General features: G+C 53.4%; 28 protein-coding genes, 1 tRNA gene and 12 pseudogenes (1 of these 41 cut by a window edge). 32 read left to right on the top strand and 9 right to left on the bottom strand.

All coding sequences use genetic code 11. The features are described 5' to 3' along the window. Nucleotides 1–434: 434 nt before the first annotated feature. Both BCA33_RS02570 and BCA33_RS02565 read right to left on the bottom strand, forming a co-directional pair. Nucleotides 435–1,133 (bottom strand): NrdJb, encoded by a 699-nt coding sequence (locus tag BCA33_RS02570; protein ID WP_071263218.1) that lies wholly within the window; start codon nucleotides 1,131–1,133, stop codon nucleotides 435–437. Nucleotides 1,134–1,162: 29 nt separating this feature from the next. Beyond that, nucleotides 1,163–3,300 (bottom strand): annotated as a pseudogene (locus BCA33_RS02565) (adenosylcobalamin-dependent ribonucleoside-diphosphate reductase). A gap of 459 nt (nucleotides 3,301–3,759) precedes the next feature. Here BCA33_RS02565 and BCA33_RS02560 point away from each other — a divergent pair. From BCA33_RS02560 to BCA33_RS20650, 6 genes are all read left to right on the top strand, one after another. Next, nucleotides 3,760–5,019, top strand: a complete 1,260-nt coding sequence (locus BCA33_RS02560; protein WP_071263217.1) for an amino acid ABC transporter substrate-binding protein — start codon at nucleotides 3,760–3,762, stop codon at nucleotides 5,017–5,019. Nucleotides 5,020–5,116: 97 nt separating this feature from the next. Then, nucleotides 5,117–5,989, top strand: a complete 873-nt coding sequence (locus tag BCA33_RS02555) for a branched-chain amino acid ABC transporter permease (RefSeq protein ID WP_083394605.1) — start codon at nucleotides 5,117–5,119, stop codon at nucleotides 5,987–5,989. Further along, nucleotides 5,979–6,956 carry a branched-chain amino acid ABC transporter permease gene (locus BCA33_RS02550; protein WP_071263216.1) on the top strand — a complete coding sequence of 326 codons (978 nt, stop codon included), beginning with the start codon at nucleotides 5,979–5,981 and terminating at the stop codon, nucleotides 6,954–6,956. The genes BCA33_RS02555 and BCA33_RS02550 overlap by 11 nt, the downstream gene beginning before the upstream one ends. A 10-nt stretch (nucleotides 6,957–6,966) precedes the next feature. Continuing rightward, nucleotides 6,967–7,713 carry an ABC transporter ATP-binding protein gene (locus tag BCA33_RS02545; RefSeq protein WP_071263215.1) on the top strand — a complete coding sequence of 249 codons (747 nt, stop codon included), beginning with the start codon at nucleotides 6,967–6,969 and terminating at the stop codon, nucleotides 7,711–7,713. Next, nucleotides 7,710–8,030: an ATP-binding cassette domain-containing protein gene (locus BCA33_RS20655; RefSeq protein ID WP_217632600.1), complete on the top strand. Its 321-nt coding sequence runs from the start codon at nucleotides 7,710–7,712 to the stop codon at nucleotides 8,028–8,030. Before BCA33_RS02545 ends, BCA33_RS20655 begins: the two co-directional genes overlap by 4 nt. Beyond that, nucleotides 8,012–8,428 (top strand): ATP-binding cassette domain-containing protein, encoded by a 417-nt coding sequence (locus BCA33_RS20650; RefSeq protein ID WP_217632599.1) that lies wholly within the window; start codon nucleotides 8,012–8,014, stop codon nucleotides 8,426–8,428. The genes BCA33_RS20655 and BCA33_RS20650 overlap by 19 nt, the downstream gene beginning before the upstream one ends. 9 nt (nucleotides 8,429–8,437) lie before the next feature. Here the strand turns inward: BCA33_RS20650 and BCA33_RS02535 are convergent, their stop codons facing one another. The 3 genes and pseudogenes from BCA33_RS02535 to BCA33_RS02525 all read right to left on the bottom strand — a co-directional run bounded on the left by BCA33_RS02535 (nucleotide 8,438) and on the right by BCA33_RS02525 (nucleotide 11,186). Continuing rightward, nucleotides 8,438–9,232, bottom strand: coding sequence for an ABC transporter ATP-binding protein (locus BCA33_RS02535; protein WP_071263214.1), 795 nt, complete (start codon nucleotides 9,230–9,232; stop codon nucleotides 8,438–8,440). A 9-nt stretch (nucleotides 9,233–9,241) separates the two neighbouring features. Beyond that, nucleotides 9,242–10,143, bottom strand: a pseudogene (locus tag BCA33_RS02530) (ABC transporter permease). Between the two features lie 69 nt (nucleotides 10,144–10,212). Then, nucleotides 10,213–11,186: pseudogene (locus tag BCA33_RS02525) on the bottom strand (ABC transporter substrate-binding protein). 231 nt (nucleotides 11,187–11,417) lie between these two features. Between BCA33_RS02525 and BCA33_RS02520 the strand changes: the two are divergent. Next, nucleotides 11,418–13,084: pseudogene (locus BCA33_RS02520) on the top strand (AMP-binding protein). A 125-nt stretch (nucleotides 13,085–13,209) separates the two neighbouring features. Further along, complete coding sequence (locus BCA33_RS02515; RefSeq protein ID WP_071263213.1) at nucleotides 13,210–13,701, top strand: thioesterase domain-containing protein; 492 nt, start codon at nucleotides 13,210–13,212, stop codon at nucleotides 13,699–13,701. An 8-nt stretch (nucleotides 13,702–13,709) separates the two neighbouring features. Here the strand turns inward: BCA33_RS02515 and BCA33_RS02510 are convergent, their stop codons facing one another. Together BCA33_RS02510 and BCA33_RS02505 are read right to left on the bottom strand one after the other, a co-directional pair. Continuing rightward, nucleotides 13,710–15,398, bottom strand: a complete 1,689-nt coding sequence (locus BCA33_RS02510) for an iron ABC transporter permease (RefSeq protein WP_071263212.1) — start codon at nucleotides 15,396–15,398, stop codon at nucleotides 13,710–13,712. A gap of 147 nt (nucleotides 15,399–15,545) precedes the next feature. Continuing rightward, a complete protein-coding gene (locus BCA33_RS02505) occupies nucleotides 15,546–16,562 on the bottom strand; it encodes a Fe(3+) ABC transporter substrate-binding protein (RefSeq protein WP_071263211.1) in 1,017 nt (338 codons plus the stop codon). A gap of 226 nt (nucleotides 16,563–16,788) precedes the next feature. Between BCA33_RS02505 and BCA33_RS02500 the strand changes: the two genes are divergently transcribed. The 3 genes from BCA33_RS02500 (at nucleotide 16,789) to BCA33_RS02490 (ending at nucleotide 19,232) form a co-directional block, all read left to right on the top strand. Continuing rightward, complete coding sequence (locus tag BCA33_RS02500) at nucleotides 16,789–17,067, top strand: PilZ domain-containing protein (protein ID WP_071263210.1); 279 nt, start codon at nucleotides 16,789–16,791, stop codon at nucleotides 17,065–17,067. 78 nt (nucleotides 17,068–17,145) lie between these two features. Then, the gene (locus tag BCA33_RS02495) at nucleotides 17,146–17,757 is read left to right on the top strand and encodes a hypothetical protein (RefSeq protein ID WP_071263209.1); all 612 of its coding nucleotides are present in this window, start codon (nucleotides 17,146–17,148) and stop codon (nucleotides 17,755–17,757) included. 164 nt (nucleotides 17,758–17,921) lie between these two features. Then, a complete protein-coding gene (locus BCA33_RS02490) occupies nucleotides 17,922–19,232 on the top strand; it encodes an HD-GYP domain-containing protein (RefSeq protein ID WP_071263208.1) in 1,311 nt (436 codons plus the stop codon). Here the strand turns inward: BCA33_RS02490 and BCA33_RS02485 are convergent. Continuing rightward, complete coding sequence (locus BCA33_RS02485) at nucleotides 19,222–20,370, bottom strand: organic solvent ABC transporter permease (protein WP_071263207.1); 1,149 nt, start codon at nucleotides 20,368–20,370, stop codon at nucleotides 19,222–19,224. The genes BCA33_RS02490 and BCA33_RS02485 overlap by 11 nt on opposite strands. A 234-nt stretch (nucleotides 20,371–20,604) precedes the next feature. Between BCA33_RS02485 and BCA33_RS02480 the strand changes: the two are divergent. The 3 genes and pseudogenes from BCA33_RS02480 to queF all read left to right on the top strand — a co-directional run bounded on the left by BCA33_RS02480 (nucleotide 20,605) and on the right by queF (nucleotide 23,172). Beyond that, nucleotides 20,605–21,554: pseudogene (locus BCA33_RS02480) on the top strand (ABC transporter ATP-binding protein). Continuing rightward, complete coding sequence (locus tag BCA33_RS02475) at nucleotides 21,551–22,324, top strand: ABC transporter permease (protein WP_071263206.1); 774 nt, start codon at nucleotides 21,551–21,553, stop codon at nucleotides 22,322–22,324. Before BCA33_RS02480 ends, BCA33_RS02475 begins: the two are co-directional and overlap by 4 nt. 30 nt (nucleotides 22,325–22,354) lie before the next feature. Then, nucleotides 22,355–23,172: pseudogene (gene queF, locus BCA33_RS02470) on the top strand (NADPH-dependent 7-cyano-7-deazaguanine reductase QueF). Between the two features lie 2 nt (nucleotides 23,173–23,174). Here the strand turns inward: queF and BCA33_RS02465 are convergent. Then, nucleotides 23,175–24,620 carry an adenylate/guanylate cyclase domain-containing protein gene (locus BCA33_RS02465; RefSeq protein WP_071263205.1) on the bottom strand — a complete coding sequence of 482 codons (1,446 nt, stop codon included), beginning with the start codon at nucleotides 24,618–24,620 and terminating at the stop codon, nucleotides 23,175–23,177. A 165-nt stretch (nucleotides 24,621–24,785) separates the two neighbouring features. Between BCA33_RS02465 and BCA33_RS02460 the strand changes: the two genes are divergently transcribed. From BCA33_RS02460 to secF, 18 genes and pseudogenes are all read left to right on the top strand, one after another. Continuing rightward, the gene (locus BCA33_RS02460) at nucleotides 24,786–25,340 is read left to right on the top strand and encodes a nitroreductase (RefSeq protein WP_071263204.1); all 555 of its coding nucleotides are present in this window, start codon (nucleotides 24,786–24,788) and stop codon (nucleotides 25,338–25,340) included. A gap of 223 nt (nucleotides 25,341–25,563) precedes the next feature. After that, on the top strand, nucleotides 25,564–25,962 hold the full coding sequence (flgB, locus tag BCA33_RS02455) for a flagellar basal body rod protein FlgB (protein ID WP_071263203.1): 399 nt from the start codon (nucleotides 25,564–25,566) through the stop codon (nucleotides 25,960–25,962). A 34-nt stretch (nucleotides 25,963–25,996) separates the two neighbouring features. After that, a complete protein-coding gene (gene flgC, locus BCA33_RS02450; RefSeq protein ID WP_071263202.1) occupies nucleotides 25,997–26,446 on the top strand; it encodes a flagellar basal body rod protein FlgC in 450 nt (149 codons plus the stop codon). 18 nt (nucleotides 26,447–26,464) lie between these two features. Next, entirely contained in the window at nucleotides 26,465–27,142 is a 678-nt protein-coding gene (locus tag BCA33_RS02445) for a flagellar hook assembly protein FlgD (RefSeq protein ID WP_071263201.1), read from the top strand. Between the two features lie 26 nt (nucleotides 27,143–27,168). Further along, a complete protein-coding gene (locus BCA33_RS02440; protein WP_071263200.1) occupies nucleotides 27,169–29,058 on the top strand; it encodes a flagellar hook protein FlgE in 1,890 nt (629 codons plus the stop codon). 87 nt (nucleotides 29,059–29,145) lie between these two features. Further along, nucleotides 29,146–29,897 (top strand): annotated as a pseudogene (locus tag BCA33_RS02435) (flagellar basal body rod protein FlgF). An 80-nt stretch (nucleotides 29,898–29,977) separates the two neighbouring features. After that, nucleotides 29,978–30,765, top strand: a pseudogene (gene flgG / locus BCA33_RS02430) (flagellar basal-body rod protein FlgG). 58 nt (nucleotides 30,766–30,823) lie between these two features. Further along, nucleotides 30,824–31,525: a flagellar basal body L-ring protein FlgH gene (gene flgH, locus BCA33_RS02425; protein ID WP_071263198.1), complete on the top strand. Its 702-nt coding sequence runs from the start codon at nucleotides 30,824–30,826 to the stop codon at nucleotides 31,523–31,525. Next, a pseudogene (locus BCA33_RS02420) lies at nucleotides 31,525–32,617 on the top strand (flagellar basal body P-ring protein FlgI). The gene flgH and the pseudogene BCA33_RS02420 overlap by 1 nt, the downstream one beginning before the upstream one ends. A gap of 8 nt (nucleotides 32,618–32,625) precedes the next feature. Continuing rightward, nucleotides 32,626–33,609, top strand: a complete 984-nt coding sequence (flgJ, locus tag BCA33_RS02415) for a flagellar assembly peptidoglycan hydrolase FlgJ (protein ID WP_071263197.1) — start codon at nucleotides 32,626–32,628, stop codon at nucleotides 33,607–33,609. A 4-nt stretch (nucleotides 33,610–33,613) separates the two neighbouring features. Next, nucleotides 33,614–35,658 (top strand): annotated as a pseudogene (gene flgK, locus BCA33_RS02410) (flagellar hook-associated protein FlgK). Between the two features lie 18 nt (nucleotides 35,659–35,676). Beyond that, nucleotides 35,677–36,918: a flagellar hook-associated protein FlgL gene (flgL, locus tag BCA33_RS02405; protein WP_071263196.1), complete on the top strand. Its 1,242-nt coding sequence runs from the start codon at nucleotides 35,677–35,679 to the stop codon at nucleotides 36,916–36,918. 82 nt (nucleotides 36,919–37,000) lie between these two features. Next, nucleotides 37,001–37,087 (top strand) — tRNA-Leu (locus BCA33_RS02400). Nucleotides 37,088–37,128: 41 nt separating this feature from the next. Continuing rightward, a pseudogene (gene queA, locus BCA33_RS02395) lies at nucleotides 37,129–38,264 on the top strand (tRNA preQ1(34) S-adenosylmethionine ribosyltransferase-isomerase QueA). Next, the gene (gene tgt, locus BCA33_RS02390; protein ID WP_071263273.1) at nucleotides 38,254–39,375 is read left to right on the top strand and encodes a tRNA guanosine(34) transglycosylase Tgt; all 1,122 of its coding nucleotides are present in this window, start codon (nucleotides 38,254–38,256) and stop codon (nucleotides 39,373–39,375) included. Before queA ends, tgt begins: the two are co-directional and overlap by 11 nt. Nucleotides 39,376–39,405: 30 nt before the next feature. Further along, on the top strand, nucleotides 39,406–39,768 hold the full coding sequence (gene yajC / locus BCA33_RS02385; RefSeq protein ID WP_071263195.1) for a preprotein translocase subunit YajC: 363 nt from the start codon (nucleotides 39,406–39,408) through the stop codon (nucleotides 39,766–39,768). A gap of 93 nt (nucleotides 39,769–39,861) precedes the next feature. Continuing rightward, nucleotides 39,862–41,735, top strand: a pseudogene (gene secD, locus BCA33_RS02380) (protein translocase subunit SecD). Then, nucleotides 41,728–42,409, top strand: partial view of a protein translocase subunit SecF gene (gene secF, locus BCA33_RS02375; RefSeq protein ID WP_071263194.1) — the 5' portion only. Its footprint extends 275 nt past the window's final position; only the first 682 of its 957 coding nucleotides appear in the window; it begins with the start codon at nucleotides 41,728–41,730; the stop codon falls past the right edge of the window. The pseudogene secD and the gene secF overlap by 8 nt, the downstream one beginning before the upstream one ends.

Here is a 42,409-nt window from a genome sequence, read left to right as displayed (position 1 = left end):
CACCAGTCTATAATTTCCGGGTAGCTTCCTCGTCGCAAACTCCACGAACGGAATATTTCATGACTTCCGGGTCGCTCAGAATTTCAGTGAGCACCGGAACGTCTTGGTGGCATAGCTGCCTTGCAATCAATCTTTCCGTTTCAAACAATTGCACCGAATTCTCCCTGTGCATAACAGCGTATTAGGCTGCATTCCTCATTATTCCAAGCTTAGACGTCTTCGTTTTCACGCGTCGTTATTACGCTTTTCCTAAGCAACCTAACCACAAAACTAGCCCAAAACCAGACAATTACCAGTGTGGGCGCGTCAAATTTCGTAATATCACCGCGTAATAACGAAGCGGTCACGCGAATACGAAACATCAGTGAGTGCGGTCATAAAAAAGGCCCGAAGCGCAAACTCCGGGCCTTTCTGTTTACCTATCAATCACTACCTTAGCCACACTTACTATCCCCACAAGACAAGCAAGTCGCACAACCATCCATCACAATCACCGCCTTGGTGCTGCACTTGCCGCACATGGTGGAGTTGGGCGGGAAGTCGCCGGCTTTGTCGTCGTTGGTGGCTTTGGCGTTGTTGGCTTCAAACTCCGCACGCTTTTCGGCGAGGATGCGCTTGGTGGTTTCGCTCATTTCCTCGCTTTCCATCAGGCCTACGGCCTTCAGGTGCTTCTCGATAACGGCACCGATTTCAGCTACCAGGGAGGGCATGAATACGCCGCCCTTTTTGAAGTAGCCGCCGTTGGGGTCGTATACGGAGCGCAGCTCTTCCACCAGGAAGGTCAAATCGCCGCCTTTGCGGAATACCGCAGAGATTACGCGGGTGAGGGCGATTACCCACTGGAAGTGCTCCATGGATTTGGAGTTTATGAACACTTCGTACGGCTGTCGGCTTTCGTGGTCTGTGTCTTCGTTCAGCAGGATGTCGTTAATGGTGATGTACATCGCGTGCTCGGCCACGGGCGGCTTGATCTTGTAGGTGGTGCCTACAAGAAAGTCCGGCCGCTCGATGTACTCGTTCATTCTAACGAGCTGGGTTTCCGGCTGTGCCGCTACTTGCGGTTCGCTGGGCGCGTCGGTGTTGGCTTTTTTCACCCGGTAGCCGACGATTTTATTGCTGATTTTAACTGTCATGTCTCTATGTCCTGTGTCGGTGTTCCGGATCAATACTTTCCGTAGGTGCCTTCTTTCAGCGCGTCAAACAGGTTGGCGGCGGTATGCATCTCGCCATCGTACTCTACCTGTTCGTTGCCTTTCAGCTCCACCTTGCTGCCGTCGTCGAGGGTGAACTCGTAGAGGGTGTTTTCAAGGTCTGTTTCTTTAACCAGTACGCCCTGGAAGGCTTCCGGGTTAAAGCGGAAGGTGGTGCAGCCTTTCAGGCCCATGTCGTAGGCGTAGAGGTAAATGCTCTTGAAATCCTTGTAGGCGAAGTCGGTAGGTACGTTCGCGGTTTTGGAAATCGAGGAATCTACCCACTTCTGTGCGGCGGCCTGGATATCTACATGCTGCGCCGGGCTTACGTCATCCGAGGTGGTGAAGTAGCTGGGCAGCTTTTTGTCTTCTTCGTCTGAGAAGGGCATAGCGCCTGGGTTAACCAGGTGGCGGTAGGCCAGCAGCTCGAAGGAGAACACGTCGACTTTTTCTTTAGTCTTGCGGCCTTCGCGGATTACGTTACGGGCGTAATGGTGCGAGAAGCTTGGCTCAATACCGTTACTGGCGTTGTTGGCCAGCGACAGGCTGATGGTGCCAGTGGGGGCAATGGAGGTGTGGTGGGTAAAGCGGCCACCTTTCTCTGCCAGTGCTTCTACCAGCTTGGCTCAACCTTGGCAATTTCCTGCATGTAGCGGCTGTACTTGGCGTGCAGTACGCGGCCTGGCAGTTTGTCGCCGAGCTTGTAACCGTCTTTCGACAGTTGTGGGCATTTGCCCAGCATTTTCGGGGTAATTTCGAAGTCTTCGTTCATAACCGGGGCTACGCCTTTCTCTTCTGCGAGAGAAAGCGACTGGCGCCAGCCTTCCACGGCCATTTCTTTAACAACTTCTTCTGTGAACTGTACAGATTCTGCCGAGCCATAAGGCATGCGCAGCATGGCGAGGGTTGAACCCAGGCCCAGAATACCCATGCCGTGGCGGCGCTTGTTGGTAATTTCGTGGCGTTGTTCGGCCAGGGGCAGGCCGTTGATTTCTACTACGTTGTCCAGCATGCGGGTGAAGATGCCCACAACCTTGCGGTACTTTTCGTAGTTGAAGCTGGCTTTGTCGGTAAACGGGTAGTCTACAAACATGGTCAGGTTCACAGAGCCCAGCAGGCAGCTGCCGTAAGGGGGCAGGGGCTGCTCGCCACAGGGGTTGGTGGCGCGGATGTCTTCACAGAACCAGTTGTTGTTCATCTGGTTAACTTTGTCGATCAGGATGAAGCCAGGCTCTGCGTAATCGTAGGTGGAGGTCATGATGGTGTCCCAGATGAACTGGGCTTTCAGGGTGCGGTAAATACGGCACGCCACCTTGCCTTCTTCGTTAACCACATAGCCGGTCAGTACCGGGAAGTCGCGATACACGAACTTGCTGGTGTCTGTAAGGTCCAGGCCTTCTTCTTCTGCTTCCTTCTGGGTAACGGGGAAGGAGAGGTTCCAGTCGCTGTCGTTACGAACGGCTTCAATGAAGTCTTCGGTGATCAGCAGCGAGAGGTTGAACTGGCGCAGGCGACCGTCTTCGCGCTTGGCCTGAATAAAATCGATGACGTCCGGATGGTGTACATCAAACGTGGCCATTTGGGCACCACGACGGCCACCGGCTGAAGACACGGTAAAGCACATGCGGTCGAAGATATCCATGAAGGACAGCGGGCCAGATGTGGTGGCACCGGCGCCAGCTACGTAGGCACCTTTAGGGCGCAGGGTAGAGAACTCGTAACCGATACCACAGCCTGCCTTGAGGGTTAGGCCTGCTTCGTGGTTTTTCTCCAGGATGTCGTTCATGGAATCCTGAACAGAGCCAGATACGGTGCAGTTAATGGTAGAGGTTGCTGGCTTGTGCGCTTCGGCACCAGCGTTGGAGGTAATCCGGCCAGCAGGAATGGCGCCGTTCTTGAGGGCCCAGGCAAAGCTTTTCATGTGCTCGGCGCGCACATCTTTGTTTTCTACCTGCGACAGAGCAACGGCAACGCGGTGGTAAGTGGCGTTGATGTCCTTATCTACGGCTTCGCCGGTCTTGGTTTTTAGCTGATATTTGCTGGTCCAAATATCGAGCGAAGTGTCCTGCATCGGAATTGTTGTAACCACTGCCTCTGCCTTAGCGTTCATTGCCACCCTCAATCTTCAAGTATTTCGGTTGTCGGTGACACCGTGTGGCGGTGCCATACCTCTGTAAAGCGCTGGAAGCACCTGCATAGGTGCTAGTACCAGTAAAATCACTATATGTGGGTTTATTTTCGGTGAGTATAACAGGATATAGTGGTTTGTGAATTTAAGCGGGACTATTGATAACTGGTTTTTGGCAAAAAAAATCAATGGAAAATGGCTTGCAAGAAGGAAAACTCCGGCAAATCCGGTGCTTGAGGCAAGAATCTCTGAGGCTGAGCTTGGGGAGGAGAATCGGCACACCCATTAGCCAGCCCAAACAAGGCACGGCAATCCTCCGCTGTTTACTAGGCAGGCCCACGAATATGAACTATAGATGGTAATAGTGGTATGACTTGTACATAAAACGCACAACCTACCGATGAGCTAATCCGATATTCGGTACGTCGCAGGGAGAAGAGCATGGCTGGAAAATTTTCACGAAGGGCATTGCTGCGCGGAACCGTGCTCGGTTCCGGTGCCCTGGTCTTGGGGGCTCCGGTTGTTTCTGCCCAAGGGCAGGAGAAAGTTATTCGTTGCGGTGTGGTTACGTCGCTTTCCGGAGACAACCGGTTTGGTGGCAACCTTACCCGCCGGGGATACGATTTGTGGGCGGAGGAAATTAATAAACTCGGTGGTATAGAGATAGCGGGTCAGCGCTATCCGGTAAAAATGTTTTACGGTGATGCTCAATCACGCCCGGCCTCGGGTGCTGACGCTGCAGTGCGGTTAATTATTCAGGACAAGGTTGATGTGTTGTTTGGGCCCTATACGTCGGGCGTAACGCTCGCCGTTCAGCCAATCAGCGCGAAATACCAGGTGCCGATGATCTCAGGCTCGGCGGAGTCGCCCAATGTTTGGCTGTCGAAGCCGGCTTTCAACTTCGGCATGATACCGGCTGTGGATCTTACTTCTGATAAATCGATCAAGGTACTTGCCGAGAACCTTGGTTCGAAGGCGAAATCCGTGGCAGTGGTTGGTGTCGATGAGCCTTTCTCCAAAGAGACCGCAGAAGGCTTTCGCCACGGCGTGCAAGAAGCAGGTCTGGAGCTGAAGCGTTTCGAGCTGTTCCCGGCCAACGCGGATCTTACCCCCATTATCTCCAAGCTCAAGGATGACAATCCTGACATTGTTGCCGTTGGCGGTCATGAAAGTGTCTTTATAAATTTCGTCAATGCGGCGGTGTCTCTCGATTACCGGCCGAAAGCACTCATCATGCATTACGGCGTAACCTCGGCTGCCTTCATTAATCAGTTAGGTGAAAAAGCCAATGGCGCGCTCGGGGTGTCAGTGTGGACAGCGGGGCTTCCTTACCGTGATGACTTGTTCGGTACCGCCAGCGACTATTCCGAGCTTTCGTTTGCGCGGTGGGGTACCCATCCAGACTATACCGAGGCAGGGTGCTCTGCCAGTGGCCTGGTGCTGCAGGACGCGGCCCGTCGACTTGGTAAAGCACCGCCGTGGGATCAGAAAACCCGGGTGGAGTTGACGAAAGCCATTGAAGAAACCGATATTGAAACCTTCTATGGCCCTGTCGCTTTTGCAAAGGAAGGGGATCACTTTCACAACAATATCAAGCCGGTACCCGTAGTTGTTCAGATCAAGGACGGCAAGGTTGTGCCCGTTGCCCCGAGCAGTGCAGCGGAAGGAGAGCTGCAATACCCCATGCCCGGTGCGTCCTGACCAAGCCGGAATGTGGTAGTTCAAGACGGCACGCCCTCTGGATACGACAGGAGCGTGCCGTTTAAGGAAGCAGCAAACACCTTTCAGGAGCGGCGCCTTGGATCTATTTCTGCAAACCATCATGAATGGGGTTTTGATAGGCGGGATATTGATCTGCCTGACCATTGGTTTTCAGCTGACGTTCGGCGTATTGCATGTTATCGATTTCGCGGTCGGTGGATGGGCGATGCTGGGTGGGTATGCCGCGTACTGGTTAGTGGCATTGGCGGGTATTGATCCGTTCATCAGTATCTTTCTTGTGTTCGTTCTGTTCGCCCTTATTGGTCGGGCAGTAGGGCCTTTGATCTATCACGTGCGAACCAGTCGTTACGCCCGGCCAGATCTGATGGCGCTGGCCTTTACCTTTGGCCTTTTCCTGCTGATGCGCGGCGGCGCGCTTTGGCTATGGTCTTATAACAGCCGAAACGTAGAATCCGTCTTTTCCGGAGAGTTTTTAACTGTTGGGCCTGTCACTATTCCCGTGTTACGCCTGAGTGCCTTTTTAATGGCCCTTCTTATTAGCCTGGGGGTTTTCCTGCTGCTCTACCGAACCCGTTTCGGCATGGCTGTTCGGGCAGTTGCTCAAAATCGGGATCATGCCGGGTTGATGGGTGTCGATGTAAAGCGAGTGTCGGCCTACGTCTATGGGCTCTATACCGGAATAACGGCCTCGGCGGGTGTTTTAATCGCCACAATCTACTCCGTAAACCCCTCCGTTGGTGTGCGTTATACCTTGTTTGCGTTTTTCGTTGCGGTGTTGGCTGGCCTGGGATCCGTGGGGGGAGTGCTGATTGCGGGGCTCGCCCTTGGGCTAATGGAATCTGTTGTGTCCACCTATGTTGGCACCCGATATTCATTACTGGTTGTATTCGGAGTGCTGTTTCTCGTGCTGCTGATCGCGCCAAAGGGGGTTCTTGGACGTGGCATCTAATCCTGGCCAAGTTCGCGGTAATTTATTTCGATTGGCTGCCATTGCGGTCGGTTTGCTGGCATTAGGGGTGGTTCCCGCCTTCATCGACCCCTACAGCCTGCGCATTGTCACGGGGGCGTTGATGTGGGCGGGTTTGGCGTGTGCCTGGAATATCGTCGGTGGTTACGCCGGCTATATAAGCTTCGGCCATTCTGCATTTTTCGGCATCGGTGCTTACACAACGGCAATACTCATGCAGGCTGGCATTGGGATGCCATTTTTGGCGACCCTGTTGCCCAGCGTTGTTATTGCAATGATTGTTGCTGCCATTATCGGCGGGCCTACGATGCGCCTGCGCGGTGCCTACTTTGCCATCGCAACCTGGGCCTTTGCGGAGATGTTGATGCAGCTGGCCACCATACTGGATATAACCGGTGGTACTGGCGGCCTTTCATTACCAGCCTATTTGAATGAATTTTTCTTTTACTACACGATGCTGGCGGCAGCCGCCGCAAGCTTTCTTGGTGTTTGGTACCTGATTGAGTACACCCGTTTTGGGTTCCGCCTCAAGGCCTTACGTGATCACGAGCCTGCGGCTGAGGCTATGGGGATCCGTACTAACCTGGTGAAGGTGCAGGCGTTCGCCCTGTCGGCCGCGATCACCGCGCTGTTTGGCAGTGTGTTTGCCTACTGGACTACCTATATTGATCCAATGTCTGTAATGGGCCCCGAGATTACGGATCAGATGGTTGTTATGGTTTTGCTGGGTGGGCTGGGCACCATTTGGGGACCTGCTTTGGGCGCGGTGGTGCTGTGGATTACCAATCGTTATATCTGGTCCACTTTCGGAGATACCGTGGTGTACCTGCCCGTTCTCGGGTTGATCATTGCGATGGTGGTGCTCTTCCTGCCCAATGGATTGATTAGTCTCATTGTTGGGCGCCGGCGTGGGCGTGAATTGATTTCGCGCATTCTTCGCAAGTTCTAGGAGTGGAATTATGTCGTCCCCTGCGATTAAGACATCCTCCGCGGATAAATCACCTCTGGTGCTGGAGTCGGTAGTCAAACGTTTCGGCGGGGTTACCGCGGTTGCCGGCGTTAGTCTGGTGGTGGCGCCGGGTGAGGTTGTTGGTGTGATCGGCCCCAATGGAAGCGGCAAGTCGACACTGTTCAGCCTGGCGGCAGGGGGGCTGCCAGTGGATGAGGGGCGCATTTGGCTTGATGGTGTGGATGTTACGGGCCAGCCTACCTGGCGTATTGCTCGCTCGGGCATCGGGCGAACCTTTCAAATCCCCTCTCTGTTCGACAACATGAGCGTGCGTGAAAACCTGTTAGCTGCGGCCGTTGAGGGTGACTGGAAAGGCGCGCCGGTCAGGGCAGAGGAAGTAGCGGAGATGCTTCAGATTACGCATGTTATTAATAATCTGGCCTCGGAGCTGTCCGGTGGGCAGCAGAAGCTTCTCGAATTTGGCCGGGTGTGTATGCGCGACCCAAAAGTGATTTTACTTGATGAGGTTACCGCAGGTGTTCACCCCAATATCCGCCGCATTATTCTGGAGGTCATACGACGCCTTCGCCAGACAGGCATAACCTTTCTGATTATTGAGCACGATATGGAAATGGTGCGTGAAATATGTGACCGACTCATTGTTATGAACATGGGTGAGGTTGTGGCTGAAGGTAGCTTCGACGACATAGCGAGCAACGTTGAGGTGCAACAAGCCTACCTGGGGCGACAGTCATGAGTGAGGCGCTTAAAGTTGAAGGCCTGACTACGGGTTACGGTAAGCAGGAAATTGTTCATGATATCTCCATCACGGCGCCGCCCGGCCATATTACCTGCGTGTTCGGCCCCAATGGCAGTGGCAAATCTACCGTGATCAAAGGCATAGCCGGGTTGCTGCCGCCGTGGGCAGGAAAGATAACGTTGGGCGATATCGATCTTACTGGGCTTCCTGTTCATGAGATGGTTCGCAAAGGCATTGTGATGATGCCCCAGGGTGGGGGGGTGTTTCCCCGTTTTTCAGTCATGGAAACCTGCGAATGGGTGGCTATTCACTGAAGGATACCCGTGAGGTAGACGATCGCATCGAAACATTGATAGCCGACTACCCGAACCTGCAACGACGCCGCAACGTAGCGGCAGGTTCGCTTTCCGGTGGAGAGCAAATGATGGTGGCAATCGCCCGGGCGCTTGTGCCGAACCCGGCTTTTGTGATGCTGGATGAGCCTTCAGCGGGCCTTTCGCCTGCCTTGGTCAATGAGACCATGGACAGGGTTCAGTCTTTGCGTGAGCGTGGTGTTGGTGTGATCTTGATAGAGCAGAACATTCGAGAGGCTCTTCCCGTAGCAGACAGCGTTTATATTTTTGCAGGTGGCAAAAATCAGTTTTCCGGCAGCCGAGACGATATACGAAGCGACGAGCACCTCATGTCGATTTACATGGGTGGTAGTGAGTAGGCTTCTCCACTAACCGAGCAGCAAACTGTCGTCGTCTACCGATAACCCACGCTGCTTTTCAAATAGGTCCAGAAGATCCTTCACCTCCAAACCTTCGCGATCCTTGCCTTCAATATCAAACACCACTTGGCCCTGATGCAGCATGACTGTGCGGGTGCCAACTTCCAGCGCTTGTTTCATGCTGTGGGTAACCATCAAAGCCGTGAGTTTTTGCTCGTCGATGATTTTGGTGGTCAGTGCCAACACAAAAGCTGCGGTTTTGGGGTCCAGTGCTGCGGTGTGCTCGTCCAGCAGCAAAATGTTGGAAGGCGTAAGGCTTGCCATCAACAGGCTTACAGCTTGGCGCTGGCCGCCAGAGAGCAGGCCCATTTTGTCGCTTAGGCGGTCTTCCAGCCCCAGGTTCAGGGACGAAAGACTGTCCCGGAACTGCTCCAGGTACTGCTTTTTAACCGCTGTACCCAAAGTGCGGCGTTGGCCGCGCTTGATGGCGAGGGCAAGGTTTTCCTCAATGCTCAGGCCTTCACAGGTGCCTGCCAGCGGGTCCTGGAACACTCGCGCCACGCGGCCAGCCCGTTTGTGGGTAGACAGCTTGGTCACGTTAAGGTTGTCGACAACAATGGTGCCGCTATCAACCAGAACTTCGCCCGCCAAGGCGTTCAGAAAGGTGGATTTTCCGGCGCCGTTGCTGCCAATCACGGTAACAAACTCACCTTGATTCACGGTAAGGCTCATGCCCCTGAGTGCGGGGTTTTCCAGCGGAGTGCCCTTACCAAAGGTAAGCTGGAGATCGGTTGCGCTGATCATGTTGCCTCCTTAGGCCTTTTTGCGGGTGAGTTTGCTAACCAGAGAGTTGCGGGCACCGGGCAATACAATTGCCAAGGTAACCAGAACGGCGGTTATAAGGTTCAGATCTTGGGCTTTAAAGCCAAGGAAGTCGGCGTTCAGTGCCAAGGCAATGGCCAGCCGGTAAATAATGGCGCCAATCACGCAGCCTATCAGGGCACGAACCACCGATGAGGGTGTAAGAACCGCTTCACCGCCAATCAATGACGCCAGGCCTATAACGATTACGCCAACACCCATAGTGACATCTGCTGCGCCTTGGCTTTGGGCGAAGAGCGCGCCGGCCAGGCCAACCAGGCCGTTAGATACGGCAACGCAAGAATGATCATGGTGCCGGTGGCGATGCCTTGGGCACGAGCCATTCTTGGGTTGGCACCGGTTGCACGCATGGCAAGGCCGGTCTCGGATTTCATGAAGCGCCACAAAAGAACCAGGGCGATGAACACCACAATCACGAAGAGCAGTACCGGCACTTGGTGGTAGGCAAGATCCAGTGAATACCACGGGGTGAGTACGGTCTCTTCGCCAAGAAGAGCGATGTTTGGCCTGCCCATAACCCGCAGGTTAATGGAGTACAGGGCAATCATGGTGAGGATGGATGCCAGCAGGTTCAGGATCTTCAGTTTTACGTTCAAAATGGCGGTGACAGCACCGGCTGCCATGCCAGCAAGCACCGCAGAACCGGTTGCCAACCAGGGGTTCCAGCCGTCCATAATTAAAACAGCCGCAACGGCCGCGCCCAGGGGAAAGCTGCCGTCAACGGTAAGGTCCGGAAAATCGAGTACACGAAATGAGATATAGATACCGAACGCAACCAGGCCATAAATGAGGCCTGTCTCGACTGCGCCGTAAAATGCAATATCACTGAGCATGGGAAAGATTCACTGTGAAAGAAAAACGGGCGGGCTCTTTATACAGAACCCACCCGTGTAAGTCAGGCGTTACTTGGTGCTTGTTACCACTTCTTGAGCGTCGGCAATTACGTCATCAGGCAAGGTGATGCCCATGCGCTCGCCGGCTTCTGGGTTTACAAACAGGTTGAGCTTATCCATGGTTTCTACCGGCATGTCGCTCGGCTTTTCCCCATCAAGAATGCGTGCAACCATTACGCCGGCTTGGCGGCCGTGATCGTAGTAGTCAAAGCCCAGTGCGGCAACGGCGCCACGGGCAACGGTAGCTGTGTCGGCTGCAAATACCGGGATTTTGGCGCGCTCACCCACAGAGATAACTGCTTCAGCAGCGCTGATGACCGTGTTATCGGTGGTTAGGTAAATGGCGTCGGCTTTACCTACTAACGAGCGGGCTGCGCCCAGCACTTCGGAGGTTTTGGTGGCGGCCCCTTTTACCAGGGTCATTCCGCGGGCCTCGAGGCGCTCTTCAAGCAGTTCAATCAGGGATACGGCGTTGGCCTCACCTGGGTTGTACACGGTGCCGATGCGCTTGGCATCCGGGACCATGCGCTGCAGCATGTCCAGATGCTTGTCGATGGGCAGCATGTCGCTTACGCCGGTAATGTTTGCACCCGGTGCTTCCGCACTCTTCACCAGCTTTGCGCCTACCGGGTCTGTTACGGCAGCAAAAACCACCGGGATGTTGCGGGCGGCAGCGGCAACAGTCTGAGCGGAAGGCGTTGCGATGGCGACTATTACGTCGGTTTTTTCGCCCACAAATTTACGGGCAATCTGGGAGGCGATGGCGGCGTTTCCCTGAGCGCTCTCGTGCATGAGCTTAAGGTTTTCGCCTTCTTTATAGCCGCGCTCGGCCAGCTCATCCTTCACGCCTTGGTGAACGGCATCCAGGCTGGGTGCTCCACAATTTGCGTTATGGCGACAACACGTGGCTCTGCTGCCTGTGAAAGACTTGCCATTGCCATTAATGACGCGCCCAACAGGGTGCGCAGGGTTTTCTTGGCCATATGCCCATCTCCGAGATTTTTTGCGGGATATAAGGTGCGAGAGTTTACCACAGCCCCGCCCCCTTGGTGGTAGAGCATGTTAACGTGGAGTTGGCCTGATCCGACATCCGCAGAAAGAGTTTTTGCCTAGTTGGCCCAAGTCACGCTTTGACGGGCATAATGTGTTGAAATACCCTACTAAAGTCTAAATAATGCCCTTATAAATCAAATAACGATAAGCAAGGAAGAACCATGGAAACAACAAACAAGCTTCCCCTTGATATGGTCTATCACTGGGAGACCGCCAAAGCGAACTCCCTGTATATGACCCAGCCCATTGGTGATGGCAAGGTGGTGGAGTACACATGGGGAAGGGCGGTTGATGAAGCTCGCCGTATGGCGTCGTATATTAAGTCACTGAATTTGCCTGAAAAAAGCCGCGTTGGCTTGATCTCTAAAAACTGCGCTCACTGGATTATGACCGACTGGGCTATCTGGATGGCGGGCCACGTTTCTGTGCCTTTGTATCCCACATTGAATGCCGACACCGTTAACTACGTGCTGAATCACGCTGAATGTGACGTGCTGTTTGTGGGCAAGTTGGACGACTGGGACATGATGAAGCCGGGTGTGCCGGAGTCGGTTCGTTGCATTTCCTTCCCTCTGAGCCCATCCAACGATTTTGAAACCTGGGATGACATTGTTGCCAAGTACCCGCCGCTGGAAGAGAACGTTCAGCGTGATGCAGATGAGCTGGCGACCATTGTGTATACCTCAGGCAGTACCGGAAAGCCGAAAGGCGTTATGCTCAGCTTCCGCAATATGGCGTTTGCGGCCGCGGGTGGCATGGACGTTCTGCAGGTAGGCCCCAACGAGCGCATGTTGTCCTATCTGCCACTGGCGCACGTATTTGAGCGTACGTTTGTTGAGCTGGCGTCGTTGTACGCGGGCTTTCATTTGTTCTTTGCAGAATCCCTCGACACGTTTGTGGAAGACATGAAGCGGGCTCAGCCAACGCTGTTCCTCTCGGTGCCGCGGCTGTGGGTAAGGTTTCAGCAGGGTGTTCTGCAGAAGCTACCGCAGAAGAAGCTTAATACGCTGCTGAAGATTCCTGTTGTAAGCAAACTGATCAAGAAAAAGGTTCTCACGGGGCTTGGGCTCGATAAGGTTAAGCTGGCCGGTAGTGGTTCTGCTCCGTTGGCCGGTGATGTGTTGGATTGGTATCGCAACCTTGGCCTGGAGTTGCTGGAAGGCTATGGCATGTCGGAGAACTTTGCCTACTCCCATATCAATAAACCGGGGCGTTCCCGCACGGGTTATGTGGCGAGTCCATGCCGGGTGTGGAAACGAAAATAGGCCCTGAGGGCGAAATCCTTATCAAGAGCCCTGCCACTATGGTGGGCTACTACAAGGATGAGGAGAAAACCCGTGAAACCTTCACCGAAGACGGCTTCCTGAAAACCGGTGATAAGGGTGAAATTGACGAACTCGGGCGCCTGAAAATTACTGGCCGGATGAAGGAAATCTTCAAGACCAGCAAGGGCAAGTACATCGCACCCGCGCCTATTGAAAATAAGCTGATGGCCCACCAGTCAATCGAATTGGTGTGCGTGTCTGGAGCTAACCAAACGCAACCTTTTGCGATGATTCAGCTGGCAGAGGGTATCCGGCCAAAGGTATCAGATGCAGGTTTTCGCAAGGAGCTAGAGGCAAGCTTTACGGAACTTGTTGATAGCGTAAACAAGACAGTGGATCCCCACGAGAAGCTGGCCTTTGTGATTATTGTGAGTGACGAGTGGTCGATTGGTAATAGCTTTCTGACCCCAACGCTGAAGCTTAAGCGCAACGTTGTGGAAGACACTTATGAAAGCAAAGTAGACGAATGGTACGCGAAGCGCGAGAAGGTAATCTGGCAGTAGCGCGTAACCTTTTTGTTCAGAACAGGCCCGGCTTAGCCGGGCCTGTTTCGTTTTAGAGCCTACATTGGTCGCATAGGCAAAAAACGGGCGGCGGGCATAGAATTAACTCATATCAGGAGGGGTTTATGGCTCAGCTTTCTGTATTCCAGAAACGCATTCAGGCGGAAATTCCGCTTACCCGCGCTCTGGGAATTGAACTGCATTCTTGGGACGGCAGCGCACTGCTGATCAGCGCGCCCCTTGAGCCCAACAGCAACCACCAGGGCACAGGGTTTGGTGGCAGTGTCTATTCGGTGGCGGTAACGGCGGCCTGGGGGCTTATGGAGCTGGCCTTGGCCGACCTTGGCTTGAAGGGCAGTGTGGTGGTGCAAACCGGGAGCATTGATTATCTTGAGCCGGTGGCCACAGATTTTTACGCCATTTGCAGGCTGCCGGGAGGTGAAATTCCCGGGCGCTTCAGGAAAGCCTTGGCAAGGCACGGCAAAGCCCGATTGGATCTTACAACTGAGGTGTTTTGTGGAACGCCAAACAGCTCGCCTCAGGGTGATCCGGTGGCTGTTTTTCAGGGTCGGTTTGTTGTGCAGGATGCCCGCTCTACCATAGCGTCCCAGCTTTAAAACGGGTGTCAGGCTATTGAACGGGTGTTGGAGATAGACCGGCTCATTAGAATGATCGGAATAATGCCAGCCAAGACAATAATGAGAGCCGGCAGGGCGCTGTGGTACAGGCGCTCGTCGGAGGCAAACTGGTACACGTAGGTTGCCAGGGTTTCAAAGTTAAACGGCCTGAGTATCAGCGTGGCGGGCAACTCTTTCATGCAGTCCACGAAAACCACCAGTGCGGCGGTAATCAATGTACCGCGAAGCATAGGCAGGTGAACCTTTACCAATGTTTTGCCCGGGCTGTTGCCCAATGAGCGCGATGCCATATCCATGCTCGGGGTAATCTTTTGCAATGCGCTTTCTACGCTACCGGCAGATACTGCCAGGAACCTGACTGTGTAAGCAAACACGATGGCGAATGCCGAGCCACTGAGTAACAGGCCAGTGCTCACGCCGAAGTAATCCCGCATCAGACTGTCTACCCAATTATCAAAACCTGCCAGGGGTACTATGACACCCACGGCCAATACCGCCCCTGGCATGGCGTAACCCAGGCTTGAGAGGCGCATAAGCACCTGCATTCCGCGAGTGTCGTGAAGCCTGCGGCTGTAGGCCAGGGTAACGCCAATTAGCAGCGTGGTGAACGCGGCTGTGCCCGAGAGGAACAGGCTGTTAAGGGTGTTGCGAATAAATACCGGGTTCCAGCTTTCATCGAAGTACTCCCACGCGTATACGCCCAAGGTTAGCCCGGGAATAATAAACCCGAGCAGGACAGGGACAGCACAGACGGCAACGCAGATAAGCTGCCGTGGAAATGACATGGTAAAACGGCGGATTGGGTCGCGGTTGTCTCGGGCGGCGAACTGTTGCTGGCGCCGGCGGGAATAGCGTTCCAGTGTGACCAGGATAACCACAAAGATGAGCATGGTTGTGGCTATTTGGGCCGCACCGCCCAGGTTGCCCAGGTTCATCCAGGTATCAAACAGGCCGGCGGTGAGTGTTTGCACGGCAAAGAAATCCACGGTGCCGAAGTCGTTCAGTGTTTCCATCAGCACTAAAGAAAGGCCAACCGCAACGGCGGGGCGGGCGATGGGCAGAACCACTTTGAAAAATGTACTCAGTGCCGAGTGGCCGAGGCTACGACTGACTGCAAACAGGGAAGGGGACTGTTCGAGGAACGCGGCACGGGCAAGAAGATACACATAAGGATAGAGCACCAGGCCTATCATCAGTGTGGCCCCTTCCAGGCTGCGAATTTCAGGGAACCAGTAATCGGCTGCGTTAGTCCAGCCAAACACATCCCTCATTGCGCCCTGAACTGGGCCGGCGTAATCCAGAAGGCTGGTATAAACATAGGCGATCACATACGCCGGAACGGCAAAAGGCAGCAGCATGGCCCATTCAAAAAATTTGCGACCGGGGAATTCGCACATGGTGACGGCCCAGGCAGTTGAAAGGCCGATGACCAGAGTAATAGCGCCAACCCCGGCCATAAGCTTTATGGTTGTTACAAGGTAGCGGGGCAGTGTGGTGTCTATCAGGTGTGGCCAGATGTTTTCTTCAGGGAAGAAGGCCAGAAAAATGACGGACAAAACCGGCAGAGCGACGATGGCGGTGGTTAGTAGCGCACTGAAAAGCCAACGGCGGGAGGTTCGCTTTGCCAGCAAGGGCTGGGTAAGCCCGGGGTTAACGCTGGTGGCGGCCTCGCTCATAGGGTTCCTGTTATTTTTTAATAAGGGTAAAGAGACGGAAGGGTGTCGATTGTAATCAGCTCAAATAGCCGCTGCAATGATCAGAATCATTTGTAGGGGTGATAAAAAGTGAAAGCCTGGGCGGCAATGCCGCCCAAGCCAAGGCGCTTACTCGCCGTCGTAGTCTACACGGTCAACCAGTTTGACCGCCGCGTTACGTTTTTCTGCGATATCTTGCAGGGAGAGGCTGTCTGGCTGGATCTCGCCCCATTCCGCAACCAGCCCGGTGGGCTTTACGTTCGGGTTTGCCGGGTATTCGGTGTTAGCCGTGGCGTAGATGCCCTGGGCTTCCGGCGACGACAGGAACTCCATCAGCTTGATTGCATTCTCCCGGTTTGGGGCGCTTTTGGTAAGGGAAATGCCACTGATGTTGATGTGGGTTCCGCGGCCATCTGCGTTCGGGAATACCAGGCGAACCGCTTCTGCGGCTGGGCGCTGGTTTTCATCCTGCAGCATGTTGCCGTAATAGTAGCTGTTGCCGATAGAGACATCGCACACGCCTTCTGCAATCGCTTTAATCTGATCGCGATCGCCGCCTTGAGGCTTGCGCGCTAGATTGTCTTTAACCCCTTTTAGCCAGGTTTCTGTTTCAGCTTCGCCGTGATGAGCAATCATCGATGAGATCAGGGCAATGTTGTACGGGTGCTTGCCGCTGCGGGTACAAATGCGGTTATCCCACTTGTCATCGGCCAGCTGTTCGTAGGTGGTGATTTCACCTTCTTCAACACGCTCTTTAGAGGTATAGATGAGCCGCGCCCGTGTGGTGAGGGCAATCCACTTGCCCTCTGGATGGCGCAAGCTTGCCGGCACGTTTTTGTTCAGAATGTCGTTGTCCACAGCTTGAACAAGATCACGCTCAACCAGCTCATTGAGGCGTGAGATGTCTACGGTCATCACCACATCTGCGGGGCTGTTGCGGCCTTCACGCTCCAAGCGCTCGGCTAGGCCCTGCTTGGCAAAGACTACGTTGCTCTTGATGCCAGTTTCTTTTTCAAAAGCATTCAATAGTGGTTCAAGAAGGTAGGCCTGGCGATATGAGTAGATATTAACTTCGCCGTCGGCAGACGCGGCAATGGGAAGAGCGGTAAGAGCGATTGCCGCAGTTGCGGCGAGTTTCATGCGCATGATGCCATCCTTTTATGATGCTGGTGTGGTGCGCGCTTGTGTTTGAGAGTCACAGGCGCCTAAAAACGCCAACCATTCTCATTTGTGTTACGCATGAAGTCAATATTCCCTTTGGTGTACTTCTTTCAAAATAGTATTATTCTACGTGGTGTTGTATAAACGATACGCTTCGCAAGCACATACGTTAATCTACTACGTACCGTAGTAAAGCAGTGGAACGTTGCAGATGGGTGTAGATGATCGCAGAGGGCACTGTCGCACAGCGATGAGTGCCAAAGTAAAAGTGAGCCATGAGCAACTGGGCGAGTTTGTCTTCTCTACCCGGGATATATCAGATGGTGGCGTATTTGTTGTGGTAGACAATGACCCCTTTACTCCCGAGATGGGGGATAAGGTAGAGGTACAGGTGCAAGGGCTACCGGTACCGGCACCCGTGCTCAATATGGTTGTTGTTCGTATTACCAGTGATGGATACGGCTTACAGTTTGATGAGAGTGTTAACTGACAGGCATTTTTACAGCGCTTTTCCACGGATAATGTCGTTTCTCCGGTGAGATTGTCGTTAAGGAACAACGAGAGACTCATGACTGCTTCTGGTTTTCATCGAATTTTCAAGAGCGTTACGCGCTCGCTGGCGTTAACCGGGTTGCTTTTGGTGCAAGCTGGGTGTGCTACCTATTACTCTCATTACGCCATGTTTCCTGCCGAAAACTCTCAAGGCGAGCCGAGAGCAGTCCGCTTGTCCTGGCACAGCGCTGAATACCCCTCCTGGTGGTTCGTATCCGATCGTGCCACACCCCTAACGCTTGAAACTCAGTGTAGTGAGCGGGTTTGGCAGTTATACGACGGTAGTCACGCCGAGGCGGGGGCTTGTGGCCCGGGTATTCGCGCCTGTGGTGATCGCAGCAGAGACCGACGGGTTCAGGTAGCTCAGGCGGCAAGTGACAGTGATGTATGCATGTCGGTGAACCCCTCTGATCCTCACGCAAGAATTGCAGATATATCTGGCCGGCTGGAATTGCTGGTTGCGTGCGCGCCTGTTTCTGCGATTAGAGGCGAGGGTGAAGACAAGGAGAATGTTGATTACATCCGCGCCTCAGCTGTGCCTTACACGGTTTACAGCCGCAAAACGCTTCGCGGCGCTCTCAGTGCCAGGCCACCAAAGTTTAATCGTTCTGAATGTAATGCGGATTGATGGGGTGTGACGCCGGTCACGTTGCTACAAGTTGTTTCCGATTGAATAATGTCGTTACGATTTGTGCTTTTGTCGTTACTTTGAGCTACCAAACTGTAATGGACTATTTCCTGCCGCCGTACAAGAATGGTACCGACTAAAAAAATCCTATTAGGGAGAGAGTAGTGGGCGTCTGTCAGAAAAAAATAGCGGTGCGTGATCTGGAGGTAGGCATGTTTGTGTCTGACCTGGATCGCCCGTGGCATCAGACGCCTTTTCCTATTCAAGGGTTCCGCATTCGCTCCCAGGACGATATTCGGGCTCTTGTTTCCCACTGCAGTTGGGTGTCTGTTGATGTTGCAGAAGCTCGGGATTCCGTTGAGCTTTCCAGAGTTGTTCGGCCGGCGTTTGGAGCCAAAGGTGGGCAACGAGGCGGCGGGCGCGAAGAGCTTCACCTCCCTCCGCTGAGTATACGTGAACCTGTAAAGTACCAGGCCGCTACGACGTTGAAGCGGGAAATGAAGGTATCAAAGCACCTGCTTGAAGATGCGGGCGTTGCACTTGAGCAGCTATATGCAGCTGTGACTTCACAAGAAGCCAGGGATCTGCGGCCGGTGGCTGCGGTTATCAATAAAATGGTGCGCAGCGTGATTCGTCAGCCGGATGCGTTGCTATGGCTAAGTCGCATTCGGCAGCACGACAACCACGTATACCGGCACGCGCTGAACACATCGGTTTGGGCTCTTGTTTGCGGGCGCCAGCTGGGGCTGAACGAAGGCTTGCTGAACCACCTTGGCTTGGGTTGCTTGTTATCTCAGGTTGGCAAAACACAACTGCCTGAAGACTTGCTTACCCGTGAAGGGCAGCTAGGCCCTGAAGAGTATGCTCTGTACCGCACCTATGTTGATAAAGGCATGGCGATGCTTGAGTTCAGCGGGCTTTCACGGGCAGTGTTAAGTATTGTGCAAGGCCATCGTGAGCGCCACAACGGTTCGGGCTTTCCTGAAGGTATTCGCGGTGACAGAATTCCGCTGTTGGCGAAAATTGCCGGGCTGGCAGAGTTCTTTGAGTCACTTATTGGGCCGAGAGAAAGTTCGGCGGAGCCTATGACGCCAGCAAAAGCGGTCACTCTGCTCTACGATATGCGCAACATTGAGTTTCAGGACGATTTGGTTGAAGGCTTTATTCGGGCGATTGGTATATATCCCACGGGTAGTCTTGTGGAATTAACCGATGGCCAGCGAGGCATTGTGATCTCTCATTCTCCCGAGCGCCGGCTGTGGCCCCGGGTAATGCTTATGACAGACCGTTATCAATCTCCGCTGAAAGCGGCGAAGGTTGTGGATCTGGCGAAATATAACGAAAGCCGTGCAGCAGCAGAAATCCTGGCCATTAAGGAATGCCTGGTCCACGGAACTGAGGGTTTAGATCCGGCCGGTTACGATGTAACCGGTGCAGAATCTCGCTGGAGTCTTGGCCGGCTGGTTAGTTGGTAATAACAACTCGCAGGGTTTTTCGCACCCACCGATACGTGTTTTCTGGTAAAAAACTGATCACAATCTCGGATTCACCGTCTACTGGCCCACCTACGTAATACTCTACTTCTGCCATTTGCGCACTGTAAGAATGTAAAACCACATCCTGTGGTCGGGTGGTGAGGGCATCCATATCTGCAATCTCAACACCGTCGCCGATGCGCTGTATTTTCACCCGCTTGTTGCTTGTGTCGCTCACCGAGTGTTTGGCTGTGTGATTGTCCAGATAAAAGCGGTTTCCGATGGTGATTGTGATCTTCGTTAATTCACGCTTCAGGTAGTCCCTGGCGTTTTCGGCATCAAATTCTTCCATAGAGCGGGCGGCTTCGATGATGCGCTGTTTTTTTGCTCTTAAATCCTGTTTGTACTCAACGTCTGGGTCCCAGTCGTCCTCGTTTTCCGGGCGTTCCGGTGCTGAGTCTATGTCGGCTTCGGTTGGGGGCTCTTCGCACAGTTCGTTGCCGGCTGGGTAGAAGCAAATTTCAGCAAGTAACTGGTTGGCGGGTGAGGGGGTGGAGCCGGTTGCGTCAAATTCGGTCTGGCTAACGCCGAAGTCGATTGGCCCGGTGAGTTTCGGCAGCGCTGCATTCAATTGTTTTATAACACGATCCCGAATCTCGATTCCTTCGCCTTCCCGCACGCTCTCAGTCCAGTTCAGGGCAATAAGAAAGCGGGTGAGGTTAGTCACGGGCACACGGTTAATAAGCTGCTGCTCGGTAATTGTGTGTGTGCTCAAGCCCTCCGCATCAACAGATGGGATCTGTAGCAATGCGCGGATGTCCGGAAAGAATTCCAGCGGTGTGACCCATTCCTGTGCCGGTACGCCTTCTGCGATAGGCAGATCGCCTACCCAAAGGCTGAGGGTTTCACCTGGGTAGTACTGGAATTGGCCTTCGGTGTTGGTTTTGCCGGACTGGCTGGCGGTTTGGTAGGTTAACCCGCTAACTCCCAAAGCATTAACTTTACCGGTGCTCGTGTCATTGTCGGAGCCACCACTGTCGCTACTCAAACACCCGGTGAGAAGCGGGCTTATAATAAAGGCGGCAAGAAGCGAACGGGACAGAGTAAATGATGGGCGAGTGAGGTGAACGGCAGCCATGGTTCGTCTTTCATTCCCTGAGTTTGGGCCGCGCCAGCGAAACGGGTGTGGGCGGCCGATTGTAAATTGTTGTAACCGCATTATAGGCAGCCAGCTGGGGCTATATCGGGATACCTGTCGCAGTTTGCGGATTTTGCGGGGCTTGTAGAGATTGCGCCTGCCTTGAAAAAACCTGACATGCCTCAATAAAAGAGTGTCTCTTGAATATCGCTTTTTTTCGAACCGGAACCTGTTATGACCAATGCTCTGGAAATTGAGGGGCTCACCAAAACCTACGCCAGCGGATTTGAAGCGCTGAAGGGAATTGACCTTCACGTAGCACAAGGCGACTTCTTTGCACTGCTGGGGCCAAACGGTGCTGGAAAATCCACCACGCTGGGCATTGTGTGTTCACTGGTGACAAAATCCGCAGGCAAGGTAAAGGTGTTTGGCTACGATATTGATACCCACCTTTCCGATGCCAAGCTCCATTTAGGTGTTGTGCCTCAGGAGTTCAATTTCAATCAGTTTGAAAAGGTGTTTGATATTGTCACCATTCAGGCTGGGTATTACGGAATTCCTCTCAAAAAAGCAGCCATTTCTGCTGAAAAATATCTGAAAAAACTGGGGCTCTGGGATAAGCGCAACACCCCAGCGCGAATGCTGTCTGGTGGCATGAAACGCAGGCTGATGATTGCCCGTGCTCTGGTGCATGAGCCTAAGCTGCTTATTCTTGATGAGCCTACGGCGGGTGTGGATATCGAGCTGCGGCGCTCCATGTGGTCGTTTCTTGAGGAAATGAATCGGCAGGGCACCACCATCATACTGACAACACACTACCTGGAAGAGGCGGAAGCCTGTGCCGGAACATCGCCATTATTGATCACGGCCGTATTATCCGGAACACCAGCAAACGGGAACTGTTGCAGCAGCTCAGCCTTGAGACGTTTTTGCTGGATGCCGAGATGGCTCTGGATAAAGCGCCGGAACTTGAGGGCTTCTCATGTCGGCTAGACGACGAAGGCGTGCTAGAGGTGGATGTACATAAAGGACAGGCGCTTAACGACGTGTTCATACAGCTGGAGCGCAAAGGGATAAAAGTAGTCAGCATGCGAACCAAGGCAAACAGGCTGGAGGAATTGTTTATCCGTATGGTTGAGCACAATGCACCCACGGCAGAAGGGATAACGGAGGGCAGAACATGAATGCTCACGCTCTGTTCACCGCGTACGGCACCATTGTGCAGCGAGAGATTCGTCGGTTTACCCGCATCTGGCCGCAGACTCTGCTTCCGCCGGCGGTCACCATGACCCTGTATTTTATTATTTTTGGCAACCTGATCGGTTCCAGAATCGGTGAAATGGGCGGTTTCGACTATATGTCGTTCATCGTGCCCGGGCTGATTATGATGGCGGTTATTACCAGCTCGTATGCCAACGTGGTGTCGTCGTTTTTCTCCATGAAATTTCAGCGCAGCGTTGAAGAGTTACTGGTTTCGCCGGTGCCAAACTGGGTGATACTGGCAGGCTATGTGACTGGGGGCATGGCGCGTGGTTTGGGGATAGGCGTTATTGTAACTCTGTTGTCGCTGGCCTTTACCCGTCTGCAGATTCATAACCTGCCCATGGTTGTCATAACCGTATTTCTAACCTCCGCCTTGTTTGCGGTGGGTGGGTTTATTAATGCGCTGCTGGCTACCAAGTTTGACGATGTTTCCATTGTGCCTACGTTTATTCTCACGCCTCTCACGTACCTGGGTGGGGTGTTCTACAGCATCGACCTGCTGCCGAATTTTTGGCAAGGCGTTTCTATGGTGAACCCCATTCTGTATATGGTGAACGGCTTCCGGTTTGGCATACTCGGGGTTTCAGATGTAAGCCCGTTTGTGTCCCTTGGTATGATTCTGGTGTTCATTGCTGTGCTTTCCTTCATTGCGCTGAAGTTGCTGGCGCGCGGGAAGGGCATACGCCACTAATTTAAGACAGGCTTATTTTTAGGTAATTCTATGGCACTTGATAACGCGCCGCTTGGCAAAGCCAGCGACTACCCGGATCGCTACGATCCCGCCCTGCTTTTTCCGGTTGCGCGAGAGGAAAATCGGCGCCGCATCGGTCTTGAAGACGGCCGTTGGCCGTGGTTTGGAGGGGATCTTTGGCAGGCCTGGGAAATTTCCTGGTTGCGCCTGGTGGCATTCCGGAGGTGGCTTGGGCAGAAATCCGGTTTCCGGCGGCCTCGCCGTCGCTTATCGAATCCAAGTCGTTCAAGCTTTATCTGAACTCCCTGAACCAGACGGTGTTCTCATCTGCAGGCCAGGTTGCTGAAATCGTAACCGGGGACTTATCCAGTGCCTGTGGTGCCGCGGTGAATGTGCGGTTCTTGAGCGTGGATGATTCTGGCACAGCTACTGGGCGCCCATCTGGTTACGAGTTGGTTGATAACGAGGTGGTTGACGATGTGGTGTATGACTACGCCCCTGAGTCGCTATCTGCGCCAGGGGCTGTGGTTACCGAGAAGCTTTGTTCTCACCTTTTGAAGAGCAATTGCCCGGTGACCGGCCAGCCGGACTGGGGAACAGTACTGGTAAGTTATACCGGGCCCGCAATAGATCGGGCCGGGTTATTGCGGTACATCGTGAGCTTTCGGCAAAAGCAGGATTTTCACGAGCATTGTGTGGAGACGTTATTCACGGATCTGTTAAACCACTGCAAGCCTCAAAGCCTGACTGTGTGTGCCCGTTACACGCGCCGCGGTGGCCTTGATATCAATCCTTGGCGCAGCACAGAGCCAGAGGAGCAGGCCGGGCCAAGGTTGATTCGGCAGTAAAATCAGTCCCGAGCGCTGTCTTCTTCGTGGCGCAGGCGCTCTGTGGCATCTTCCAGAGCGCTGAGAATGGTCTTACGCTCCCTTTCGGTAATTTTGTCGGAATCCAGATACATGGCAAAGCCGCTGTGCTCGTGCTCCATAAAGCTGCGGTTTGGCCCCATATCTCTGCGGAAATCCACGACTTCATAAATAGGCACGGGTTTGCCGAAACCTTTCACCGTAATCTCGCCCTTATCACGGCACATAATCCGGTCTTTGATCAGTGAGAAGGTCTCGTAGGAGACAAGAATCTCGCCCGGCTCCGCGAGGGATTCCAGCCTGCTGGCAAGGTTAACCTCCTTGCCAATAATGGTGTAATCCATGCGGTTCTCGGCGCCAAAGTTACCCACAGTTGTGTAACCGGTGCTGATGCCCATGCGAATCTCTAGCGGGGTTTTTATGCCCTGGCTGCGCCACTTTTGCCGCATGATTTTCATATGCTTGCGCATGTCGATTGCCATGGACACGCAAGCGAAGGCGTCTTCTCTCTGGCCGCGGCTTGTAGGGTCGCCAAAGAACACCATGATGGAATCGCCCACAAACTTGTCGATGGTGCCGCCGTACCTGAGAGCTACTTCAGACATTCCGTTAAAGTAGTGGTTTAACAACTCTGTAAGCGCTTCTGGCTCCATTTCTTCGGAGAGTTCGGTAAAGCCTTTTATATCGGAGAAGAAAATGGCGAGTTTTTTGCGCTGAGTTTCAAGGCGTACATCTCGTTCACCGGTAAAGATAGATTGCCATACCTGCGGTGAAAGGTATTTTGAAAGCTTGTGGGAGAGCGCGATGGATTGCTCACGCTGGTTTTGTATCTGGGTTTTTGCCAGCATAAGGGCGCGGGCTTGCTGGTGGGAATAAAATGCTGTCACACAGATATAAAGACCCGTGGATAATATAGACAGCATGCTGGTGAGCAGGGGTGACTGGAACGACTCTGCCTGGCCAGAGAGGGCCAAGAAAACCACAATAGAGGCGGCCATAAAGCCAGAGCCGATCAGCCATTGCCGAATGCCACCAACGATCAGGGCGCTGAACATCAACATCAGGGCGACCGAGGCAGAGGGGATGGCAACCAAACCGATACAGCCGATGAAGCCACCGCCAATCACACAGTCCGCAATAAGCATCTTCTGGCGGATGCGGGGGGAGTTTCTCAGAAACGTGCGCCGGGTGAGCAAGTGTGCAATGTGGGGCCAAATCAAGGCGCCGGCAATCAGCCAAAGGTTCCACTGGGGAAACACACCTTGCAGTTCGCCCACAATAATAATGGCGGTTGTCGCTGTATAGGCCAGTAGGCGCCCGTTGTAATCGGGCATTGGGGGTATGACCACCGGGCTGTTCAAAGCCTCGGATGCCAGTGATTTTTCTACGCTGTTGCTGGCATTGCGCAGATCTGCCGGAGCACTCATCATGTACGCGGGTCACTCATGGCGCTGGAACCGTATGGTTTTAATTGTGTTATGCAGAGTAGGGTTTGCACTACTACTAAAGGTTAACAGCATTACGTATAACCCACAATTCACGGGACTTACTTAAGCGTTAACGGAACAGAATTCAGCTACCGGAAAATTATAGATATGAGTTCAGTCACTGACTTCTTGCTCAACCGGGCATCTGAGCCACGGCTGGAAGCGCCAGCTCCGGATGCCGTAACACTCGAGCGCGCATTTTCTTGCGCCTCCCGGGCACCGGATCATGCCTTGTTGCGACCCTGGCGTTACCTTGTTATCGAAGGTGAAGACCTGAAAGCTTTGGGGGATCTGTTCGCCGCAGCCTATTCCGATAACATCGATGGCCCCAAGCTTGAAAAGATGCATAAGAAAGCCATGCGCGCACCCATGGTCATCGTTGGGATTGCCTCTGTGCAAAAGCATCACAAGGTACCGGAAGTTGAGCAGTTGCTCTCTGCGGGCGCGAGCATGAGTTTTCTTGGGTTGGCTCTGCAGGATGCCGGGTACGGCGTTATGTGGCGCACTGGCGACATGGCGTACAACCCGGTGGTTCTTGAAGGGCTTGGTCTTGAAAAAGGCGAGTCCATTACCGGCTTTCTCTACACGGGCACCGTTTCCTCTACCAAACCAGACGTGCCGAGGCCAGAGTTAGCTGAGTTTGTCGCTCGTTGGCCAAAGTAGGTAAACCCGCGTTTTCCCTGCCCACTGGGTGGGGGAAACAGCTTGCCGCTTTCATTTTCGTTTGCCGCTTCTTTTCCGCTTTTCTTTTCTTGCACCTCTCGTAACCAGCTGTAAGCACCCGAATTCAGTTGCATCACAAAAGCTGGCATTAGCATTGCTTTAGTTCTGGCATAGAGCAAACCCGGCAACGTATTCATGGCCGGCGACAGGATTCGGAGGTTGTATGGCGATTACGTTTGATAAGGCTCTTGGCATTCACGAGCACGCACTGGAAGCCAGAGTAAAGCGCGCTGAAGTTCTGGCAAACAACATGGCTAACGCTGATACGCCGGGCTTTAAGGCCCGAGATCTCGATTTCCAGGCCATGATGCAAAAGGCCCAGGACAATATGAGCGGCTTTGGCATGGAGAAAACCCACGCCGGCCATATGGATACGTCTGCAGGTGCCGGAGATTCGGATTTAATGTACCGGGTGCCAAACCAGCCTTCCGTTGATGGTAATACGGTTGATGCACAGGCAGAGCAGACCCGGTTCATGCGCAACGCGATGGATTACCAGGCAAGTTTCCAGTTTTTAAATAGCAAATTTACCGGCCTGACCAAAGCCTTGAAAGGCGAGTAAGCCGCCGTTCCACGATTAGCGAAGGAGAGACATCATGTCACTTGGCAGCATCTTTGACATCGCCGGTTCCGGCATGACAGCGCAATCGCTGCGGCTGAACACCACCGCCTCAAACATTGCAAACGCAGAAACCGCAAGCTCAAGTACGGAGACCACTTACCGCGCACGCAAGCCGGTTTTCTCGGCAATCCAGCAATCCATGATGAACCCGGGTCAGCAGGGCTTTGGTGTTCAGGCGGGAGAGGATGCAAGTGCGGGTGTTCGTGTGGAGGGTATTGTTGAAAGCAATGCCGAGCTACAGATGCGTTACGAGCCGCATCACCCGGCAGCGAATGAAGACGGTTATGTATTTTATCCCAATGTAAACGTGGTGGAAGAGATGGCCGACATGATGTCTTCCTCAAGAAGTTTTCAGATGAACGTGGACATTATGAACACGGCCAAATCCATGATGCAGCGCATCCTGACACTTGGTCAGCAGTAACGGGGCGAGGATCGAATCATGAGTGCAGTTAACGCAACGCAGGCCGGTGACGTACTGGGTAATTACAGATCCCAGCCGCAAACTGCTGCAGGTGGCAATGGCGAGCTTGGCAAGAACGAGTTCATGGAATTGATGCTGGCGCAGCTCAAAAACCAGAACCCACTGGAGCCCCAGGATAACGGCGAGTTTATTTCGCAGCTTGCTCAGTTCAGCTCGCTGGAAGAGATGCAGAAGCTCTCTGGCACCGTGGATGATGTGGTTGGGCAGTTCCGCTCCACTCAGGCGCTTCAGGCATCGGCGATGGTAGGTAAGACAGTATTGGCACCTTCCGAAGTGGGGATTTTAGGCGCTGAGGGTGAAATCTCGGGCAACATTCAGGTGCCGGCGTCTACTGGAGACGTGCGTGTGTCTATCCAAAATTCCAGCGGTGAGCTGGTGCGCCAGATTGAACTTGGCAGTAGCTCGGCGGGTGTTAAAGCGTTCAGCTGGGATGGCAAGGACGGTGACGGCAACAGCTTGCCGCCTGGGCCGTACAAGATTGTAGCTGAAGGGTCTTATCCGCAGGGCAGTGTGCAGCTTCCAACCCTTGTTAGTGCCAATGTAGACAGTGTTTCGTTGGGCCAGGGTGGCTCCGTGACCCTTAACTTGGCAGGCATGGGTTCTATTGCGCTGTCAGATGTTAAACAAATCAATTAATACCGGTGTCAGACTGGGGGTGAATTATGGCTTTTAATACAGGGCTCAGTGGCCTTAGGGCGGCAGCGGTAGATCTGGACGTAACCGGCAACAATATTGCCAACGCCAGCACGGTTGGTTTTAAGAGTAGCCGCGTGCAGTTCGGCGATCTTTACGCCAATGGTTTTCTCAGCGGCGGCTCTAACCCTGTTGGTGATGGTGTAAACGTACAGGGCATAAAGCAATCATTTGGCCAGGGCAATATTAGCTTTACAGACAATGGATTGGATATGGCCATTGAGGGCGATGGCTTCTTTGTTCTGAATAATGGCGGTGAAACCCGTTACTCCCGAGCTGGGCAGTTCACCATTGATAAAGATGGTTTTGTGGTGAATAACCAGTCTATGCGGGTTCAGGGTTTCACCGCTGATGGGGATGGTAATCTCTCGGGTATTCGTGGTGACCTCGAAATTGCGACGGATAACTTGGCGCCACGTCGCACCACCAACTTGCGTTCTGATTTAAACCTGGATTCCCGCGAGTCGGTGCTTGAGTCCCGGGTGCGTGATGTGGGGCCGCTGGCATTTGGCGATGTGAACGGCGAGCAGTTCGAGATGACCTATACCGACGGCACACCCGCTTATTCGGTGGATTTGAGTGGTTTGACCACTGCCCGCCAAATTGCAGACAAGCTAACCACGGCACCAGGGTTGAGTGCCTCAGCGACCACAACTGCAAATTTGGGTCTTAGCGACGCCGATGTTGCAGCGGCAGGCTTCTCATTCGAACTGAGAGTCAACGGTGCACCGCTTCAGCTAGACACCAGCAATGTGAGCAGCCTTGAAGAACTCAAGGCCGCGATCAATGATTCAAGCGATACCGCGATCTCCGCCGCCATTGTGGACGATGGAACCGGTAACAATGTGCTGCGTGTTAGTCATAACCAAGGTGAGAACCTTGATATTACTTACAATGATGGCTCGGGTGGCGCGAGTAACACGGTATCGGAGACCGGCGATATTAACGTAACTGGCGATCGTACGATTGCAGGTGTCACTGCAACCGGTGGCTCTGGCAATAACTTTGTAACTGAGTATGGCCAGTCGCCCATACGTATAACCAACGAGTTCAACCCGCAGGATCAGCGTACTTATAACCACGCCACCTCAACGTCAATTTTCGATAGCTTGGGTAATTCCCACGAACTCACGCAGTTTTTCGTGAAGGAGCCTTCACCGGGCAATGGCGTGGGGGTGAGTGAATGGTCTGTTTATCTGCAGATTGATGGTGAAATGGTTGCGGGTACTGATGCTACGCCTTATACCGCGAGATTTGACCAAGACGGTACCCTGCAATCTATTAATGGTGATGCCAGCGGTGAAATTGTAATCACCGACTGGGTTCCTAAAGACAAGAACGGTCAGCCTAACGGTTCCGACGGCCCTCCTGCGGCAGGTGCAACGGTGGTTACTCCGATTCCGGATCCCCCAACCACATCAGCCTTTGTGTTGAGCTTGGGAGAAACCACCCAGTATGGCGCAACGTTTGGTGTTGATGATCAGCGCCAGAATGGCTACACAACTGGCCGGCTTTCCGGTCTTGATGTGTCTTCCGAGGGGATCCTGTTTGCCCGCTATACCAATGGTCAGTCTAAGTCCCTTGGGCAGGTTGCCTTGGCTTCTTTCAGCAACACTGATGGGCTGTCAGCTGTAGGAGATACCAGCTGGGTTGAAACCTTCGAATCTGGACAACCGGTTATTGGCAAACCCGACACAGGAACACTCGGTGGTATTAAGGCCAGCTCGGTAGAAGAATCCAATGTGGATCTTTCTGGTGAGCTGGTGAACTTGATCATTGCTCAGCGCAACTATCAGGCAAACGCCAAAACGATTGAAACCTCCGATGCGGTCACTCAGACCATCATCAACCTCCGCTAAAAGGCTTTGATGTAAGCTTGGCACGACTCCTGCAGGAATGTCTGAAAGAGCACTGGAAACAGTCAAAATTCCGGCAGGAGTTGTCCCATGGACAAAGCACTTTATATCGGTATGTCTGGCGCCAAGCAGAATATGCTGTCCCAACGCGCCCATGCCAATAACCTGGCCAACGTAAACACCACAGGCTTCAAGAAAGACTTTGCCCAGGCCCGGAGCATGCCCGTGTATGGCGAGCACCATCCTACCCGTGCATACGCCATGGCAGAGCGGCCCGGCACCGATTTGTCGGCCGGAGCCTGATGCAAACCGGCCGGAAGATGGACATCTCCTTACAGGGTGACGGCTGGCTGGCCATTCAGAACAACCTTGGCGAAGAGGTGTTTACCCGCTCTGGCAGTTTGCAGATTGATGTGAACGGCATGGTGCGCCTGGCCAGTGGTGAGATGGTATTGGGTAACGGTGGCCCGGTTGCGCTTCCCCCTTTTGACAATGTGCAGGTTGGTGCCGATGGCACTGTATCCATCATTCCTGTGGGCGGTCCGCCAGATCAGCTGGTTGAGGTCGATAGGCTAAAGCTGGTTAACCCCCCCCGGGAAGCTCTTGAAAAAGGCCTGGATGGATTTATTCACCGCAAGCCAGGCGAGGCCGTGGATGGCGGCGAGCCTGCAGATGCTGCGTTGCGTGTGGTTTCCGGTTTTCTTGAAAGCTCTAACGTAAATGCGGTGGAAGAAATGATTTCCAACCTTCAGTTGTCCCGTCAGTACGAGATGCAAGTGAAGGTAATGCGTACCGCAAACGAGAATTCCGAGGCAGCGGCACGACTGTTGCAGAACCTCTGATAACTGTTGAAAACAAAGTCGGATAACCCTGAAGCGGCAAATGTTAGCCGCTCGCCAGGCACCGGCAAGGAGTAATGATTATGCTTCCAGCTCTTTGGGTTAGTAAAACCGGGCTAAGCGCCCAAGACACCAACATGTCGACCATCTCCAACAACCTGGCCAACGTGAACACCACGGGGTTCAAGCGTGACAGGGCCGTATTCCAGGATTTGTTGTACCAGATAAATCGGCAGCCAGGTGGCATGAACACGCAAAACTCCGAACTGCCTTCCGGGTTGCAGTTGGGTACCGGTGTACGCGTGGTGGGTACGGCAAAACAGTTTTCCCAAGGCAATCTTCAGGTAACGGAGCAGCCTCTGGATTTGGCCGTTAACGGCCGTGGCTTTCTACAGATCCAAATGCCTGATGGCCAGACTGCCTACACCCGCGATGGGCAGTTTCAGCTCAACGCCGATGGCGATGTGGTGACCCCGGATGGTTACCTGCTTCAGCCCAACATCAATGTGCCAGATAACGCGACAACCATCACCATAGGCAAAGATGGCACCGTATCCGCTATTACGGATGATCAGGCGGCGCCGGTTAACCTGGGCCAGATTACGCTGGTTGGTTTCATTAACCCGCAGGGCCTGCAGGCTATTGGTAACAACCTGTTTAAAGAAACAAACGCCAGTGGCGACCCCGCTGAGGCGAGCCCGGGCTTGCCGGGTTGGGTGCATTGGAGCAGGGCATGGTTGAGTCATCCAACGTACAGGTGGTTGAGGAGCTGGTGAATATGATCACCACTCAGCGTGCTTACGAGATGAACTCAAAAGTTGTTTCCACAGCCGATCAAATGCTCCAGTTCATTACGCAAAATATTGGCTAATAAGCTGAAGCAGAACGCTTTGTGAAAGCGCGAGGGTAAAAGTGTGAGGGGAGAGCTCATGAAACCGACTACATCAACCTGGTTTACCAAGTCAGCAGGAACCTGTTTTCTGGTTTTGGTGCTTGCTGTGCTGCAGGGATGTACCGCCATGAGCCGGCCGCGCGCTGAGCCGGATGATCCTTCGTATGCGCCCGTGCGTGCTCAGGCGATGATGCAGCGTGATCCCGAATCGGGGGCCATCTACCAAAGCTCCCGCAATTACAATTTTTACGGCGACACGGTGGCCCTGAATATTGGCGATGTACTCACGGTGACCCTGAAAGAATCAACACGAGCCAGCAAAAATGCTGAAACCAAGATCACCAAGGACAGCGATATCTCCCTGCCAGAGCCCAACATTCTTGGTAAAAACAACATTGGCATTGCAACCGCTATAAAAAACGAGCGGGATTTTCAAGGCCAGGCAGAGGCTGATCAAAGCAACAGCCTGGCAGGCAGTATTACCGTGACCGTAGTAGATGTGCTGCCAAATGGCGTGCTGAAAGTTCGTGGCGAAAAGTGGTTGTCGCTCACCAACGGTGATGAATATGTGCGGCTTACCGGTTTGGTGCGCCCGCAGGATATCGCCCCAGGCAACATAGTGGCTTCCAGCCGCATTGCGGATGCCCGCATTGCGTACGGCGGCACAGGCGATTTTGATCAGGCGAACCAAATGGGCTGGCTGGCCCGGTTTTTCAACAGTGAGTGGTGGCCCCTATGATGTTACGCCGAGGCGTGGTTTTCTCGTTGTTGTTAGCGGTTTTGGCTGCGCCTGTGATGGCAGATCGCCTGAAGGACCTGGCGCGGATTAAAGGCGTTCGTAACAACCAGCTTGTGGGTTATGGCCTGGTCGTTGGTTTGGATGGAACCGGTGATAAAACGCCGTTTACCAATCAGACCTTCCGCAACATGATGAACCAGTTTGGCATTACCTTGCCGCCGGGGGTGAACCCGAAACTGGCCAACGTGGCGGCCGTTACCGTGAGCGCGACGTTACCCCCGTTTGCCAAAACCGGCCAGGAAATAGACATTACTGCGTCCTCCATTGGTAATGCCGACAGCTTGCGGGGCGGAACCCTGCTGATGGCCCCCTCAAAGGCGCCGACGGTAACGTGTATGCGATGGCCCAGGGCAGCTTGGTGGTAGGCGGCTTTGGAGCCCAGGGGCAAGACGGCTCGCGCATTACGGTGAATGTTCCCAGCGTTGGCCGTATCCCAAATGGCGCGACCATTGAGCGGGAAATAGCCTCGCCCTTTAGCCGTGGTGACACGATTACCTTCAACCTGATGCGCCCGGATTTCACAACCGCTCGCCGTGTGGTGGAAGTGGTTAATCAGCACTTGGGGCCAGATATGGCCTATGCCCATGACGCAACGTCGGTTTCTGTGCGTGCACCCCGTGACCCATCCCAGAGAGTGAGCTTTCTCTCTATTCTGGAGAACCTTGAGGTAGACCCAGCTGAAGATGCGGCAAAAGTGGTTATCAACAGCCGTACAGGCACCATTGTTATAGGGCAGAACGTTAAAGTCAGCCCGGCAGCCGTTACCCACGGCAACCTTACGGTAACGATTCAGGAAAACCCTGCGGTTCAGCAGCCTAACCCGTTTGCGGGCGGCACTACCGAAATTGAGCAGGACTCCCAGATTGCCATTACCGAAGACCCAGCCCGTATGTTCAAGTTTGGACCTGCGGTTACGCTGAATGAAATTGTTCAGGCGGTAAACCAGGTGGGCGCAGCCCGGGGGATGTTATGGCGGTACTGGAAGCACTTAAACAGGCTGGCGCTTTGCGTGCCGAGCTTATTGTTATCTAGGTGACATGATGCAGGACTATCAGCTTCAACAGGCCAGAGTGTATACGGATTTCAGTGGGCTGAATGCACTGAAAAACGGTGCCAAAGACGACAAGCAGGGCGCGCTTGAGGAAGTCGCACGCCAGTTTGAAAGTATCTTTGTGTCTGAAATGCTGAAGTCCATGCGCAAAGCGGGGGATGTGTTGGCTGAGGGTAACTACCTGAACACCAACCAGTCGGAGATGTATCGCGACATGTTCGACAGTCAGCTGAGCCTTACCATGGCAGGCGGGCAGGGTACCGGGCTGGCGGAAGCCTTGGTTCGGCAACTGAGCGAAGATATTCCCGGAGCAGATAAGCAGGGCGAATCTCTGGCCTCCCGCAAAACAGAATTGGCGGACTATGACCGCAGCTTACCCCGGCTTTCACCAAGGTTGCCTGAGCGGGTTGAAGAAGTAACCGAGGTTGCTGAAGCTAACTCTTTAGTGCCAAAGGCAGAAGCCAGTGCATTGCCCGAAACGTTTGACTCTCCAGAGCACTTTGTAAGCACGCTTCTGCCGATAGCCGAGAAAATTGCAGCAGATACTGGCATTAACCCAAGGTTGATGGTCGCGCAAGCGGCCCTGGAAACCGGCTGGGGGCGCCACATGATAAAGGGCGATGGTAGCGAGCCTAGCCATAACCTTTTTGGCATCAAGGCCGACAGCCGTTGGCAGGGTGAGGCGGTAACCATAACCACCACAGAATTCCGTGAGGGTGTGCCAATGAAAGAGCGCGCGGATTTTCGTGCTTATCCTGATTATGAGTCCAGCTTTCGGGATTACGTCTCGTTTCTGGAGTCCAATCCCCGATATCAGGATGTACTTGCCAGTGCCGACCAGCCGCATGTATTTGCCAGAAAACTGCAGGAAGCAGGCTACGCGACTGACCCCCAGTACGGTGACAAAATTAATCGAATTATGAACCGTGATTCTCTGATGACACTGTCAATGGGCAATGGAGGCGAGGAGTAACGTTATGGCGGGACTAATCGGTATTGGCCTCAGCGGTATCCTTGGCCAGCAGAGTGCCTGAATACCACGGGCAATAACATCACCAACGCGAATACGCCTGGCTACAGCCGGCAGGAAGTGGTGTTTGAAACCCGGCAGGGTCAGCGTACTGGCGCTGGCACCGTGGGTACCGGGGTAAGTATCTCGGAGATCCGCCGGTTGGCGAACGAGTATCTTGTTCAACAGGTTCGTGAAGACAGTACGTTGGCTGGCGAGCAGCAAGCGTTGAACTCCGAACTTAGCCGGTTGGACAATTTGCTGGGCGGGGAGTCTACCGGGCTGAATACTGCTCTGAATAATTTCTTTGCAAGCCTGCAAAATGCCGCCGAAGATCCAGCCTCTTTGCCTCAACGCCAGCTGGTGCTGAGCGAGGCCAGGCAGGTGGTTAATCGCTTTCAGGCATTGAGCCAGGAATTTATTCAGCAGCGGGAGTCTATAAAGACGCAAATGCAGCAGGGTGCAAAAGATGCCAATACCCTGTTGAAGAATATCGCTGGGCTTAATCTGGCAATCTCTGAATCCCCGGGCCTGGCCCAGGGCAAAATGCCGAACGAATTATTGGATCAGCGGGATGAAGCGCTGCGGCAGCTCTCTGAACTGGTCAACATACGAGTCACGCCAACGGAGGGCAGCCAGGTAAGCGTGTCGCTATCCAATGGCTTGTCGTTGGTTGTTGGTAATAACGCAGCACAGCTTGGCACCCAGGGGAGTGCGGAAGACCCCACTCGCCTGGAGTTTACGCTCACAAGCGGTGGTCGCACGCTCAATATTGATGAGCAAATCACTGGCGGCAAACTTGGCGGGTTGAGGCGTTTTGACAATGAGGCGCTTAAGCCTGCGTTTGATGAGCTGGGGCGGATCGCGATAAGCATTTCTGCCAGTATGAATCGCCAGCATGAAATCGGTATGGATCTTGAGGGTGATCTCGGAGGTCAGTTTTTTAACGACGTGAACGATCTGGCGGCGCAGAGAAGCCGGGTTGTGGCTAACGCTAATAATCAGTTACCAAGAGATGGTCAGCTGGCGATTGAGATTACTGACAGCACCAAACTGCCTGCGGGAAGCTGGACTTTGCAATTCAGTGGCGACGGTCGCAGTTTTGAGCTTGTTGACAAGGCCTCTGGAAAAGTCGTGAATCAGGGCCGGTTGCCCGACCCAGTACAATCTGAAATCTCCATGCCCGGGTTTAACATTCGTGTTGAAGGCGGAACCTTCAATGCTGGCGATAAGTACCTGGTTCAGCCCAGTCGTAACGCTGCGGAGTCCATCGGCTTGCAGGTGAGCCGGGAAGAAGACCTGGCCTTTGCCAGTCCGGTGCGGGCAACCTCTGGTGATCAGAATATTGGGACTGGAGAAATCGATCAGGGCACCATGTTGAATGTGCGTAATCCGTTCACTGGCTCCTTACTGCCCGGTTTTGCAACCAGCGGTGAGATGGCTAACGGGCCATTAACCATTCGTTTTGACCCCGATCCTGGTGACCCTTCTGCGTTAGTATTTACGGTTACCGGGCCTCCGCCGGCCAGCACAGCTGTTGGTACGCCGAACCAGCCTTACGAACCCGGGAAGATTAACACTGTGTTCAGTGGTGACCCGGCCGCAGGTGACGACTATCAAGGTTTTCAGTTCAAGCTAACAGGCCAGCCGGCAGTTGGAGACACCTTTGAGATTGATTACAACAGCAACGGCATTTCAGACAACCGGAACGCGGAACTGCTAGCTTCGCTGGGCACTGCCAACACCATGAATGGTGGAAGCCAGAGTTTCGCTGAAGGCTATGCCGGCGTGGTGGAGGCTGTTGGTGTTAAAACCCGCCAGAGCCAGTTTGATCTGGAGGCGGGCAAAACCCTGCTGGAGCAATCCTCCGCTCAGAGAGAATCAGTTTCAGGGGTAAACCTTGATGAGGAAGCCGGCAAGCTCATTCAGTACCAGGCTGCCTATAACGCCTCTGCCCAAGTGATTTCGGTGGCTCAGGATTTGTTCAACACGCTGTTGCAGACGTTCCGGTAACAGACGAGGTGATGTGACATGATCAGAATTTCATCACAACAAATATTCTCCAGCGGTATCAGCCGGTTACAGGAGCTGAACAGTAATCTGAACAGCACGCAACAGCAGATAGCCTCGGGTAAACGAGTGAACAAGCCTTCAGATGATCCGGTGGCTGCAGCCCGCATTTTAAAGCTGGATCAGGAACTGTCACGGGTGAGCACGTATGAGCGCAACGTAAGCCTTGCAGACAACCGCCTTAGTCAGGAAGAGAATGCGCTGACAAGTGCGGTTGATGTGATTCAGCGTATCCGGGAGCTTACGGTGCAGGCGGGTAACGGGTCGCTATCTCCTAACGATCGCCAGTCGATTTCTTCAGAAATGAAAGAGCGGCTGGGCCAACTGGCCAACATTGGAAACACCCGGGATGCCTCTGGCGAGTATATTTTTAGTGGATTTCAGGGGTCGGTTCAGGCGTTCCAGCAGAATGATGAAGGCAAGTACGTATATCAGGGTGACGAAGGCCAACGGGTTCTGGAAATTGATGATGGTGTGACTGTGCCGATCAGTGACCATGGCAAAGGCATTTTCGTGAATGTGCCAGCGGCTGTCGTTGGCGAGCACGCAGGTCCAACAACCGGGACGTTTATTTCCGGGGTGAAGGTGGCGAGCGAGGCGGCGTTGGCCTCGGCTTTTCCTGGGTCGTTTCCAAATGACATAGTCCTTCAGGTAGATAATAGCGTTCCCCCACAAGTTGTGGCGTTCGACAAAAATGACTCAACCAATACATTTCCGGTTACCCCCTCTGATTATCAGAGCGGTGAACCCTTTGTTGTCGCCGGGATTGAAGCAAGCATTACCGGTGCTGTACCAGGTGCGACGCCTGCGCCAGATAGCTACACATTGAAAATCAATGATAAGCAGTCGGTGTTCGGTTCTATCGAAAACCTTATTTCCGGCCTCGATTCCATTGATAAGAGCACCCCGGAAGGCCGTGCCCAGTATGACGATTTGATCGCGCAGTCTTTGGCTAATCTCGACAATGCCCAAGAGAGTGTTGTCCTTAAGCAGACTGAGCTTGGTGGCCGCATGAACGCGGTAGAAACCACCAAGAACTTTTTGGCCGACTCTTCGGTGTATACAAACGAAATCCGCTCGCAGCTTCAGGATGTGGATTACGCCGAAGCGATCAGCAATCTGAGCTTCCAGAGCTTTGTGCTGCAGGCTGCGCAGCAATCGTTTGCACAGGTTTCCCAGTTGTCATTATTCGACCGGTTGTAAATACAGGGGTTTTTGTAAAAACTAGCGTGCTCTGTGTATTGCTTTCACGATCAAGCTAAGTATAATTCCCCCACTCTTCGTTGGCGGCGTGGTGAAATTGGTAGACACGACGGATTCAAAATCCGTTGCTAGAAATAGCGTGGCGGTTCGAGTCCGCCCGCCGCTACCATATTCAAGTCGCATAGCGCGACGTATTGAACAGCCCGGTCCATGAACGTCTCCGATTTTCATTTTGAACTCCCGGACGAACTCATCGCCCGGTACCCGCTTAGGAGCGCAGCGCTTCCCGCCTACTATGCTTAGATGGCAACGCTGGCGACACCGCACATCGTTTGTTTACTGACCTTCCGAATTTGCTACAGCCCGGCGACTTACTCGTGTTTAACAACACCCGTGTGATTCCAGCGCGCCTGTTTGGTAAAAAGGAAAGCGGTGGTCAGGTTGAAGTGTTGGTAGAGCGAGTAACGGGTGAGCACGATCTTATTGCTCATGTTCGCGCGTCCAAGGCACTAAAAACAGGGCAGAGGGTTATTCTTGAGGACGGCTCTGCGCTGCGCATGACAGGCAGAAATGATGCTCTGTTCCACCTTGAGTGTGAGGCCGGTGAACCAGTATTGAATCTGCTTGAGCGCATCGGGCACATGCCCCTTCCGCCATATGTCGACAGGCCTGATGAATCAACTGATCGTGAGCGCTATCAAACCGTTTACGCGAAGGAGCTTGGCGCCGTTGCAGCGCCAACAGCAGGCTTGCATTTTGATGACTCGGTTCTGCAGGCTCTGAAAGCCCGTGGCGTGGAGAGCACTTTTGTAACGCTGCACGTGGGCGCCGGAACGTTTCAGCCAGTGCGTGTAGACCACATAGATGATCATGTTATGCACAGTGAGATAGTGCACGTGCCCGAAGATGCAGTAGACGCAGTTAACCGTACCCGAGCCAGGGGTGGTCGTGTGGTCGCGGTTGGCACAACGTCTGTGCGATCTCTTGAATCTGCAAGTCGTGGCGGTTGCTTGAAACCTTTCCGTGGTGAAACTGACATTTTTATTCATCCGGGGTACAAGTTTCAGACCGTGGATGCGTTGGTTACCAATTTCCACTTGCCAGAATCCACGCTGATTATGCTGGTTAGCGCGTTTGCGGGTTACGAGAATGTGATGCACGCCTATCGCGATGCAATTACCGAAAAGTACCGTTTTTTTAGTTATGGCGATGCCATGTTCATAACCGGGCAGGAGCTAGCCGGGGTATGCTACTTGGTGCACACGATGAGCCTGTCCCGTCAGGCCGCCCATCATCATTCAATACTGGAGATAAGTCGTGAGCCAGTCCTGCTTTATGTCTTTTGAAAAACTGGGAGAAGACGGCCTTGCCCGGCGTGGCCGGCTTACCTTCCCTCGCGGAACCGTCGAAACTCCTGCGTTTATGCCGGTAGGCACCTATGGAACGGTTAAAGGGATGTTGCCCCGCGATATCCACGAAACCGGCGCTGAGATTATTCTTGGCAACACGTTCCATCTGATGCTACGCCCCGGAACAGAGGTGGTAAAAGCTCACGGTGATCTCCACGATTTTACCCAGTGGAAAGGGCCGATACTGACGGATTCAGGCGGCTTTCAGGTGTTCAGCTTGGGCGAAATGCGAAAAATAACCGAAGAAAAAGTGACGTTTCGCTCCCCGGTAGATGGCTCACCGGTTGAGTTGTCGCCGGAAATTGCGATTCAGGTTCAGCGTGATTTGGGCTCTGATGTCGTTATGATTTTCGATGAGTGCACGCCTTACCCGGCCACAGAAAAGCAGGCGCGGGAATCCATGGAACTGTCGCTACGCTGGGCAAAGCGCAGCAAGGATGCGCATGAGGGCAGCCCATCGGCGCTCTTTGGTATCGTTCAGGGTGGCATGTACGAGTCGCTCCGGGACCGTTCGCTGGAAGGTCTTACGGACATTGGGTTCGACGGTTACGCCATCGGCGGGCTTTCTGTTGGCGAACCGAAAGAAGATATGATTCGCATACTTGATCACCTGCCGCCAAAAATGCCTGATGATAAGCCTCGTTACCTGATGGGGGTAGGGCGGCCTGAAGACTTGGTAGAGGGGGTGCGCCGGGGTGTCGATATGTTCGACTGCGTCATGCCTACGAGAAACGCGCGCAATGGCTATTTGTTCACGTCTACCGGTACCGTGAAAATCCGTAATGCGCGTCATCGTCATGATACGGCACCTTTAGATGACCGATGTGACTGTTATACTTGCGAGAACTTTTCGAGAAGTTATCTGCATCATCTGGATAAGTGTGGAGAAATGCTTGGCGCTCAACTGAATACTATTCACAACCTGAGCTACTACCAGAACCTTATGGCTGGATTGCGCGAGGCCATTGAAGCAGGTACATTGTCGGACTTTATAAATGACTTCTATGCTCTGCGCGGCGAGACAGTGCCTGCCATGGGTAATGAGTAAAACCTTTTGCTTAATCAACGGAGAGTTTTGATGAAATCAGTCAAGTTGTTTTTGGTCGGCCTTTTGGCAATGCTGCCCACCCTGGCCATGGCTCAGGAAGGTGCTGCAGGTGGTATGGGTGTTATGGGCCAGGTAATCTTCTTCGCCGGCTTTATTCTTATTTTTTACTTCTTGATCTGGCGCCCGCAATCCAAGCGTGCAAAAGAACACAAATCGCTGATGTCTGGCCTTAACAAGGGTGACGAAGTTGTTACCTCCGGCGGTATTGTTGGAAAGATCACCAAGGTATCTGATGATTTCATCGTTGTTGAAATTGCTGACAACGTTGAAGTGAAGGTACAAAAAGTAGCTGTTGCCGCCGCACTGCCGAAAGGTACGCTCAAAGACATCTGAGCAAGGACTCTCTGGCCGGCCTGATACCCGCCGGCTTGAACCTTCCTGGCTGAAACACCAAGGCCGGCCTCCGAGCCGGCTACAAGGGATCCCATGCTGAACAAGTACCCGCTTTGGAAAAACCTGGTTATCCTGGTCGCGATCGTGATCGGGTTTATCTACGCTTTGCCCAACCTGTTTCCCGATGACTACGCTGTGCAGATCACCGGTGCCCGTAGCAGTACCGAAGTTGACTCTGCTGTGCTCGAAAGAGCCGTTAAAGCATTGGAGTCGGATGGTATCGAGGTTAAAAGCAGTATGCTTGAGGATCGGGATGCCCTTATCCGTTTAAACAGTTCCGATGATCAGTTGCGTGCTCGCCCTGCGGTTCAGGCCGCTCTCGGGAGAGACTACCTGGTTGCACTGAATATGGCCGCTTCTACGCCGGCCTGGCTGAAAAGCCTGGGCGCCGGGCCAATGAAACTTGGTCTCGATCTGCGTGGTGGCGTTCACTTCCTGTTGGAGGTGGATATGGATACCGCCGTTGGTCAGCGGCTTGAGGCTGTTTCGGGCCAAATCAAGCGCGAGCTTCGCGAGGAGCGCATTCGCTATCGGGGTGGTGATGTTGAAGGCACCCGTGACATTGTTCTGAGCTTTCGGGATGAGGCTTCTCGTAGCGAGGCCTTTGATCTGGTCAAACGCCAGTACAATGAGTTTCTGCTGGATGAGCAAACGAACGGCGGAGAGTTCCAGATTGTTCTTACCTTGTCTGAAGGAGAGGTAAATGCAATTCGGAAGTACGCTCTTGAGCAAAACTTGACCACCATTCGTAACCGGGTGAACGAGCTTGGTGTTGCAGAGCCGTTGGTTCAGCAGCAGGGTGCTAATCGGATTATTGTCGAGCTTCCGGGTGTTCAGGATACGGCTCAGGCTAAGCGGGTTCTTGGCGCTACCGCAAACCTGGAATTCCGTATGGAAGCCCGCCAGGATGCAGTAACAGGCGAAACGGAGCAATTTAGCTTCCGCGATGAACGCCAGCGCAACGCCCGCTTGGAGCGTGAAATTATTGCTACCGGTAATAATGTGGCGAACGCACAGCAGGCCTTCGATGAGAATGGCCAGCCGCAGGTCAGCATTACCATGGATTCCGTAGGTGGCGATTTGATGAACCGCTCCACACGCAACGCCATCGGCCGACGCATGGCGGTTTTGTTCATCGAGTTCCGCACGGAAACCGAAACCAAAATGGTGGACGGTGAGCCGGTAGAGACCGATAAGCGGATTGTTGAGAAGGGCATTATCAGCCTTGCTACCGTTCAGTCTGCTCTAGGTAGCAGCTTCCGTATCACAGGGTTGGATTCTATACCTGAAGCTTCAGAGCTTGCCCTGCTTCTGCGGGCTGGTGCTTTGGCTGCGCCCATGTACTTTGTACAGGAACGTACCATTGGGCCAAGCTTGGGGCAGAAAAACATTGATGCCGGCATGATGTCTGTGGCTCTCGGCTTTATTCTAGTGCTGCTTTATATGTTGGTTTACTACCGTGGTTTCGGGGTTGTGGCGAATATCGCTCTGACCGTCAACCTGATGCTTCTTATTGCTTGCATGTCTATTCTCTCTGCTACGTTAACGCTGCCTGGTATTGCCGGTATCGTGCTGACTGTGGGTATGGCGGTAGATGCTAACGTATTAATATTTGAACGTATTAAGGAAGAAATCAAGGCAGGGGTGTCGCCCCAGCTTTCCATTAACGCAGGCTATTCCCGTGCGTTCGTGTCTATTTTCGATGCCAACATAACCACGCTGCTTGTAGCCATTATTCTTTTCGCAATGGGCTCCGGCCCGGTGAAAGGTTTCGCAGTGACATTGTGCATCGGTATTTTGACCTCAATGTTCTCTGGCTGGTGGTTAGCCGGAGTATCGTCAATATGGTTTATGGCGGCCGCAAGGTCGAGAAACTGTCGATCGGAGGAAAGCTCGCCAATGTCTGATGATCAAAAACAACCGTTTGATTTTATGGGGTTTCGGAAGATTGCTTCCGTAATCTCCATTATTTTGGTAGTTACGTCTATCGCCCTTCTGGGAATTCGTGGTCTTAACTTGGGCATGGACTTTACCGGTGGTACGTCGGTAGAGCTGGAATATGCACAAACACCGCAACTGGATCAGGTACGTTCCACCCTTTCAGAGGCCGGGTACGAGCAGTTTGTCGTGCAAAACTTTGGCGCTGATACGATTGTGCTTGTGCGCCTGTCGGAAGCTGGCAACGACCAGTTGGCCCAGGAAATTGTTGGTGCTTTGACTTCAGGTGGTGACGATCTAAAGCTGGTAGGTTCTGAGTTTGTGGGGTCGCAAGTTGGTAGCGAGCTTAAAGAGGATAGCGGCCTTGCGCTTCTAATCGCGCTTGCGGTGGTACTCATCTATGTGGGTATGCGGTTCCAGTTCAAGTTCGGTATTGCCTCGGTAGTGCCTTTGGCCCACGACGTTATTATCGTTCTCGGCATTTTTGCACTTTTCCAATGGACGTTTGATCTTACGGTTCTTGCAGCTCTGCTGGCGATTATCGGCTACTCGCTGAATGACACCATTGTTGTGGCAGATCGCATTCGCGAGAACTTCCGTAAAATACGGGTGGGTGAATCTTGGGATATTATCAATGAGTCTA

This window comes from Marinobacter sp. AC-23 (genome assembly GCF_001858325.1).
GTDB lineage: Bacteria > Pseudomonadota > Gammaproteobacteria > Pseudomonadales > Oleiphilaceae > Marinobacter.
This window is presented reverse-complemented; position numbering and strand designations above follow the sequence as displayed.

What these genes read in the sequence shown, in the direction of transcription:
- BCA33_RS02570 (WP_071263218.1), bottom strand. Translation starts at nt 1,133, where the DNA reads ATGACAGTTAAAATCAGCAATAAAATCGTCGGCTACCGGGTGAAAAAA.
- yajC (WP_071263195.1), top strand. Translation starts at nt 39,406, where the DNA reads ATGAAATCAGTCAAGTTGTTTTTGGTCGGCCTTTTGGCAATGCTGCCC.
- flgC (WP_071263202.1), top strand. Translation starts at nt 25,997, where the DNA reads ATGTCACTTGGCAGCATCTTTGACATCGCCGGTTCCGGCATGACAGCG.
- BCA33_RS02500 (WP_071263210.1), top strand. Translation starts at nt 16,789, where the DNA reads ATGGGTGTAGATGATCGCAGAGGGCACTGTCGCACAGCGATGAGTGCC.
- BCA33_RS02440 (WP_071263200.1), top strand. Translation starts at nt 27,169, where the DNA reads ATGGCTTTTAATACAGGGCTCAGTGGCCTTAGGGCGGCAGCGGTAGAT.
- tgt (WP_071263273.1), top strand. Translation starts at nt 38,254, where the DNA reads ATGTCTTTTGAAAAACTGGGAGAAGACGGCCTTGCCCGGCGTGGCCGG.
- BCA33_RS02505 (WP_071263211.1), bottom strand. Translation starts at nt 16,562, where the DNA reads ATGCGCATGAAACTCGCCGCAACTGCGGCAATCGCTCTTACCGCTCTT.
- BCA33_RS02485 (WP_071263207.1), bottom strand. Translation starts at nt 20,370, where the DNA reads ATGGCTGCCGTTCACCTCACTCGCCCATCATTTACTCTGTCCCGTTCG.
- BCA33_RS02560 (WP_071263217.1), top strand. Translation starts at nt 3,760, where the DNA reads ATGGCTGGAAAATTTTCACGAAGGGCATTGCTGCGCGGAACCGTGCTC.
- BCA33_RS02445 (WP_071263201.1), top strand. Translation starts at nt 26,465, where the DNA reads ATGAGTGCAGTTAACGCAACGCAGGCCGGTGACGTACTGGGTAATTAC.
- BCA33_RS20655 (WP_217632600.1), top strand. Translation starts at nt 7,710, where the DNA reads ATGAGTGAGGCGCTTAAAGTTGAAGGCCTGACTACGGGTTACGGTAAG.
- BCA33_RS02465 (WP_071263205.1), bottom strand. Translation starts at nt 24,620, where the DNA reads ATGATGAGTGCTCCGGCAGATCTGCGCAATGCCAGCAACAGCGTAGAA.
- flgB (WP_071263203.1), top strand. Translation starts at nt 25,564, where the DNA reads ATGGCGATTACGTTTGATAAGGCTCTTGGCATTCACGAGCACGCACTG.
- flgL (WP_071263196.1), top strand. Translation starts at nt 35,677, where the DNA reads ATGATCAGAATTTCATCACAACAAATATTCTCCAGCGGTATCAGCCGG.
- BCA33_RS02510 (WP_071263212.1), bottom strand. Translation starts at nt 15,398, where the DNA reads ATGAGCGAGGCCGCCACCAGCGTTAACCCCGGGCTTACCCAGCCCTTG.
- BCA33_RS02460 (WP_071263204.1), top strand. Translation starts at nt 24,786, where the DNA reads ATGAGTTCAGTCACTGACTTCTTGCTCAACCGGGCATCTGAGCCACGG.
- BCA33_RS02545 (WP_071263215.1), top strand. Translation starts at nt 6,967, where the DNA reads ATGTCGTCCCCTGCGATTAAGACATCCTCCGCGGATAAATCACCTCTG.
- BCA33_RS02475 (WP_071263206.1), top strand. Translation starts at nt 21,551, where the DNA reads ATGAATGCTCACGCTCTGTTCACCGCGTACGGCACCATTGTGCAGCGA.
- BCA33_RS02495 (WP_071263209.1), top strand. Translation starts at nt 17,146, where the DNA reads ATGACTGCTTCTGGTTTTCATCGAATTTTCAAGAGCGTTACGCGCTCG.
- BCA33_RS02535 (WP_071263214.1), bottom strand. Translation starts at nt 9,232, where the DNA reads ATGATCAGCGCAACCGATCTCCAGCTTACCTTTGGTAAGGGCACTCCG.
- flgH (WP_071263198.1), top strand. Translation starts at nt 30,824, where the DNA reads ATGAAACCGACTACATCAACCTGGTTTACCAAGTCAGCAGGAACCTGT.
- flgJ (WP_071263197.1), top strand. Translation starts at nt 32,626, where the DNA reads ATGCAGGACTATCAGCTTCAACAGGCCAGAGTGTATACGGATTTCAGT.
- BCA33_RS20650 (WP_217632599.1), top strand. Translation starts at nt 8,012, where the DNA reads ATGGGTGGCTATTCACTGAAGGATACCCGTGAGGTAGACGATCGCATC.
- BCA33_RS02515 (WP_071263213.1), top strand. Translation starts at nt 13,210, where the DNA reads ATGGCTCAGCTTTCTGTATTCCAGAAACGCATTCAGGCGGAAATTCCG.